Below are 56,019 nucleotides of genomic sequence, written 5' to 3'. Positions count from 1 at the left end.
CTCCCAGGTCGGCGGCGCGCTGGAGTCGGTCTTCGACGCCGTCGCGGCCACCCGCGCCGACACCGCGGACCTGCTCGCCAGGGCGTCCGCGCACGGCCGGCGCCCCGCGAGCGCGGACCTCGCCGCCCTGCGCCCCGGACTGCACCGCCGGCTGACCGGCCAGGAACTGGTCTCCGGGGCGGGCTTCGTGGCGGCCCCCGGCCTGCTGGCCGACGTACCGGCGTGGCTGGAGTGGTGGCAGCAGGACGGCGACGGAGACCTGCGGCCCCTGCTGCTCGACCTCGACCCCGGTCACTCGGCCTACTCCGACTACACGCACTGGGACTGGTTCACCCTGCCCCGCGACACCGGCCACCGTGCCGTGGCGGGCCCCTACGTCGACTACCTCTGCTCCGACGAGTACAGCCTCACCCTGTCCGCACCCGTCACGACGGCAGGGCGCTTCGCCGGGGTGGCCGCCGCCGACGTCTACCTGCGGCACTTCGAAGCCGTCGTGCTGCCCCTGCTGCGCCGGCTGCCCCGGCCCGCCCACCTGGTGAACGCCCGCGGCCGGGTCGCCGCCTCCGCGGACCCCGCGCACCTGGCCGGCTCCCTCACCAAGGGCCCCCGCTTCGGGGACCTGCTCGCCGGGGCCGCGGGCGCCGATCATCCCGGCCTGCGCCTGGTGCCCTGTCACGGCGTCCCGCTCGTCCTAGTCCTGCGCGAGAGCTGAGCACGCGGGCGCGTGCGCGGGCGCCCTTCACCCGTACGGGTCATTCCCAGGGTGTTCCGGCCGGTCCGGCGCATGGGCGGGCCCCGGCCGGTGAGACATCGGTCATGGAACAACCGACACCGAGCGGCCCGGTTCCGGCTCCGCGCACCCCGGCCGGGTCCGACGTGGTGTTCACGGCGGACTTCACCTCCGAGCGCCAGTGGGTCGCGGGCCGTTCGTGGGCGTATCCCGACGGCGGCCCGGTCAACCCCGGCGACGACAAGCTCGACCACCTGGTGTCCGACGCCGCCTACAGCCGCTCGGGCGTCTTCCGGGCCCGGCGCCGGCCGGACGGCCTCTGGAACACCGGACTGCTGACCACGGAGGGCAGCCAGGAGGCCTTCCTGGTCCGCTCGGGAGACGTCCTCACCGCGCGGGTCCGGCTGCCCCGGGAGACCGGCGCCTGGCCCGCCGTCTGGACCTGGCGCGACGGCGGCCAGGAGATCGACGTCTTCGAGTACCACCCCGACAACCCCGACCTGCTGGAGTTCTCCAACCATGTGCGCGGCGGCGGGAGCTACTTCCGCGACGACGCCGTACGCCCCGGCGCCTGGGTGGACCTGCGGACCGACTTCGGCGCCCGGTCCGTCGTGTGGTGGGTGAACGGCGCCCGGGCCTTCGCGGACCGGCGAGGGGTGGGCTCCGGCTGGCACGCCCACCTCATCGTCAACCTGTCCGTCTGCGCCGGGCGTTACCACCCCGCGCCCGACGGGTCGGCGACCGGCATGTCGTTCGAGGTGCGGGACCTCGTCGTGCGGCGGCCGCGCGGCGCCCCGGCGTGCGAGGAGGAGGCGGTGGTGGACGGCGGCGAGCGGCCGCCCGGCTGACGGGCCGTCCCGGCCCGGGGGTTCAGTCCACCGGCCAGGTGTGGACCGGGGCGTTGAGGTGCATGTAGTCGATGTACAGCTCGGTCATCCGGCGCAGCGCCTCGTGCCGGCCGGCCCGGGTGCCCGCCTCGATCCGGTGGAACATCTCCTTCTGCCACACCGCCCCGTTGCGGGCGGTGACACAGCGCTGCTCGATGACGCCGAGCAGCGGCTCCCGCCAGGCCGAGTCCATGCCGGAGTGCTCGAGACCGCGGTGCGCCAGCGGCAGCAGGCGGCGCAGCACCAGTTCGGGCACCGGCACCTCGCCCATCCCCGGCCAGTACAGCAGGGCGTCGATCCCGTGCCGGGCCGCCGTGTGGAGGTTCTCCTCGGCCGCGGCGAAGGACATCCGCGACCACACCGGCCGGTCCTCCTCCACCAGGCCGCGCGTCAGACCGTAGTAGAAGGCGCCGTTGGCGAGGGTGTCGGCGACGGTCGGTCCGGCCGGCAACACCCGGTTCTCCACCCGGACGTGCGGCTTGTCGTGGGCGATCGCGTAGACCGGCCGGTTCCAGCGGTAGATGGTGCCGTTGTGCAGGGACAGTTCGGACAGGCCGGGGATGTCGCCGCGGTCCAGCGTCTCGCCGGGATCCTGGTCGTCGCACAGCGGCAGCAGGGCGGGGAAGTAGCGCAGGTTCTCCTCGAACAGGTCGAAGACGCTGTTGATCCACCGCTCGCCGAACCACACCCGCGGCCGCACCCCCTGGACCTTGATCTCCTCGGGGCGGGTGTCGGTCGCCTGCTCGAACAGCGGTACCCGGGTCTCGTGCCACAGCTCCTTGCCGAACAGGAACGGCGAGTTGGCCGCCAGCGCCACCTGCACCCCGGCGATGGCCTGCGCCGCGTTCCAGTAGTCGGCGAAGTTCTCCGGAGCCACCTGCAGATGGAACTGGGTGCTGGTGCACGCGGCCTCCGGGGTGATCGTGTCGGCGTAGGTCCGCAGCCGGTCGACGCCGTCCACCTCGATCCGCAGGTCCTCGCCGCGCGCCGCGAAGACCTGGTCGTTCAGCAGCCGGTACCGGGGATTCTCCGAGAGCGTCCCCTCGCCGATGTCCTTCTGCCGCAGCGTGGGCAGGATGCCGATCACCACCAGGCGCGCGCCCACCGACCGGGCCCGCTCGTCCGCGTGGTTCAGCGCCGCGCGGATCTCGGACTCCCAGGCGTCGGGCCCGCCCTCCGTCAGCGCGCGGGGCGGCACGTTGATCTCCAGGTTGAACCGCCCCAGCTCGGTCGACCAGGAGGGGTCCGCGATCGCCTCCAGCACATCGGTGTTGCGCATCGCGGGCTCGGCCGCGTCGTCGACCAGGTTCAGCTCGATCTCCAGCCCGACGCTGGGCCGCTCCGCCTCGAAGAGCTGCTCGCGCAGCATCTGCGCGAGGACGTCGAGACACTCCTGCATCTTGATCCGGTACCGGCGCCGGTCCTCACGGGTGAAGACGAGCGCCGGGACGTCCCGTCCCATCGGCCCTCCTGGATCGCCCTCCTCGCCAGACCTCTCGTCCCAGGGTGGCACCACCGGGCGAACCGCACCATGCGGGGCGGGTATTGCCCGGCACGGGCCGGGCGGGCGTCACAGCGCCCGGGCGACGAGCAGCGCCACGTCGTCGTGGTCCTCGGGATTGCGCAACCCGTACAGCAACTGGTCGCAGGTCTCCTCCAGCGGCCGTCCGGGATCGTCGAGGAAGCCGAGGAGCACCTCGAGGCGCTCGTCGATGGGGTGCTGCCGTGTCTCCACGAGGCCGTCGGTGTACAGCACCAGCAGACCTCCGGGCCCGAGCTCCACCGTGGCCGTCTCGAACTCGACGCCGCCGACGCCGAGCGGCGCCCCGGCGGGCAGGTCGAGCAACTCGGCCGCCTTGCCGGGCCGGGCGAGGGCGGGCGGCATGTGCCCCGCGTTGGCGATGGTGCACCGCCGGGTGCGGGGGTCGAACACGGCGTACAGGCAGGTGACGATGTAGTGCTCCAGGTCGCAGGTGATCCGGTCCAGATGCTGGAGCACCGCGTCGGGGGCCAGGTCGAGGTCCGCGTAGGCGCAGGTCGCGGTGCGCAGCCGGCCCATGGTGGCGGCCGCGTCGATGCCGTTGCCCATGACGTCGCCCACCACCAGCGCCGTCTTGTCGTCGGCCAGCGGGATGACGTCGTACCAGTCGCCCCCCACCTCGCTGGTGGCCTGCGCGGGCTGGTAGCGGGAGGCCAGCTCGAGACCGGTGTGGTGCGCGGGGTGGTCGGGCAGCAGGCTGCGCTGGAGGGTGAGCGCGGTGTTGCGCACGCTCTGGAACCAGCGCGCGTTGTCGATGGCGATGGCGGCACGGCCGGCCAGCTCGCCGGCCAGCACGACGTCGTCGTCGTCGAACGGCAGCGGGTTGCGGGTGCGCTTGAGGTCGAGCGCCCCGAGCACCTCGCCGTGCGCGATCAGCGGCACGGCGAGGTAGGAGTGCACGCCCGCCCGGGCCAGATGGTCGCCGGCCTCCTCGTCGCGCGCGATGCGGGCCAGGTCCGCCTGGCCGACGCGCCGGACGAGCACCGGACGGCCGGTGTGCACGCACAGCGTCACCAGCCGGTCGCCCCCGTAGGAGGCGAGGTCACCGGGCGGGTCGGCGGCCCGCAGCGCCACGGTGGGGTGCGCCGCACGCAGAGCGAGGGCGCGGAACAGCTCCGGGCCGTTGTCCGGGCGGCGTACGCGGCGGCAGGCCAGGGCCGAGTCGAGGACGTCGACGGCGACCACGTCGGCGAGCCCCGGAGTGGCTATGTCCGCCAGCTCGCGGGCGGTCTGCTCGACCTCCAGCGAGGTGCCGACCCGGGTGGAGGCGTCCGCGATGAGCGCGAGCCGACGCCTGGCCCGGTCCGCCTCGGCGGCGGCGTGGTGCCGCTCGGTGACGTCGACGACCGAGGCGGCCGCGCCCAGCACCCGCCCGCCGGGGTCCTCCAGGCGGTAGAAGGACAGCGACCAGGCGTGCTCGTGCTCCGGGTCCGAGGGCGGCAGGCCCACGTGGTACTGGTCGAGCAGGGGCAGCCCGGTGGCGAGCACCTGACGCAGGCAGGACTCGACGGTGCCCACGTCGAAGAAGGGCAGCATCTCCCGCAGCCGGCGCCCGATGTGCTGCTCGGCGGGGACGCCGTCGATCCGCTCCAGCGCCGGGTTGACCAGCAGGTAGCGCAGGTCCGGGTCCAGCAGGGCCAGACCGATCGGGGACTGGTTGATCAGCCGCTCGCACAGGGCCAGATCGGTCTCCACCCGCTGCAGCAGCGTGTGGTCGGCCGCGATGCCCAGCGCGTACACGTCGCCGACGTCGTCGAGCAGCCGCATGGTGCGGAACTCCGTCAGGCGGCTGCTGCCGTCCTTGTGCCGGATGGGAAAGGCGCCGGCCCACCCCCGGCCGGTCTGCAGGACCTCGGAGAACAGGCTCACCACGGCCTGCAGATGCTCGGGCCGGACCAGCAGCTGCGCCGCGTACCGGCCGAGGACGTCCTCGGCGGTGTATCCGAAGAGGTCCTCGGCCTGCGGGGTCCAGAAGACGATGCGGCCGCTGGTGTCCAGGGCGACGGCGGCCACGCTGAGCACGTCCAGCAGGCCGGTCGGGCGGGGCCCCTCGGGGCTCTGGTCGTCGTCGGCGCGGAAGGAGTCCACTGCCATACCGGGTCCACCTCCACCGGTCGGTCGTCGGGGGCCTGCCCGAACGCTGCGGACCGGTACCTCCATGCTGCCCCCGGCGCCGGGTCCGCCCCAACCGCAGAGCGGTCCGTGCGCTTCGCGCGGACTGGCAGCACCATGGGTAGGACGGAGGTCGAACCGATGGAACCTGCCGGACCGGGCCGCGACGCGTCGACGCCCGCAGCGTCGCGCGATCCCCTCGACGCCTCCACCGACGCGGTGGCGGTGCTGTCGGCCCACGGCGTGGTGACCGGCTGGACCCGCGGCGCCGAAGCGCTGCTCGGTCATCGCGCGCAGGACGTCGTCGGCCGTTCCGCCGCGCGCCTGCTCGCCGGGCCCGGGGACCCGGCCCGGGCGGCCGCCGTCGCGCGGCACTGCCGTGCCGGGATGGGCTGGAACGGCCGGATCCCGCTGCGCCACCGCGACGGCCGCGGCCTCGACCTCGACATCCGGGTCTCGGCGGCCTTCCGGATCCGCGACGAGGAGTGCTTCCTGGTCTCCGCGCGTGAGCAGCGGACGCGGTGGACGGTGGGCCAGTCCGTCCTCGACGGGTTCCTGACCCGTTCGCCGGTCGGCATGGCCGTCATGGACCTGGGCCTGCGCTGCGTATGGCTGAACGACACGCTGGAACGGTTCGGCGGTGTGCCGCGGGAACAGCGGCTGGGGCACCGGCTGAGCGAACTGATGCCCGGTCTGCAGGCCGAGGTCCTGGAAGGGCGGATGCGCAAGGTGCTGGCGACGGGGGAGCCGGTGACCGACTACGAGTACATGGGGTGGAGCTGGGCCGATCCCAACCGGCAGCACGCCTACTCGACGTCGTTCTTCCCGCTGGTCGACGCCGAGGGCGCCCGCAACGGCGTCTGCTACATGGTCCAGGACGTCACCGAGCGGTGGAACGCCCGCCGGCTGCTGTCCCTGGTGAGCGAGGCCGGCACCAGCATCGGCAGGACGCTGGACGTGCCGGCCACCGCGCAGGAGCTGGCCGACTTCTCGGTCCCGCGGTTCGCGGACTTCGTCGTCGTCGACCTCCTGGAGCCCGTGCTCGGCGCCGAGGGCGACGGCGCCCGGGCGGCAGGCGCCGGCCGGCCGGGCGGGCCGCCGGCGCTGCGCCGCGCGGGCCTGCGGTCGGTGCGCGAGGGCTGCCCCGAGGCGGTGGCCGGGGTCGGCGAGGAGGTGCGCTTCCTGCCGCCGCCCGGCGACGGGAACCTGCTGATCAGCGGTGAGCCGGTGCTGGTCCCGGTCATCGACCCGGCCGACCCCGCCTGGCGCGCCGGAGAGCCGGTCTGGCCGGACCGCCTGCGCCGGTTCGGCCTGCACAGCCTCATCTCCGTGCCGATGCGGGCCCGCGACACCGTCCTCGGCCTCGCCAGCTTCTTCCGCTCGGTCAATCCGGTGCCGTTCGGCCCCGACGACGTGCTGGTGGCCCGGGAACTGGTGGAGCGGGCGGCGCTCTGCGTGGACAACGCCCGCCGGTACACCCGGGATCACATCACATCGGTCACCCTGCAGCGCAGCCTGCTGCCGGACGTGCTCAGCGGCGGCACGGCGCTCGACGTCGCCTCCTGCTACCGTCCGGCGGACGCGTCGGGCGGGGCCGGCGGCGACTGGTTCGACGTGATCCCGCTGTCCGGGGCCCGGGTGGGGCTCGTCGTCGGCGACGTGGTGGGGCACGGCATCTCCGCGGCGGCGAGCATGGGCCGGCTGCGCACGGCCGTCCAGACCCTCGCCGCGCTGGAGATGCCCCCCGACGAACTGCTGGCCCACCTCGACGACCTGGTGCTGCGGCTGAGCGAGGAGGAGTCCGGACGCGACCAGGACAGCCGCAGCACGGCCACCTTCACCGGCGCGACCTGCCTCTACGCCGTCTACGACCCGGTCGGTCGCCGGTGCACGATGGCGCGGGCCGGGCATCCGCCGCCCGTCGTCGTCACGCCGGACGAGCCCGCCCGGTTCCCGGACATCCCGGCCGGGCCGCCGCTGGGACTGGGCGACATGGCCTTCGAGTCCGCCGAGTTCGCCCTGCCCGAGAACAGCCTCCTCGGCCTCTACACCAACGGCCTCATCGAGGGCGCCGACCACGACATGGAGTCCGGCATGGCCCGGCTCGCCCAGGTGCTCACCGGGTCCGGGGCCGACCTCGACGCCCTGTGCGCGGCCGCCGTGCGGCGCCTGGTGCCCGTGCCCCAGCCGGACGACGTCGCCTTCCTGCTGGCGCGTACCCGTGCCCTGGGAGCGGGACCGGGTCGCCTCGTGGGACGTGCCCGCCGAACCGGCCGCCGTGGGGCGCGCCCGCGCCGAGGCGACCCGCCGGATGGCGGACTGGGGCCTGGGTGAGCTGGCCATGACGACCGAACTCATCGTCAGCGAACTGGTCACCAACGCCATCCGCTACGCCCGGGCCCCCATCCGGCTACGGCTGGTCCGCGGCACCCGGCTGACCTGCGAGGTCAGCGACGCCAGTGACACCGCCCCCCGGCTGCGGCACCCCCGCAGCACGGACGAGGGAGGGCGCGGGCTGTTCCTGGTGGCCAGGCTCGCCCACCAGTGGGGAGCCCGTCACAAGGCCGACGGAAAGATCATCTGGGCCGAGCAGGAGATCCCGTGACAGCGGCCGGCCGCCGGGGCCGTCGTCGGCGTGGTCGATGCAGTGGTCGGCGAGCGAGGCGGGCCCCGGGCCGGCCATCGGAATGGCGTCCAGGTACTCCCGGGGCAGGTCGAACGCCTCGACCAGGTCGGTCATGCGCGGGGCGAGGTCGCGCAGCAGGTCGTCGAGGAGCTGCGGGAGGGCGCGGACCTGGTCGCCGGAGAGGTGGCCGTCGGCCAGCAGGTCGCCGGTGAACTCGCCGATCTGCTGCAGCAGGAACAACTGGCACAGCCGCTCCAGCAGTTCACCCGCCCCGGGGTGGCGCGCCCGGGCCACCGCGGCCAGGAAGGCGTCGGCCGCCTGCAGCCGGGCGTGCACCGAGACCATCTCCAGGGCGGCCGAGGAGGCGCCGTTCCACCGCTCCACCGGGTCGCCCGAGGGTCCCCGGCGCAGTGCGGCCCTGGCCCGGTCCTGCCAGACGGCCTCGGCCCGGGCCAGCAGCCCGCGCAGGTGCCGGACGTCCGCCAGCCGCTCGACGCCGCCGGGGGGTTCGGGCTCCTGGCGGGGCGGCTGGTGCTCGAAGAGCATCTCGGCGGCCGCCTTCACCCAGATCACCAGGTTGTCGCCCTCGGCGGTGATGGTGCCCTCGATGTACTGCGGGAACTCCGACAGGCCGTTGGCGGCGAACAGGCCCTGCGCGCCGCAGCGTTCCCGGCACTCGACCGTGATGTCCCGGGCCTGCCAGGTGATCCAGCCCTTGGCCACGGCGATCAGCCGCTCGGCCGCCGCCCGCTCCCCGGCGTCCCCGGCGGTGCGCCCGAAGGCCCAGCGGGCGAGCGCCGCGCGGTGCAGGAAGGTCATGGCGTAGGCCGTGGCGATGCCCTTCAGCAGCCGCCCGTGGTGCGAGCGGTGGGCGTTGACCGGGACGCGCTCGCCCGCCCGCGGCCCGCTGACCAGCCGGTGCTCGCCGTGGCGCACGGCTATCGCGAGCGCAGCCCGGGTCGCCCCGACGGCGGCGCCGCTCATGCACAGCTTGCCCATGGTGACCCTGCCGATCGAATGCAGGAACCGCTTGCGCCGGTTGCCGAGAGCGCTGTGCAGCCGGCCCTCGGCGTCCAGCCGGCCGTGCTCGGACTCCAGCAGCGCCTCGCGCGGCAGCGCCACCCGGTCGAAGGCGGTCAGGCAGTGGTCCACCGGGGCCCCGGTGCGCATCGGCAGCCGGCGGACCCGGACGCCCGGCAGCAGCCCCCGCTCGTCGCTCAGCGGGGTCAGGAACAGGAAGACGCCCTCGTCTCGGCCTCCGACCAGGAGGCGGGCGGCGACCACGGCGCTCTTCGGACCGCCCGTCATGCTGGTGTTGGGCATGAACTTCTGCGCGCCCGCGTGCGGGGTGCTGAGGACGAACCCGCCCGTCGCCGGGTCCAGTTCGGCGGTGGTCTCCAGCGCCGAGGCGTCGTTGCCGTGGTCCAGCTCGGTGCACAGGAACGTTCCGGTGCGCCGCAGCGCGGTGAAGTCGGACAGGTCCCGGCGCCCGGCGCCCCCGTGGTCGAGCAGGCTGCCGAGGAAGAGGTTGTAGTGGATGCTCGCCACCGTGCACAGGCCCCCGCCGCCGTCCACGATCGCCGCCCACTCGTGCAGCGCCGCCAGCAACTCGGGGTCGTCCGCGAGCCGTTCGGCGCCCCCGGCCGTGTCGTTCACCAGCCGCAGCCACTCGTAGGAGAGCGCGGCGCGCTCGGCGGCGCCGAGTCCGGGGCGGTGCCGGAAGGTGTCCTTGGCGATGAGGTCGCGCCACATCCCGTGTGCGCGCTCGCGGTCGTCGCCGAAGAGGAGCCGGGTCAACTCGCCGTGCTCCCCGAGCTCCGGCGGAGAGGGGACATGTACCTGGGACGTCAAAAGGGTCATGACCCTCTCCCGTGGTCGCAGATCCGGCAGGGTGGGTTGCGCAGGGTCAGAAGATACGGACCTCCCGGTTTGCTTATCAAGCCAAGTTTCTGCCAACGCTGGCCGAACGGAGGTGCTTTGTAAACCTCCCGGAGCGCCACCTCGGGCGAAACGCCCGGCTCCCCCCGGGCGGCAGGCTTCCCCGTGCCGACCGGGCCGGCAGGGCATTGAGATACCGGGCGACAGGTTTTATCGTGGCGTCGGCGACGGCCCGGGGAGCCCCGCGCACCGGTGAGGGGGAGGCATCCATATGGTTGAAAGGCCATCTTCGGGGGTGGCACGATACGTACCTGTCGGTTTCTTTTCGTGGCCGACCGGTCCGTGAAGCCAGTGCGGAGGATAGGCCGTGGCCCTGCAGGAACGAGCGATCAGGACGAGACGCAACATCCTGGTGGCGGCCGCCGAGGTGTTCGCCGACGTCGGCTACGAGGCGGCGACCATCTCGGAGATCCTCCAGCGGGCGAACGTCACCAAGGGCGCCCTCTACTTCCACTTCGCCTCGAAGGAGCAGCTCGCCCAGGCGGTGCTGACCGACCAGCTCAAGTCGGTGCCGGAATCGCCGCCGCGGCAAGTGGTGCTCCAGGAAGGGCTGGACGCGGGCTTCCTCCTCGCCCATCTGCTGGGCTCGGGAGATCCCCTGGTGCGCGGCAGCATCCGCCTCACGGTGGACCAGGGCTCACCGCACGACGGCCTGGACCGGAGGGTGCCGATGGCCGCCTGGATCGACTACAACGCGACGCTGCTGGAACGGGCGAAGGCGAACGGGGAACTGCTGCCCCAGGTCGACGTCCGGTCCGCGGCGGAGGCGTTCGTGGCCGCGTTCACCGGGGCGCAGGTTCTCTCCAAGATCATGAACGACCACGCCGACCTGATGGAGCGGGTGGTCGACCTCTACCGGCACCTGATGACCAGCATCGCGGTCCCCGCGGTCCTGGTGCGCCTGGACATGTCGCTCGACCGGGGCAGACGCGTCCACGAAGAGGCCATGGAACTGCGCGGGGAACCGGTGGAGGCACCGGCCGCCGGCTGAACGTAGGGTTTCCGCCGGGCACGGCCGCCGGCCCCTCCCGGACGCCGGGGAGCGGGCGCCCTCCGGCGCGCGGAAGCGGACATCGCTGCCATGGGCACGTCGCCACGCAACAACGTGATGCAGGACCGACCCAGGGAGCACACCGATGGAACAGACCGCCTGCCCTTACGCCTTGGACCTGATGGGCGGGGACCACATGGGCGAGGCCGCGGCGCTGCGCGCCCAGGGCCCCGCGGTACAGGTCGAGTTGCCCGGCGGGGTCCTCGCCTGGGCCGTCGTGCGGCAGACGTACGTGGAGCGGCTGCTGACCGACCCGCGCGTCTCGCGCAGCGCGCGCCTGCACTGGCCGCCGTTCGTCGAGGGCGAGATCACCGAGGAGTGGCCGCTCTATCCGTGGGTGGCGAACGAGAACATGCTGTTCGCGTACGGGGAGCACCACACCAGGCTGCGCCGCCTGATGGCCGGCGCGTTCACCGCGCGGCGCTCCGAGGCCCTGCGGCCCCGCGTGCGGGAACTGTCGGCCGAACTGCTCGGCGAACTGGCCGCGCTGCCGCCCGGCACCCCGGTCGACCTGCGCACCGCCTACGCCGAGGTGCTGCCGCTGCGGGTCATCTGCGAGCTGTTCGGCGTGCCGCGCGGCGCGGAGACGGACGCCCTGTCCGCCGCGCTGAGCACCGTGTTCAGCTCCACCGTGCCCGCCGCCGAGATGGAGGCCGCCCGGCTGGAGGCCTTCGGGCGGCTGGCCGCACTGGTCGAGGCCAAGCGGGAACACCCGGGTGACGACCTCACCAGTTCGCTGATCGCCGCCCGGGACCAGGGCGACCGGCTCACCGAGGACGAACTGCTCGGCTCCCTCTTCATGTTCATCGCCGCCGGTCAGGACACCACCGCCACCCTCATCACCAACGCGGCCGGCGCCCTGCTCACCCACCCCGGACAACTGGCGCACGTGCGCGCGGGCCGCGCCGGCTGGCCGGACGTGGTCGCCGAGACCATGCGCGTGCACACGCCCGGCGCCTACGCGCCGATGCGGTTCGCCGTGGAGGACATCGACCTGGACGGAGTGCGGATCCGCAAGGGCGACTGCATCCTCGTCAACTTCGCGGCGGGCGGCCACGAGACCGAGCGGCACGGGCCGGACGCGGACCGCTTCGACCTGCTGCGCGAGCGCGACCGGGACATCCTCGGCTTCGGCCACGGACCGCACCGCTGCCTCGGCGCGCCGCTCGGGGAGATCGAGGCGGCCTCCGCGCTGTCCCGGCTCTTCGAGATGTTCCCGGACGTGCGACTCGCCTGCGCGCCCAAGGAGTTGGCGCCGCTGCCGACGTTCATGCTGAACGGCTACCGGTCGCTGCCCGTCCTGCTGAACCCGCAGGCCTCCTGAGCGCGCGCCGACGCCCGCCGGGCCTTGCCGTGCCCGTCCCCCATAAACATACTGAACGTGCGGTTTACGGGGCTCGGAATCGGCCTGCCTCCGCGCCGGCCCAGGAGGAGGGCGTCATGGTCAAGCAGGCACGGGCGGCTCGCACCCGGCAGGCCCTGATCCGCGCGGCGGCGGAGGCCTTCGCCCACGACGGCTACGCCCGCGCCTCCCTGCCCGCGATCAGCGGACGGGCCGGGGTCAGCGCCGGCGCGCTGCACTTCCACTTCCCCAGCAAGGACGCCCTCGCCCGCGAGATCGAGGGCGCCGCCGCCTGCTCGGTGCGGGAGCTGGCCGAGTGCGCCCGGTCCGCGGAGTCCGGGGCGGCGGGGACGCTGGTCGCCGCGATCCGCCGGCTGGTGGTGGCCCTGGCCGCCGACCCGGTGGTGCGCGCCGGGTTCGTGCTGAGCGCCGACCCCGCGCGGGGAGAGGGGACGGCGGTGCTGGACACCTGGCACGACTGGGTGCGCGACACCGCCCGGCAGGCCCATGAGGCGGGGGAACTGCGCGCCGGCGTCTCGCCCGAGAGCATGGCCACGGTCGTGGTGGCGGCGACGGTGGGCTTCGAGCGGCTCGGGGGGCCGGGGCGCGACCCGGAGTCGGAGGAGCGCATGCTGGAGTTCTGGACCTGCCTGCTGCCCCGGCTGACCGCCGCCCCGCCCGCCCGGATGCCGGCCGGCGAGCCGGTCGCCGCGCGGGGCGCCGGAAACAGCATGGCCGGCCTGTAGCCCGCCGTTCCACGTCGCCGCGCGCCGACCGCACCACGAGCGCACCGCGGCGCGCGCCGGGCAGCCGGTAGGGGCGTATCCCGCCGCGGCGGGCGGCCTGACGGTGAACCGTCCGTGTCCCCGGCCCCCGGGCTGCGTAATCGCGCCCTGCGGGGTACCCGGTGCACATGGCAAAGCTGCATCTTCCAGGGCACAGGGACCACCACGGCGGCGACGAGGCGCAGGAGCCCGAGCCGCCCTCGCCGCAGGAGGCCGGGCCCGGCCCGGAGGTCCAGCGGCGCGAACCGGACGCGCCGACCAAGCTGCCGAAGGCGGCGTGGGGCCGGGTCCTCAAGGGCTCGCTGCGCGAGTTCAAGGACGACGAGCTGACCGACCGGGCCGCGGCGCTGACCTACTACGGCGTGCTGTCCCTCTTCCCCGCCCTGCTGGTGCTGGTCTCCCTGCTGGGCATCACGGGCAAGTCGGCCACGGACAAGGTGCTCAGCAACCTCAAGCACCTCGCCCCCGGCCCGGCCCGCGACATCCTCACACGCGCGGTGGAGCAGCTGCAGGGCAGCGCGGGCACCGGATCCGTCCTGGCGATCGTCGGCGTGGTGCTGGCCGTCTGGTCGGCCTCCGGCTACGTCGCCGCCTTCATCCGCACGGCCAACGCCGTCTACGACGTCCCCGAGGGCCGGCCGATATGGAAGATCCTCCCGGTCCGCCTCGGGGTGACGGTCGTGCTGATGGTGCTCGCCGTGATCAGCGCCCTCATCGTGGTGTTCACCGGCGGCATCGCCCGGCGCGCCGGTGAGGCCCTCGGCATGGGCGACGCGGCGCTGACGGCCTGGGCGATCGCCAAGTGGCCGGTCCTCGTCGTCCTGGTCACCGTGATGATCGCGATCCTGTTCTGGGCGAGCCCGAACGCCAAGGTGAAGGGGTTCCGCTGGGTCACCCCCGGCAGCTTCCTCGCCCTGCTCCTGTGGCTGATCGCGTCGGCCGGGTTCGCGCTGTACGTCGCCGGGTTCTCCTCGTACAACAAGACCTACGGGGCGATGGCCGGCGTCATCGTCTTCCTCGTCTGGCTGTGGATCAGCAACCTGGCGATCCTGCTGGGCCTGGAGTTCGACGCGGAGACCGCACGGCAGCGGGCGATCGCCGGCGGCAACCCGCCGGACAAGGAGCCGTACGTCGAGCCGCGCGACACGCGCGCGTGGGACGAGCGGGACGTACGCCGGCTGGACGACGCGTGAGCGAGCGGGGCCGCGATCCGGTAGAGCGGCCCGCGCGCGGGGAACCCCTCGTCGCATGCACATCGATCTGACAGGACGCACCGCCCTGGTCACCGGCTCGACGCAGGGCATCGGCGCCGCCATCGCCGCCGGTCTCGCCCGCGCCGGCGCCCGGGTGGCGGTGAACGGACGCAGCGAGGAGAGCGTGTCGGCGGCGGTCGCCGCGCTGGGCCGGGAGGTCCCCGGCGCCGAACTGGTGCCGGTGGCCGCCGACGTGGCGAGCGAGGAGGGAGCCGAGCGGGTGACCCGGGCGCTGCCGCGGGTGGACGTCCTCGTGAACAACGTCGGCATCTTCGGATCCGCCGACCCGCTGGAGATCACCGACGCCGAATGGCGGCGGTACTTCGAGGTCAACGTCCTGGCCGCGGTGCGGCTGACCCGGGCGTACCTGCCCGGCATGACCGAGCGCGGCTGGGGGCGTGTCCAGTACGTCGCCAGCGACTCGGCCGTCGTCATCCCCGCTGAGATGATCCACTACGGGATGTCCAAGACGGCGCTGCTCGCGGTCAGCCGCGGCTTCGCCAAGAAGGCGGCGGGCACCGGCGTGACGGTGAACTCCGTCATCGCCGGGCCCACCCACACCGGCGGTGTCGAGAACTTCGTGTACGAACTCGTCGACCGCTCCCTGCCCTGGGAGGAGGCCCAGCGGGCCTTCATGCGCGAGCACCGCCCGCAGTCCCTGCTGCAACGCCTGATCGAGCCGGAGGAGATCGCCAGCATGGTCGTCTACCTCAGCTCCGAACAGGCCTCGGCCACCACCGGGGGAGCGCTGCGCGTCGACGGCGGGTACGTCGACGCGATCCTGCCCTGACCCTTCGCGCGCTACCAGGTCACCGGCAGGACGCGCGGCCCGCGGATCAGTCCCTCGCGCTGGAACTCGACGTCCTCGTCCGCCACGGCGAGCCGGAGCCGCGGGAAGCGGCCGAGCACGGCCCGGATCATGACCTCGGCCTCCATCCGGGCCGTCAGGGCCGCCAGACAGAAGTGCGGGCCGTGCCCGAAGGCGACGGCGTGGGGATCCTCAGGATCGCCACCGAGGACGTGGAGGTCGGCGGCCGGCTCATCCGGGCCGGCGATGTCGTCTGCAACGCCTCCGTCGCCGCCAACCGCGCCGCCGACGGCCCGCACGCCGGGAGCGGTCCGGGCGCCCACGGCGACGGGATGCGCCGTGTCTCGCCATCCGAGGCACCCCCATGTGCGTGCGTGCCACCGGTGACGCTCGCGATGTGTGGCTGCCGACCATGTTCCGGCAGGTGTGGGAGGCCAACCATGTGCACGGCACGCTCCAGCACCTCCGTACCCGCACCACCGGACCCGGAAGGCCGCACCATGCACCCCAGCCGTCGAAGCACCCTGCTGTCCGCCGCCCTGCTCGCGGCGGCGACCGTCACCCCCGCGGCCTCGGCCCGGGCCGCCGACGGCTCGCCCGGCCGGCGCCCCGGGCGGGGGCCGGTCACGGTCCCGGGTGCCGAACTGCAGCAGACCTCCCGGCACGACGACCTGACGACCAGCGCCCTCGCCGGCACGCCCTGGACCGACACCGCCGACTGGGCCGGGCTCACCGCCCGGGGCACCCGCAACCCCACCGGCGTGCCCGGTCTGCAGATCGACGGCTACTTCCCGGGGCCCTCGCGGCTGAACACGCTGCACGGCTGGAACCACGACGCCCAGTTCGTGATCCGGCTGCCCGACGACTGGAACGGCAAGCTGGTCGTCACCGGCGCCCCGGGCGTCCGCAGGCAGTACGCGATGGACACCCTCGTCTCCGACTGGGTGCTGGCCCAGGGGTACGCGTTCGCCGCCACCGACAAGGGCAACAGCGGGCCCGACTTCTACACCGACGGCAGGCGGCCCGGTGACGCCGTCGTCGAGTGGAACCGGCGCACCACCGAGCTGACCCGCGCGGCCAAGGCGGTCGTCGCCCAGTACTACGGGCACGCTCCGCGCCGCACCTACATGACCGGGATCTCCAACAGCGGCTACCTCACCCGGTGGCAGCTGGAGAACCACCCCGAGCTCTACGACGGCGGGGTGGACTGGGAGGGGCCGCTGTGGCGCGCGGAGGGCCCGAACCTCTTCACGTTCCTGCCCACCGCCGTCGCCCGCCAGCTCGGCCGGGCCGGCGACGAGGACATGTACGCGGCCGGGTTCGCCCGCGGCTCGGAGTTCCTGTGGCCGTACCACGAGAAGGCCTACTGGGGACTGACCCAGAAGACCTACCGCGCCGAGTTCGACCCCGGCTACGACCCCGACTGTCCCGGCACCTCGGCCGGTTCGACGGTCGAGGAGATCTTCGCCCCCTGCCCCTCCGACGCCGGCTACGACTACGCGTCCCGGCCCCGCGCCGTCCACGACGCGGTCGCCCGGGTCGCGCTCACCGGCCGCATCGGCAAGCCCATGATCACCGTGCACGGCACCCTGGACGCGCTGATCCCCATCCGGGTCCAGTCCGACCTGTACGCCCGGATGATCGCCGAGCAGGGCCGCTCCCGGCTGCACCGCTACTACCGGATCGAGGGCGGCACCCACGTGGACAGCCTCTACGACACCTACCCGGACCGGCTGCGCCCGATCCTGCCCTGCTACCGCGCCGCCTTCACCGCCCTGACGGCCTGGGTCGAACGCCACGAGGAGCCCCCGGCGAGCGGCACGGTGCCCCGGCCGGCCTCCGGCGACCTGGTGAACACGGGGTCGCTGACGTGACCCCGCGGCCCCCGTCGCCGACGTGACCGCGCGGCGGCTGTCCCGGGGGTCGGTGGCTGTCGCCGGCGGGGGTTTTCCGGGCGGCGGGTTCTCCGGTCGGTGACCGGCGGCCGCCGTGCGGTGCGTGTCCCGGGGTTCGGTGGCCGTCGCCGGGCGGGGTGCCGCCTGGGCCGCGGGAGCGTCGGGTCGGTGACCGGCGGCCTGGTGCAGGGGGGCCGTTGGTGTGACCGCGCGGCGCCTGACCCCGGGTTTCTGCCGTCGCCGGACCCGGTGCTGCACGGCCGGCCGGTGTACCGGCCGGCACAGGCGGCGCGCCGGCCTCGGTCGGACCGTGGGACGGCCCGTCCGGGGTCGGCGCGCCCGGCCGGTCACCCGCGACGGCGTCCACCGGACCGCGTCGTGGTCCGGTGGAGCGCGCCGACCCCGGACGACGCCGCCTCTCGGACCGGGCCGGCCGGGTTCGCATCCGACCTCAGCGGTGTCCGGCGGTCGCGCGGTCCAGGGCGTCGTGAGCGGTGGCGAGGGCCTCGGCGCGGTCCTCGGGGACCAGGCCGATGCGGGTGCGGCGGTCCAGCAGGTCGGCCGCGTCCAGGGCGCCCTCGTGCAGTGCGGCCCAGACGAGTTCGGCCCGGGTGACCGGGTGGCCCGGCAGCACGGGTTCCGCCAGCGCGGGATCGCGTTCGGCCAGGGCCCGGACGGCCGGCGCCTCGGTGCCGTGCCGGCGGACCAGGCGGCGCGGCGCGGGCAGGGAGCGCAGCAGCCCGGGCGCGGCGGCGCCGACCAGCGGCAGCTCCGCGGTGGGGGAGGGGCGGGCGTTCAGGCCGCGGGCCGCCAGGGCGGCGTCCACCGCGTCCTGCGCCATCCGCCGGTAGGTGGTGAGCTTGCCGCCGACGACGGTGGTCACGCCGTCCGGTGAGGTGAGGACCGCGTGCCGGCGCGAGATGTCGGAGGTCCGGGCCGGGGCGTCACCCGCGCTCGCGGCCCCGCCCGCGTCCAGCAGCGGGCGCAGCCCGGCGAAGGCCCCGACGACCTCGTCCCGGTGGACCGGGACGTCCAGGACGGACCCGAGCACGTCCAGCAGGAAGCCGATGTCGGTCTCGGGCACCTCCGGGACGTCCGGCAGGGGGCCGTCGACCGGTTCGTCGGTGAGGCCGACGTAGACGCGGCCGTCGCCCTGCGGCAGGACCAGCACGAAGCGGTTGGTCTCGCCGGGGATCGGGATGTGCAGCCCGGCCGGCAGCGTCCCGAGCCGCTCCGAGCGCAGGACCAGGTGGGTGCCGCGCGAAGGGCGGATCCGGATGCCGCCGGCCAGTTCGCCGGCCCACACCCCGGTGGCGTTGATCACCACGCGGGCGCGGATCCCGCCCTCCTCGCCGGTCAGTTCGTCCCGGACGCGGGCGCCGGTCCCGGTCAGCTCCAGCGCCCGCACCCGGGTCAGCACCCGGGCGCCGTGCGCGGCGGCGGTGCGGGCCAGGGCGGTCACCAGCCGGGCGTCGTCCGTGACCCGGCCGTCCCAGGACAGCAGCCCGCCGCGCAGCCCGTCGGCGCGCACCGCCGGCGCCAGGTGCCGGGCCTCCGTCGCCGACAGCCGGCGCGGCGCGGGCAGCACCTGGCGCGGCGTCCGCGCGGCGAGCCGAAGCATGTCCCCGGCCCGGAACCCGGCCCAGGCCAGCGAGGCCTGGGCGCGTGACACCAGCGGGGTCAGCGGCAGCACGAAGGGCTGGGCGGCCACGAGGTGCGGGGCGGTCCGGGTCATCAGCACGCCGCGCTCCACGGCGCTCTCGTGGGCGACGTCGAACTGGGCGGAGGCCAGATAGCGCAGCCCGCCGTGGATCAGCTTCGAGCTCCAGCGCGAGGTGCCGAACGCCAGGTCGTGGGCGTCGACCGCGACGACGTCCAGCCCGCGGGCGGCCGCGTCCAGGGCCGCTCCGGCGCCGGTGGCGCCGAGCCCGACGACCAGGACGTCGCAGACCCGGCCGTCCGCGGCCTCGGCGAGTTCGCGGGTGCGCCGGGCCGCGCTGAGGGACGAGCCGGGTACGGCCTCGGGACGGCTCATGGCGTCAGGGTCCTCTCCAGAAGGGTGCGCAGCTCGCCGAGCAGGGCGGCGGAGTCGAGACAGGGGTCGTCCTCGTCGGTCATCGTGCGCAGGGACAGGGCGAAGGACTGCACCACCAGCAGCAGGGCGCGTGCCTGCCGCTCGGTGTGGGCGGTGCGCACCGAACCGTCCGCGTGGCCCTCGCGCAGCGCGTCGGCCAGCAGCGCCAGCAGCGCCTCCTGGCTGGTGCCGCGCCGGTCCAGGACGTAGGGGAGCAGCAGTTCGGGGTCGACGTCGACGATCTTCCGGAAGAGGGGGTGCGCGCGGAACGCCTCCACCCCCGCCACCAGCCCGTCCACGATCCGGGCCCGGGTGACCGTGTCCGGCGTGGGTTCCGGTATCGCGCGGGTGGCCACGTCGATCCACTCACGGGTCATCAGATCGCCCACCAGAGTGCGCAGGTCGGGCCAGCGCCGGTACAGCGTCATCCGCGAGACACCGGCGCGGCGGGCCACGTCGGCCAGGGTCGTGCGGCGCACCCCGACGGCCAGCACGCAGTCGCGCACCGCGTCGAGCACGGGATCGCTGTCCGAACCGTTGTGACGAATAGGCGTCATGTGTCACAGTGTAACGCCCCGGGGGCCGGGCGGAGCCGCCGCCGCGCGAACCGAGCACACCGACCTGTGAGGACGACCCTTCGATGGACATGCTGTGGAACGGCTGGGGCGACCCGGCGAAGGCCGCACCGCTGCCCGCCGCGGTGACCGGACTGCTGCGCGACCTGCTCGGCGTCACACCGCGCACCGCGCCGGCGCTCGCGCTGGAGGACATCCGGCTGCCCGCTCCCACGGCCGGCCCGGCCGCGCTCGAGGCGCTGGCCGAGGCCGTGGGCGGCGACCGGCACGTGCGCACCGACGCTGAGAGCCGCATCCGGCACACCCGCGGCAAGTCCACCCCCGACCTGCTGCGGCTGCGCACCGGCGATGTCTCCGACGTCCCGCAGGCGGTGGTCCTGCCCGGCTCCCACGACGACGTCCTCGCCGTACTGCGCGCCTGCGCCGCGCACGGCCTGGCCGCCGTCCCGTTCGGCGGCGGCACCTCGGTGGTGGGCGGACTCGCCCCCGAACACCGCGCCTTCGTCGCCCTGGACCTGCGCCGCATGAACGGCCTGCTCGACCTCGACCCGGTCTCCCGCACCGCCGTCCTCCAGCCCGGCCTGCGCGCCCCCGAGGCCGAGGCCCTCCTCGCCGAACGGGGCTTCACCCTCGGCCACTTCCCGCAGTCCTACGAGTGGGCCACCATCGGCGGTTTCGCCGCCGCGCGCTCCAGCGGGCAGGCCTCCGCCGGCTACGGCCGCTTCGACGACATGGTGCTCGGACTGACCCTCGCCACCCCCGAGGGCACCATCGACACCGGCCGCGCCCCCCGCTCCGCCGCGGGACCCGACCTGCGCCAGCTCGTCCTCGGCTCGGAGGGCGCCTTCGGCGTGATCACCTCCGTCCTCGTACGGATCCGCCCGCTGCCGCAGGTGCGCCGGTACGAGGGCTGGCGGTTCGCCTCCTTCGAGGAGGGTGCAGCGGCCCTGCGCCGGCTCGCCCAGGACGGCCCGCGGCCCACCGTGCTGCGCCTGTCCGACGAGACCGAGGCGCTCGTCGGCCTCGCCCAGCCGGACGCCATCGGCACCGGGCTCGCGCAGGGCGACGCCGGCTGCACGGCGATCACCGGCTACGAGGGAACCGCCGAGGACACCGCACGGCGCCGCGAGCGGGCGGCGGCCGTGCTGCGGGACTGCGGCGGCACCCCGATCGGCGCCGAACCCGGCGAACGCTGGGCGCACGGCCGCTACTCGGCGCCCTACCTGCGCGACGCGCTGCTCGACGCGGGCGCCTTCGCCGAGACACTGGAGACCGCCGCGTTCTGGTCCCGCATCCCCGACCTCTACGCCGGGGTGCGCGCGGCCCTCACCGACACCCTCACCCGGGCCGGCACCCCGCCGCTGGTCATGTGCCACATCTCGCACGTGTACGAGAACGGGGCCTCCCTCTACTTCACCGTCGTCAGCGCCCAGGGCGCGGACCCGGTCGCGCACTGGGCGCCCGCCAAGCACGCCGCCAACGACGCCGTGCTCGCCGCCGGCGGCACCATCAGCCACCACCACGGCGTGGGCACCGACCACCGCGACTGGTACCTCCGGGAGGCGGGCGCCCTCGGCGTGGCAGCGCTGCGCGCCGTCAAGCACCGCCTCGACCCGCGAGGGCTCCTCAACCCGGGCATCCTGCTGCCCACCGACTGACCCACCCCGGCCCCTGTTCCGCTCCCACCGTCACCGCCCGGAGGCACACCGATGCGACAGTTCACCGCCGTCGTCAACCCGACCGCGGGTGACTCGACCGGGGCGGCGTCACTGCTCCAGGTGGCCCGCCTGCTCCGCGCGGCCGGTGCCGGACTGGAGACGGAGTATAGCCACAGCCTCGCCCACGCCCAGGACATCGCCCGGCAGGCCGGAGCACGCGGCCGGGTGGTCCTGGCGGTCGGCGGCGACGGCATGGCCGGCGGCATCGGCGGTGCGCTCAGCGGCACCGGCACCGTCCTCGGTCTCGTGCCCGCCGGGCGGGGCAACGACTTCGCGCGCGCCCTCGGCCTGCCCCGCGACCCCGCCGCACTCGCCGGGATCCTGCTGCACGCGGAGCCCGCGCCGGTCGACACCATCGAGGTCGAATCGGCCGTCCACCCGCGCACCGTGGTCCTGGGCAGCGTCTACGCCGGGGTCGACGCGCTCGCCAACCGGCACGCGAACACCACCCGGCTGCTGCGCGGCGCCGCCTCGTACTACGCGGGCGGCCTGCGGGCCGTCACCACCTGGCGGCCGGCCGACTACCGCGTCACCGTCGACGGCGAGGAACACCGGCACCGCGGCTACACCGTCGTAGCCGCCAACTCCCCCTACTACGGCTTCGGCCGCCTCATCGCCCCCGGCGCGCGGGTCGACGACGGACTGCTCGACGTCGTGCTGATCCGCGAGGCGCCGCGCCTGCTCTTCTTCACGCTGATGAACGAACTGAAGACCGGCGCCCACGTACGGCGCCCGGAGGTACGGGTGCTGCGCGGACGCGAACTGCGCATCGAGGCGTCGCGGCCCGTCCCCTACGGCGCCGACGGCGAGGTGGAGGCCACCCTGCCGGTGACGCTGCGGGTACGCCCCGGCGACCTGCCCGTGCTGTACCGGCCGGGCACCGCCGGCGACTGACGGACCCTCCCCGGGCCGGCCGCGCGGGGGGAGCATGAGTCAGCCGGCGTCGGGCGGCCGGAAACAGGCGTGCACGATCTTGCCGTCCGGACAGGGACGGGCCTGCCAGGTGTCGGCCAGCGCGTCGACGAGCAGCATGCCGCGCCCGCCCGGACGCTCGGTGTCGGCCGGGCGCGGTACCGGCAGCCGCCGGGAACGGTCGTGCACGGTCACGTGCAGACAGGAGCTGTCCCAGGTCAGCACGAGGTCGGCCGCGCTGTGCGCGTGCACGTGGGCGTTGGTGACCAGTTCCGAGATGGTCAGCAGAACGTCGTCCATGGTCTCCGGCGCCGACTCGGCCCAGCCCAGTGACATGAGATGTTCGCGCGCCCAGTCGCGCGCGGTCCTGACGCTCGAGTTCAGCGGCAGCGAGCGCGCCCAGCCCACCGCCCGCAGTGATGATTCGCCCAAGGGATGCCTCCAGCTGTGGCCGTGCCGACGCGCGTACCCGCTCGCAGCGGTCGTACCCCAACGGGCGCACCGGAACCGGGCAGCGCGCCGACGTTCCCCGGAGGCCGTGCGGCCCGACGCGCTCAGGTCCGGGTCTCGGCCTCCCACCGGTCCGGGCCCATGCCGCGCCAGTCGATCAGCGGCGAGTCCGCCACTTCCTCCGGCTCGATCTCCAGGCCCGCCCGGCGCAGGAACTCGACCAGATCGCGCACGCTGTGCGCGAGGCCGAGGATCTCGCCGTCGACCCGCACCCGGCGTCCGCCGGTCGGGGACGGCAGCTGCACGATCACTGGACGCTTCCCGGGCATGGCTCCAGCATCGGCCGAACCGGCCGCCCGCGCACCCGGGACGGCGGGCCACGTGTCGGACGGGGCCAGTCAGGGCACTCGGCGAGGACAGGCAAACGGACGTATGCAGCAGGAGGCGCACGTGGCGGTTCGGCATCGTCTGATCAAGACCAGTCCGGCCAGGGTCTGGCAGGTGCTCGCCGACGGCAGCCGGTACGCGCAGTGGGTGGTGGGAACCGCCGCGTCCCAGCCGAAGGACGGTGAGTGGCCGCAGGAGTCGGCGTCGATCAGCTACCAGATCCGGCTGGGCCCCTTCGAGGTCGGCAACGAGACGGTCGTACGGCGCTGCGTGGAGGGATCCGTCCTGGAGCTCGAAGCCAAAGCGGGTCCGCTCGGCACCGCCCGCATCTGCATCGAGCTGCGCAAGTGGGGTGAGTACTGCCTGGTCATCGTCGACGAGCACCCGCTCCAGGGCGCGGGCGGGACCCTGCACAACATGGGCTTCGAGATGCTGATCCAGCTACGCCACCGGGCCATGCTCGCCCGCCTGGCGAAGACCTGCGAGGACGGCGACACCACCGAGGAGCGGGAAGGTCGGTCGCGGCCGCTCGGACGGTACGCCACGGGTGGGAACGGAGCCCGCCATGCCTGACGCGGTGGTGATCGGGGCCGGCCCCAACGGCCTGGTGGCCGCCAACCTGCTGCTGGACGCGGGATGGAGCGTCAGCGTCCTGGAGGAGCAGCCGGAGCCGGGCGGCGCCGTCCGGCACGACCGGGGCGTGGACCCGGACTTCGTCAGCGACGTGTTCAGCTCGTTCTACCCCCTTGCGGCCGCGTCCCCCGTGCTCTCCGCGCTGCACCTGGAGGAGCACGGACTGCGCTGGACCCACGCGCCGAGTGTGCTGGCCCACCCCCTCTCCGACGGCAGATGCGCCGTGCTGCACCGGCGGACCGACGAGACGGCGGCGTCCCTGGAGTCCTTCGCGCAGGGCGACGGAGCCGCCTGGCATCGCCTGTTCGGGCTGTGGCAGAAGCTGCGGCCCGATTTGCTGGGCGCCCTGTTCACCCCCTTCCCGCCGGTGAAGGCCATGGCGCGGCTGGCCCTCGCCGTGCGCGCCTCGGGCGGCCTGCGCGTGGCGCGGTCCCTGCTGCTGCCGGTGCGCCGCATGGGGGAGGAGGAGTTCCGCGGCGAGGGCGGCCGGCTGCTGCTTGCCGGCAACGCGCTGCACGCCGACCTCGCGCCCGAGTCCGAGGGCAGCGGGGGCTTCGGATGGCTGATGTCCATGCTGGGGCAGACCTACGGCTTCCCCGTGCCGGTGGGCGGCTCCGGCGAGCTCACCGCGGCGCTGGTACGGCGCCTGCTCAGCCGTGGGGGAGAGCTGCACTGCGGGCGGCGCGTCGCGCGGGTCGTGGTGCGCGGCGGGCGGGCCGTGGGCGTCCGCACGGCCGACGGGCAGGCGGTGCCCGCCCGGCGCGCCGTGCTCGCCGACGTAGCGGTGCCCACCCTGTACCAGGAACTGGTCGGCGCCGAACACCTGCCCGGGCAGACCCAGGACGACCTGCGGCGCTTCCAGTGGGACTTCGCCACCTTCAAGGTCGACTGGGCACTCGACGGACCGGTGCCGTGGCGGGACGAGCGGGCGGCCGGCGCCGGGACCGTCCACCTGATCGACGGGATGGACGAGCTGACCCGCTTCGCCGCGCAGATCGCCATGCGCCAGGTGCCCGACCGGCCGTTCTGCCTGTTCGGCCAGATGACCACGGCCGATCCCTCTCGTTCCCCCGAGGGCACCGAATCGGCCTGGGCCTACACGCACATCCCGCAGGACATCCGCGGCGACGCAGGCGACGAGGGCATCACCGGGAAGTGGGGGCCCGACGACCAGGAGCGCATGGCTGACCGCGTCGAGCGCCACGTCGAGAGCTTCGCGCCCGGCTTCCGGTCCCGGGTCCGCGGCCGCCGTATTCTGGCCCCGCCCACCCTGTGGTCGCTCGACGCCAACCTCGTCGGGGGCGCCATCAACGGCGGCACGACCGCCATGCACCAGCAGCTCGTCTTCCGCCCGCTGCCCGGCACCGGACGGCCGGAGACCCCCGTCCCGGGTCTCTACCTGGCCTCCGCCGGCGCCCACCCCGGCGGCGGTGTGCACGGGGCGTGCGGCGCGAACGCGGCCCGGGCCGTGCTCCGCGGCCACCGGATCAAGGGTCTGGCCGGCGCCCAGCGGATGCTGGCCCGGCGCGACCGGGCCGGCCGCAGGCACTGACACCGGCCGGCGACAGCGAACAGCAGGGAGCGGTATGAGCGGACACCAGGACGGCCCCGACCGCCGGCACCGGCGCCCCGAGGGCGTCGACGACAAGACGGTCGAGGCCCTCGGATCACTGTCGAAGGCCCTGGAGACGACGGAACGGGCCCGGGGCCGCCTCTACGACTTCCACCAGCTCACCGGCGGCGCCGATCTCGAACTCGACCGCGCGGTGCGCCTGTTGCGGGAGGCCGGGCACACGGAGTGGGCCGACAGGGTCGAGACGGAGATCCTCGGCCGTAACGTCATCCCCGGCCACTGGACGTTCCAGATCGTCGAGGCCTACGACCAGACCTACTACCGGCCCTTCCAGGAGCTCGAACGCGGCGCGGTCGACGAACTCGCGGACGGACGCGACCACTTGTACGAGGCGGAGATGAAAGAGGCCCGCCGTACCGCCGGGCACCCCCACCACACGGCGCGCCCGGGGGCAGGGGAGACATGACCCCCGCCGCCGACAGCCCGCTGCGCGGCCGTGTGGTCGTGGTGACCGGCGCGGCACGCGGCCTGGGCGCCGCGCTCGCCCACGAGGTCGCCCGGCGCGGCGGGGTGCCGGCGCTGCTGGGTCACGAGCCGGCCCTGCTGGCCCGGGTCGCCGCCCGGCTGCCGGGGCCGGCCCTGGTCCACGAGGTCGACATCACAGACGCCCCGGCTCTGCGGGCCGCCGCCGAGGAGGTGCGCCGCCGCCTCGGGCGCCCGTCCGCCGTGATCGCGAACGCCGGTGTCGCCGAGGGCGGTCCCTTCGCCTCCTCCGACCCCGCCGAGTGGCGCCGGGTGATCGAGGTGAACCTCGTCGGCAGCGCCCAGACGGCCCGGGCCTTCCTGCCGGACCTGACGGCCACGGCCGGCTTCTACCTGCAGATAGCCTCCCTGGCCTCGATGGGCGCCGCACCGATGATGAGCGCCTACTGCGCCTCCAAGGCCGGGGTGGAGGCCTTCGCGCACTCGCTGCGGGCCGAGGTGGCCCACCGCCGGGTCGGCGTGGGCATCGCCTACCTCAACTGGATGGACACGGAGATGATCCGGGACGCCGACCAGCACGCCGTGCTGCGGGAACTGCGCGGCCACATGCCGCCGCCCGCGCGCCGGGTGTACCGCGCCGACGTGGCCGCGGCACGGGTCGTCCGCGGCCTGGAACGCCGCCGGACGGCGATGTACGTACCCGCCTGGCTGCGGCTCGTGCAGCCGGTGCGGGCCGCCCTGCCCCCGGTCGTCCTGCGGCTGTCCCGCCATGAGCTGCCCCGCCTCGAGGCGCGTGAACCCCTGCTGCACACCGGGCTGCTCGGCGCCGGCGGCGACGCCGACCGCGCGGCGGCCGGAACCGGGGGACAGGACTTCCGGTGACCGCGACGAGGGACTCGAGGGGACGGGAGCGGGGCGGGACCGGAACCGGGCCGGCGCCTGATGGCGCCGGCCCGGTCCGCGCCGGGGTGCCGGACGGGCCGGGCGCCGGGCCGTATGCCGCACGGTGGGGGTGCCCGACGGTGCGGGTGCCGGAGGCTGTGGGTGCCGCGGCGTGCGCCGCGGCACCCACCGGAGCGTCAGCCCCGGTCGGCTAGCTTGCCGATCAGATTGACCGCCGTGCCCACGCCGTCCTCCACGCGGAGCCGTTCGCCGATGGCGGCGGCGCGCTCGCGCAGGTCGTCGCCGACCAGCCGGTCCAGCACGCCCACCAGGTGCTCGAGTCCGAACTCCTGGAAGTTCGCGTATCCGCCGACGCCGAGGCGGGCCACGCGGTCGCCCCAGAACGGCTGGTCGCTGAAGACGGTGTAGATCCAGGTGGGCAGCCCGGCCGTCAGGCCGGCGGCCGTGGTGCCGGCGCCGCCGTGGTGCACCACGGCCCGGCAGCGCGGGAACAGCCAGTCGTGGTCGACGGCGCCCACCAGCCGCACGTTCTCCGGCAGGTCGCCGGTCAGGCCGGACAGGTCCGACCAGCCCACGCCGACCAGCAGCCGCAGCCCGGTGCGCCCGGCGGCCCGCACGATCAGGTCGACCAGCTTCTGCGGGTCCAGCACCGGCATGCTGCCGAAGCCGAGGAAAACGGGCGCCGGGCCGTCGGTGAGCCAGTCGGCCAGCCCGCCGGGGATCACCGCCTCGCCCACCCGTTCGCGCACCGCGTGCGGAAGCCGCCAGAAGCCGGTGACCGTGTTCTGCGGCGCCCAGTCGTGCGGGCGCGGGACCACCTGCTCGCTGAACGCCTGGAGCGTCGGCAGACCCAGGTCCACGGTCCAGGTCAGCGCCGCGCTGGGGGCCGGCAGCAGGCCGAGCGAGTCGCGGAACTCGTTGATGTCGTCCTTCTTGCCCTGCCAGTAGACATCCTCGGCCACCCGGTGGGTCTGGAGGTGGTACTGCTCGGCAGGGACGCCGTCCGGCACCTCCATGGGGGTCAGCGGTTGCGGGAACTCGTCGGTCAGCAGCCACGGCGTCAGGTGCCCGAGGACGATGGGCGTCCCGCGCGACTGGGAGACCGCGAGCGCGTAGTCCTCGGTGTTGACGCCGGTGACCAGGACGTCGGCGCCCTCGGCCGCCGCCAGCACCGAGGCACCGATGGTGTGCCGGGCCTCCGACAGCATCTTCGCGATGCCCGCGAGGTACGCCTCCACGTTCCCGGCGGCCAGCCAGCGCCGGCCCTCCTCGGAGCGCAGCACCTCGCGGACCTCCAGGTCCATCTCGACGAACTCGGCGTCCGTCCCCGCGACCAGGCGGCGGGCGTCGCGGGGCGCGGCGAACACCACCTCGTGACCGGCGTCGATCAGGCCCTGGGTGAGGGCCACGTACGGTTCGAAGTCGCCGCGGCTGCCGGCCGTGGACACACCGATCCTCATGCGGCCACCTCCGCCCGGCGGGACGCGGCCTCGGTGCGCCGGACCGTTGGCTGTTCCATCTCGTACCTCACTTCGTCGGGTGCCTCGTTCGCACGGTTTCGGGTCTTGCGGGTCTTGCGGATGTGGCGGGTGTCGCGGCACGGGCGCCGACGGTTTATGGGAGCGCTCCCACTTGCCGCCGGCACCCGGACGCGCTTCTCTCTCGCCGTCGACTCGACCTTCGTCGCGGTGTGGGCTACCAGATGACCGGCAGGCTCCTCAGGCCGTACACGAGGGTGTCGGTGCTGACGGCGACCTCCTCCCGGGGCACGGCGAGCCGCAGTCCGGGCAGGCGGCGGAAGACGGCGCCGATCGCCACCTCCAGTTCCATGCGGACCAGCGGGCCGCCGGGGCAGAAGTGCGCACCGTGCCCGAAGGCCAGGTGGTGGGTGTTGTCCCGGTGGATGTCGAACTCCGCCGGGGCGGCGAACACGGTCTCGTCGTGGTTGGCGCCCGGGATGGAGACGATCACGGCGTCCCCGGCGGCGATGCGGGTGCCCCCGATGGTCAGCTCCTCGGCGGCGACGCGGACAACGTTGTCCTGGGCGATCGACCAGTAGCGCAGCAGCTCGTCGACGACCTTCGGCAACAGGCCCGGATCGGCGTGGAGTTCGGCGAGCACGTCGGGCCGGTCCAGCAGGGTGAAGACGCTGAGCGCGATCTGGTTGGCCGTCGTCTCGTGGCCGGCGATGAGCATCAGCCGGACCAGCGCCACCAGGTCCTCGCCGGAGAGCCGGCCGGTGCGCACGTAGTCGACGGTCAGCCGGCTGAGCAGGTCGTCCCGCGGTTCCCCGGCTCGCGCCTCGGCCAGCCGGGCGAGGTACTCGGTGGTGGCGATGAACGCCTCGATCGCCTTTTCCGGTTCCGCCTGGTTGAGTATGGCGCTCGTATTCTCCTTGAATTCGGTCATGTCCTCGTCCGGAACTCCGAAGATCCGGGCGATCACGATGCACGGGAGCGGCAACGAGAAAGCCGCGTGGAAGTCCACCGGCCCGGTCGCCCCGGTCATCTCGTCCAGTAACTCGTCCGCCACCGATTCGATGAGCGGTCGGAGTATCTGGGTGCGGTGCGCGGTGAAATCCGGCGCCACCATTTTCCGGTAGGTGCCGTGTTCGGGCGGATCCATGCGCCAGAAGGAGACGGCCCTCGGAGGTACCGGGAACAAGAGCCGATTCGGCCAGTTCGGGTGCTGGTCGTCGACGCTCAGCCGGGGCTCGGCGAGGGCTTGGCGCACATCGGTGTGACGGGAGATCAGCCAGGCGCGCCGGCCGTTCCGGAGCTGGACCTCACGCGGCGGGCCGTCGCGGTACTCGGCCAGAGCTGGAGGTTGGGACATCGGACACGTGCGCGGGAGCGGCCACTCCATGGGGGTCGCCTCAGCGTGGATCATGATTCCCTTTCTCGTTGCGCGGTCGGCTCGGATAGCGCTTTCTCGGAGGGGGTGAACGTGGGTCGCACCCAGCTTGAGCAGGCCCGCTGACACGGCGCTGACATGGCCGAATTCTTTCCGTGGGTCGTATGCGAAGATGCTCTCGGTGTCCTGGGTGTCATGGACGCGAATATCTGTGCACGTGATGTCGCACGCCATTCGAAACGTAATGAGATAAATCCCCGAGGGGGCATTCATGGCGACCGAGGAGTTGTCCGGGCCGGAGCTGATGGAGGCGCCCGCCGCGCCCTCCCAAGAGCCGCCGCGCTGGAGTCCGCTCGTACTGGTGTCGCTCGGCACCTTCATCACGGTGCTGGACTTCTTCATCGTGAACGTCGCCGTACCCGACATGCAGAGCGAGCTGCACGCGAGTTCCGTCGCCGTGCAGTTCGTCCTCGCCGGATACGGTCTGCCGCTGGCCACGTTGATGATCACGTCCGGCCGGATGGGCGATCTCTACGGCAGGCGGCGGCTGTTCGTGCTCGGGCTCGCGCTGTTCACCGCCGCTTCCGCCTGCGCCGGACTGGCGCAGAACCCCGAACAGCTCGTGGCGGCCCGGGTGTTCCAGGGCGTCGCCGCCGCGCTCGTCACCCCGCAGGTGCTGGCCCTGCTCGGCGCGATGTACGAGGGGCGGGCCCGGGCGGTGGCGTTCAACGTCTACGGCCTGGCGATCGGCATGGCCGCCGTGTTCGGGCAGCTCATCGGCGGCTCGCTGATCGCGCTCGACCCGGGCGGCCTCGGCTGGCGGGCGATCTTCCTGGTCAACGTGCCCATCGGGCTGGTCGCGGTGGCGCTGGTGCCCAGGCTGGTCCCCGAGTCGCGCGGCGGCGGGGGCGCCGGCCTCGACGTCGTCGGCATGCTCCTGGTCATGATCGGCCTGGTCGCCGTCGTCCTGCCGCTGACCGAGGGCCGCGAACTGGGCTGGCCGCTGTGGTCGGTGCTCTGCCTGGTCGCGGCGGTGCCGGTGCTGGGGGTGTTCGCGCTGCAACAGCACCGGGGCACGGTCCGGGGCGGCTCACCCCTGGTCGACACGGTGCTCTTCCGCTCGCGGACGTTCTCCGTAGGACTGGTGGCCATGATGTTCTACTTCGCCACCATGGGCGCCTGCTTCCTGGTGCTGTCCCTCTACCTCCAGCAGGGGCGTGGCATGTCGCCGCTGGGTTCGGGCCTGATGTACCTCCCGATGGGCGCCGGCTTCTTCGGCGCCACCGCCCTCGGCGGCAGCGCCGTGAGCCGGCTCGGCAGGTGGGCCCCGGCGGTCGGCGCCTTCCTCGTCGCCCTCGGCTACGGCGGACTCGCCCTCCTGGTACGGGAGATCGGCGCGGGCGGCGAGGTGGCCCTGCTCGCCCTGCCGCTGCTGGTGGCCGGGGTCGGTATGGGCCTGACGATGGCGCCGCTCTCGGCCATGGTCCTCGCACCCGTGGGCCCCGACCACGCGGCCGCCGCCTCCGGCGTCCTCACCACCGCCCAGGAGATCGGCGCGACCGTGGGCACGGCCCTGACCGGCAGCATCTTCTTCCGCCTGGTCTCCGACCACTCCGGCCCGGCCACCGCCCCCCACGCGTTCAGCGTCTCCCTGACCGTCCTCGTGGCGTTCGACCTGCTGGTCGTGGCCCTGGTGGGCTTCATGGGACGGGCGAAGGAGGGCGCGGTCTGACCGGGAGGCCGGGGGGACCGGCGGACCGGAGGACTGGCGGCCGCGACAGGGGGGACCCGGCGAAAGGACCGACGTCCATCGGCAGGGGGGCCGCCAGGGAAGGACCGATGACCATGGCCAGGAACAAGCGCCAGGGCTCCGGCGAGGATCTCTCCAAGGGCGACACGGTGGCCTGGAAGAGCCATGGGAGGACCGCTGAGGGCGAGCTCGAGCGGAAGATCACCGAGCGTACCGAGGCCGCCGGGCGCACGGTGGACGCCTCCACGGACGACCCCCAGTACGAGGTCCGCAGCGACAAGTCCGGCAAGCGGGCGGTGCACAAGCCGTCCGCCCTGCGCAAGAAGTGACCGCGGACCGCCGCGGAAGGCGAGGACGGCCGCCATGCAGACGTTCCTGCCCGACCCCGACTTCCACCGCTCCGCCCTGCTCCTGGACCGCCGGCGACTCGGCAAACAGCGTGTCGAGGCGCTCCAGGTCCTGCGCGGCCTGACCGTCCCGGGATACGGCTGGCGCCGGCACCCCGCAGTGCGCATGTGGACCGGCTACGAGGAGGCCCTGGTGCGCTACGGCCTGGAGATCTGCCGGGTCTGGCGGGACCAGGGCCACCAGGACAGCTGCGCCGCCTCGCTCGTCGCCGGCCTCGCCGGCGAGCGCCCCGGCGCACCCGTGCGCGACCAGCCGGCTCTCGCGGCCGCCGGCGAACTGCCGCCCTGGCTCGGGGACGAGGACTTCCACCGCAGCCACCAGTCGGCGCTCGTCCGCAAGGATCGCGACGCCTACGGACGCACCTTCCCCGGCGTGCCCGACGACCTGCCGTATGTGTGGCCGCGGTCCGACCGGGAACGAGAGGGGGTGCCCGCCGGCGAGTGACAGCGGCGGCCTACGGGAGACGGGAGTGAGCCGTGCTGCCGGACCTGCGCGCCCAGCTCGGCGCGATGCTCTTCCGCCGGGTCGCGGGCCCCGACGGCGGGGCGATCCGCGCCCGTATCCACCAGACCCCGGGCCCGCGCTGGTTCGGCCCCGACCGGCCCATCCGGACCGTCCACGGCGACGCCTCGATGTTCATCGGCGGTGTGAGCGCCCTGCTGCTGCAGTCCCTGCACCCCCTCGCCATGGCGGCCGTGGACGCCCACTCCGGCTACCGCGGCGACCCCTGGGGGCGGCTGCAGCGCACCAGCGCCTTCCTGGCCGTCACCACCTACGGGACGGCGTCGGACGCCCAGGCGGCCGTCGACCGGGTCCGCGCCATCCACGAGGGGGTGCGCGGACGCACCCGTGAGGGTGATCCTTACCATGCCGCCGACCCCCGTCTGCTCGGCTGGGTGCACACCGCCGAGACGGAATGCTTCCTGCGCGCCCACGAACGCTACGGGGCCCACCGCCTGGACCCGGCGGGCTACGACGGCTACGCCGCCGACGCCGCGACCGTCGCCGAGGCCCTCGGGGCGGCCGACCCGCCGCGCGACCGCCGCGCCCTCGCCGACCGGCTGGAGCACTACCGGCCCGAGCTCCGGTCCACCCCCGAGGCCCGGGCCGTGGCCCGCTTCCTGCTCCTGGAACCGCCCGTGCCGCTCGTCGCGCGCCCCCTGTACGGCGCGCTGGCGGCGAACGCGGTGAACCTGCTGCCGGACTGGGCCCGCGCTCTGCTGCGGCTGCCCAGGCTCCCGCTGGTCGAGGACCTCACCGTGCGCCCGGCCGGTCACCTGCTCACCCGCACCATCCGCTGGGCGATGGCGCCGGCCCGGCCGTCGTCCTGACGGTGTGCGAATGCGTGGGGGTGGCTTGCTTCCCGGCGATGGATGCGGGACGGTTGCCGAAGGACAACATCCCCTCGAGCAGGAAGGTGGTGGGGCGCGCGGAGTGCGTGCCCCCGCTTGTGTGCGCTTCCCCGAGTTCATTTGCCGACCCGCGGGACGCCGGCGTCAACGTCGGCGCGACCTGGGGTGATGCCCCCTACCCGGTCCTCGTCATCGACCGGGACGGCGCTCTCGTCGGCCTGAACGCCGCCGCCCGCCGGCTCCTGCCGCACGGGAACGGCGACGGTGCGCGGCAGCACCTGGTGCCGTCCTGGCTGTGCGCGGCCCACCGGCGTCTCACCGACGGATCGGTAGGCACCTTCGCCGGCCCCCTGACCGGAGAGATCGACGAACGCCGCTACGAGGCGCATCCCACCCCGTCCGAGGACGGCGCGGTGGTCTGGTGGCTCATCGACGACACCGACCGGCGCGTGGCCGAGACCGCGCTGCTCAGCGCGCAGGAGCGGGTCGCCGTCCTGTCCGCGGTGTCCAGCAGGCTGCTGTCCACCCTCAACGTGCCGCGCTGCGCGGAGGCGACCGTGTCGATGGCGGCGGAACACCTCGCCGAGGCCGCGGTGCTCGTGCTGCCCCCGCAGGGGCGCCGGCACTCCCTGACCTACGCCCAGCGGGGCCGGCCCGTCCAGCGGGCGCAGCGGCAGATCGACCCGCGGGCTGTGCACGGCCTGGCCGAGGCCCTGCAGGGCTTCCCGCCGGTGCCCGCCCGGTGGATCGACCCCGACGGCCTGCCCGACTGGGCGGTCCCGGAGGGCTTCGCCGGGCCCGTCGGCTCGGTGATCGTCACCCCGCTGCCCGGGCACGGCGTTCCCGCCGGCGCCCTCATCCTGCTCCGCTCCGGCACCGAGCGGGCCTTCACCGAGGGCGAGGAGATCTTCGCCAGGCTGTTCGCGGCCCGGGCCGGAGCCGCCCTGTCCGCGGCCCGGCTCTACACCGAACAGGCCGCCGTCACGGCCACCCTGATGCGTGAACTCCTGCCGCCCGCCCTGCACACCGTGGACGGGGTCGAGTACGCCGGGCAGTACCGCCCCGCCCGGGACGAGGAGCGGGTGGGCGGTGACTTCTACGACTTCCACCCCGGCGCCGAGGCCTCGCAGGAAACCCTCGTCGTGCTCGGCGACGTCGCCGGCAAGGGCCTGGACGCGGCCGTGCTGACCGGCAAGATCCGCAACACCCTGCACGCCCTGCTGCCTCTGGCCGGGAACCACGACCAGGTGCTGAAGCTGCTGAACGGCGCCCTGCTGACCGCTCAGCACACCCGGTTCGCCACCCTGGTGCTCGCCTCCGTGCGCCGCCGGGACGACCGGGTGCACGTGCGGCTGACCAGCGCCGGGCACCTGCCGCCGCTGATCGTCCGCCAGGACGGCAGCGTGGAGGAGGTGCCCACCCGCGGCACCCTGGTCGGCGCCCTGCCGGAGATCAGCTCGGTCGGCGCCGAAGCGGTGCTCGCCCCGGGCGAGACCTGTCTGCTGTACACCGACGGCATCACCGAGGCACGCGGCGGGCCGCTCGGCGACGAGATGTTCGGCGAGCGGCGGCTGCGGCGGACCCTCGCCGAGTGCGCCGGGCTGCCGGCCGAGGCGGTCGTGGAGCGGGTCCAGATGATCGCCGCCCAGTGGCTCGGCACCGGCCGCCACGACGACATGGCCGCCGTCGCCGTCAGCGCACCCGCGAAGGCCCCGGCGGGCGCCGCGGACCACGCCGGGGCGGGAGAGCGCGCCGGGAGGTCGGAGTGAGCGTTCCGATACGGGTGAGCCTGCTGCGGGACCGGCTCTGGCAGGCCGTCGTGGACGGCGACGAGTACAGCGCGGTAGCCGTCGTGCACGGCGCGCTCGCCGAGGGCGTCGCCGAGGAGACCGTGCTGCTGGACGTCATCGCCCGGGTCCAGGAGAAGGTCGGCGCCGAATGGGCCGCCAACCGCATCAGTGTGGCCCAGGAACACGCCGCCACCGCCATCAACGAACGGGTCGTCGCCGCCCTCGCCCACCGGCAGGACGGCGACCCGCGGCGCGGGCACCGGGGACGCGTGACGGTCGGCTGCGTGGACGGGGAATGGCACGCCTTCCCGGCCCGGCTGGTCGCGGAGATCCTGCGCCTGCGCGGCTGGCAGGTGGACTACCTGGGCGCGCAGACACCCACCCCGCACCTCGTCGCGCACCTGCACCGCACCAATCCGCGGGCGGTGCTGCTGTCCGGCTCGATCCCCACCCACCTGCCCACCGCGCACGCGGCCATCACCGCCTGTCAGGCCGTCGGCGTCCCGGTGCTGGCGGGGGGCCGCGCGTTCGGCCCGCAGGGCCGCTACGCCTTCGCGCTCGGCGCGGACCGCTGGGCGGCCGACGCCCGCGGCGCGGCCGCGGCGCTGGAGGCCGACCTGCCGCACCCCGACCCGGCCGCCGCCCGGCAGATCGTGGACGACCTGCCGCACCTGGCCGACCAGGAGTACACCCTGGTCGTCCAGTCGCGCGGCACGCTCGTCAAACAGACGCTGCGAGACCTGGAGGACCGTTTCCCCGCACTGCGTGAGTACAGTGACGAGCAGCGGGAACGGACCGCCGAGGACATCGCGCACGTCGCCGACTTCCTGGCCACCGCGCTCTACGTCGACGACGTCGAGGTGTTCACGGGCTTCCTCCTGTGGACCGCGGAGATCCTCGAGGCACGGCACGTCCCGGCGCTGTCCCTGGTCAGCGCCCTGGACGCGCTGTCCGACCGGCTGCGTGACTTCCCGCGAACCAGGAAACTGCTCCGTGAGGGCGCCACCGCCCTGCTCGAACGCGCCCACTCACCCGCTCACGGACCCGGACCCGACCTGCACGTATGACCCAGCACCCTGCCACCGAATTCAGCCTCACCACGATCAGCGAGCCGTCGGCCCTGACCGTGCGCGTCGCCGGCGAACTCGACTACGACACCTGCGACGAGCTGGTGGAGACCGTCGTCACCGGCCTGGCCGGCCCGCCGGCCCCCCGCCATGTGCGCCTGGACTTCGCCGACCTCACCTGGATCGACTCGATGGGACTGTCGGCGCTGCTGATGATCCACCGGTACACCCGGGCGGCCGGCGCCGCGCTGCACCTGGACAACCGGCCGGACGTCCTGGAGCGCGTCCTGAGCCACACCAACGTGCTCGGCCACCTCACGGCCCCCGTCACGACCCCTGCCGCGGCAGGCGAACCGGGGCCGCCGGAAGAGGGCGGCGGCACCGGGGCGGGGGTCTTGTGACACCGGCCTCGCCTTCCCCGGACCACGGATGGCAGGATGACCGCATGCGGTGGGGATCCGAGACAACAGTGCAGGTCGCGCGGCACGCGCGTGTCCTGGAGATCAGGGTGCGCGGAGAGATCGACTACGACGAGTGCGACCTGCTGCGCGCCGCTTGGGCCGAGGCCGACGAGTCCGATCTGCCCGTCACCGTGGTGGACCTGTCCGGGGTGACCTTCGGCGACAGCCAGTTGCTCAGCGCCCTCCTCGACGCCCAGCGGCGCCACCGCGCGCGGGGCCGCGAATTCGTCATTCTCGGCCCGCTCCAGGAGGGCCTCGTCCGGCTGCTGACCATCAGCGGCACCATCGGGCACTTCTCGATCACCGACTCCCGCGACAGCGCGCTGCGCAGCGACACCTCCTGACCCGCGGTGCACCAGCGCGAAAGACGGGAAGCATGCCGGGAACACCGAGGGGGACGGAATTGTCCTTGACACACGAGAGCGAAGGCGGTCACGGGCCGCACACGGCCGAACCAGCGGACGCCCCGGTCGGTGACGGGCCGGACGAGACGCTCCGCTTCAGCGCGACCTGGGGTGACGGCGCCCTGCGCATCGCCGACGCGCGCGGCGCCGTGCGCACCCTGCTCGTCCGGGCCGGGCACCCTCCCGGCCGGCGTGCCAGCCAGGACGCCCAACTGGTGGTGAGCGAACTGATCACCAACGCGCTGCGCCACGCCCCCGGTCCCTGCGCGCTGCTGCTTGAGGTCGCTCCCGGCCGGCACGAGGTGCGCGTCACCGTCTCGGACACCTCCCAGGGCCTGCCCGTCGTCCGGCCCGTGGACGCCCAGCGCCTGGGCGGGCGTGGACTGCACCTCGTGCTGAGAATCTGCGGCCGCCTGCATGTCACCCGGCACGACCAGGGCAAGCGGGTCTCGGCCACGGTGCCGCTGCCCGCCTAGGCGGACGGCCGGCTCAGACCTCCCGCCAGCGGGCGTTGCACCAGGAGAAGACGCCGAACGCGGCTAGGCCCAGGGCGACCAGGGCGAGCAGCCAAGGACCGGCCGGCAGATCCCGGAACGAACGCAGCGTGTCGTCCATGCCCTTGGCCTTGCCAGGCTGGTGCTGAACCGCCGCGACCAGGGCGAACACCCCCGCGACGGCGAAGACGAGGCCGCGCGCGGCACCGCCGGCGACACCGAAGAAGTCGGTGAAGTGCTTCGCCTTCCGGGACATCTCCGCGGTCCGCAGGTGCTTGCGGAACTTCTTCAGCACGGCCCGGACGGCGATCCACAGTCCGGCGACCACCACTGCGGCCCCGGCCAGCCCGACGATCCACTGCCCGCCCGGCCACTTCAGCGCGGTGGCCGTGATGTCGTCGGTGTGCCGGTCGGAGGAGCCGCTCCCGCTGCCCTTGTCCCCGGCCGCGTACGAGAGGACCGAGAAGGACAGGAAGGCGTAGAACACCGCCCGGCCCGCGGCCATGGCCCGCTTCGACGCCTTGCTCCCGTCCGTGCCGGCCCCGCCGAACACCGCCTCCGACAGCCGCCACAGCGCCATGCCGACGAGGGCGACACCGACGATCCACAGCATCGCCGAGCCGAACGGCTTCGACGCCAGTTCGCCGAGCGCGCCACCGCGGTCGGCCTGTTCGCCGCCGCTGTCACCGCCGAACGCTATCTGCAGGGCTATCACGCCCACCAGCACGTAGATCAGCCCCCGGGCGGCGAATCCCGAGCGGGCCGCCGCGGCCATCGCCGTGCTGTCGGCCGCCCGGCGGGCGCGGCCCCGGCCACGCAGGGCCCATGACTGTGCATCCATACTGCGCCGATGCCCCCGGAGCCGGTTTCGACACCTGCCCGGCGTGGGCGCCGGTCCCTCTCGCGCTCGGCGGGACCGCCCGAGCCCGCGGCGGGACGGGAACGAGCCCCCTACAGGAACCTGCTGATCGGCCTGACCGAGAGCTCGCGGGCCCGCTGCAGCACCGGCCGGCGCCGCCAGCGCACGGGATCGACCGGCTCGCTGCGCTTCAGGTCCTCATCGAAGTCACGGTCCAGACCTGCGGTGAACTCCTCGTCGAGCACGGCGAGCATGACCTCCTCGTCGTGCTCCATGGAGCGCCGGTTGAAGTTGGTCGAGCCGATCAGCGAAGCGACCGAGTCGACCGTGATGATCTTCGTGTGCAGCATGGTCGGCTGGAACTCGCGGATCTCCACGCCCTCGTCCAGCAGCCGCTGGTAGTGGTGCTGCCCGGCCAGCCGGCAGGCGCGCTGGTCGGTGTGCGGCCCGGGCAGCAGGATCTGCACCCGCACGCCACGCCGGGCGGTGGCGGCCAGCAGGTCCACGAAGTAGTCGTCGGGCGCGAAGTAGGCCGTGGAGAGGCGGAAGCTCTCCTGCGCCGACGTCAGCACGACCCGCACGAGCGTCTGCATGTCCTGCCAGCCGAAGCTGGCCGAACCGCGGACCACCTGCACGACGGCGCGGCCCGGCTGCTCGTGCTCGACGAAGCGGTCGCGCTCGTCGTAGAGCGTGTCGTGGCACTCGGCCCAGTTCTGCGCGAACGCGGCGGCTATGCCGTCCACGGCCGGACCGCGCACCTCGACATGGGTGTCCCGCCACTCACCGGGGCCGCGCGCGTCGCCGCACCACTCCTCAGCGATGCCGACGCCTCCGGTGAAGGCGAGGCTCTCGTCCACCACCAGGGCCTTGCGGTGACAGCGGTGGTTCTGCTTGAGCGGGGACAGCCGCACCGGCTTGCGGAACCAGGCGACCTGGACCCCCGCGTCGTCCATGGCGTCAAGGAGGCTCTGCTCGATCTCCTTGGCTCCGAACCCGTCCAGCAGCAGGCGGACCCGCAGCCCCGCCCTGGCCCGCTCCGCCAGGGCGTTCGCGAACTCGTGGGCGATCTCGCCGCGCCAGTAGACGAAGGTCATCATGTCGATCGTGTGCCGTGCCGAACGGATCGCGTCGAGCATGGCGGGGAAGATCGCGTCGCCGTTGCGCAACCGCGTGAGCTGGTTTCCCTCCGTCGCGGCGATGCCTAGCAGACGCTCCAGCCGTCTTCGCAGCCGCTGCTTGCGGGCCTCCGTGCCGTCCGCCGTCGCCACCCCCGCGTCCGGGTACCCGTCCGTCTCCACCGGCCGCTGCAACATGCCTGCCTCCCTGTCGTGGCCCGTCCCGCCGCATGGCCGCGCGGACGGGCGCCTGATCCGCCGGGCGTACGTATACCCGCACGGCGTGCCGCATGCCTGCGGGAGCGGTCGGCGGCGGGCCGCGAGGACCGACGGTCGGGTCACCGGCTCCCGGGGCGCGGCCGCGCACGACGGGCGGCGGGTACGGCCGAGCCGCGCACCACGGCGGCGGGCACGGTCGGGCCGCACACGACCGCGGCGCCCGCCCTCCGCGTCGTGCGGGGGGCGGGCGCCGCCCCGTCCGTGTCACCGGCCCCGCCGCTCGGCGGCCGGGGCGCGGCGACTCACCCCGCCGTGTTGTCGACGCGCAGCCGCACCTGGTCCTCCAGGCGCCGCAGGCTGTTGTCGAGCGCGTCGCACACCTGCCGCTCGCCCGGGTCGTGCCTCTTGTCGAAGAAGGACAGGTGCACGGTCACCTCGCTGGCACCGCTGCCGATCCCCGCGACCTGGAGCCAGCCCGCGTAGCTGCCCTGCTCGCGGGTGCCCCACTCGATGCGCATCTGGTCCTTCTCGGCGCGCATCAGGGCCGCCGTGTCCTGGCCGGTCCCGTCCTCGTGGACCGTGACGGCCGGGAGATCCTCGACGTGCACGTGCAGCTCACGCGGCAGCCAGGCGTCGAACTGGCGGACGTTGGCCGCCTGGTCGAAGACGTGCTCGGGCTGCGCGGGCATCGTGCGCGAACGCTCGTACTCGGACATCGGGACACCGCCCCTCCGGTCGGATGGCATACCCCCGACGCGTGCCCCATTTCCCGTGGTCGAAAAGCCCCGGTTCGCCCGACTGTCGAGGCACCCGGCGGCCCGTCTTGCCGTTCTCCTACCTGTGAATTGCCCCAGGATATGTGCTGTTCGGCCCATGGGTTTGTTAGATTTCGCAACCAAAGAAACCCAGGTGGAGCCGCCAGTGCGCCCGGACCGGTCCGGCCTGCCGGGCCTGACCGTTCAGGGGAGTGGAAGATGAGCGACCCGTGGGACGGCCCGGGCGGGCAGGCCACGCGCAGCCGCACCGCCCGGGTGCCCGCACAGCGCGCCGACGAGGCGGACGGGGCGCCGCCGCCCGCCGGCGGCCGAGGCGCCGCCCGGAAGGCGGCCCGGGAGGCCGCCCGCCCCCGCCGCGGCACCCGGGCGCGGCGGGCCAGGCCGGTCGGGCGCGGCAGGCGCGCGCTGCGGATCGCCGGACTGTGCGCGGCCCTCGGGGTGCTGGGCACGGCGGGCGTCGGCTGGTGGTTCTACGAGCATCTGAACGGCAACATCCACAGTGTCTCGCTCGACGGCAAGGGCGGCACCGAGAAGGCCGACGCGTTCGGCCGGACCCCGATCAACATCCTGGTCATGGGCTCGGACGGGCGCACCAGCAAGGCGGACTGCAAGCTCGGCGGCGGCTGCTCGCGCACCGGCGTGCAGACCGGCAGCAACGCGGACGTGGAGATGGTGGTGCACATATCCGCCGACCGCTCCAACGCCACCGTGATGAGCATCCCCCGCGACACCATGACCAAGGTCCCGGCCTGCGCGGACAGCGCGACCGGCCGGTCCACGGCCGGTTACTACGGCCAGATCAACAGCGCCCTGCAGTACGGTCCCGCCTGCCAGGTGGCCACGGTCCACCAGCTCACTGGCATCCCCATCGACCACTTCGTCAAGCTCGACTTCTCCGGCGTGGTGAAGATGTCCGACGCGGTCGGCGGGGTCTCCGTCTGCGTCACCGACGACGTCTACGACACCTACTCGCACCTGAAGCTGTCCAGGGGCAGCCACACCCTCAAGGGGGTCGCGGCCCTGGAGTTCGTCCGCTCCCGGCACGGCTTCGGCGACGGCAGCGACCTCGGCCGCACCATCTCCCAGCACATCTTCCTCGGCGCGATGATCCGCAAGTTCAAGAGCGCGGGCACGCTCACCGACCCCAGCGCGGTCTACGGACTCGCGGACGCCGCCACCAAGGCGCTGACCGTGGACGACGGCCTCGGCTCCGTGAAGAAGCTGATCGGTCTCGCCACCGACGTGAACAAGGTCCCCACCAAGCGGATGACCTTCACCACCATGCAGACGGGCGCCGACCCCGGCGACAGCAACCGGGTCGTGGTCGGCTCCGGCGCCAAGGCCCTGTTCTCAGCCATCGCCGGCGACCGCTCGCTGACCACCGGCGCCGGGAAGAAGTCGGGGGCGGCCCCGGCGACTGCCGAGGCCAAGGCGAAGGCCAAGGCCACCGCCTCGGCCGTGCCCGCCTCCCACATCGCCGTCACGGTGCAGAACGGCACCGCGATCACCGGCCGCGCCTCCGCGGTCGCCGACGCCCTCACCGGCCAGGGCTTCGGCACCGGTACGACCACGGGCAACGCCCCGAGCCCGGCGGCCACCACCACACTGACCTACGGCGCCGGCCAGAGGGCTGAGGCCCGTACGGTCGCCGACGCCCTGGGGCTGCCCGCCTCGCACCTGAAGCAGGGCGCGGGCGCCGGGCTCACCCTGGTCGTCGGCGCCGACTGGCCGAGCGGCGCCACCTGGCCCGGCGGTTCGTCGACGGCCTCCTCGGCGCCGGCCGACACCGGGGCCGCGGTCTCCGACGCCCACGCGCAGACCGCCGACCAGGCCAGGACCTGCGCCAAGGTCAGCCCCTACAAGACCGTCAGCCTCAACGGCGTCCCGATGACACCGGCCCAGGCGTACGCCGCGGCGCGCGGCAAGCCGGACTCCGACGACTGAGCCGTGGCCCGGGCTGCGCCGCGCCCGGCGCGCAGCGAGGGCGCGGAGCCCGCGGTGTCGGCGCTACTGTTGATCGAACCGGTGAGCGAGACGGGTGGTGGCGGATGGATTGGCGGGAGTACGCCGAGGCGATGGCCCGGTTCGCCAGGGAACTGCTGGAGCAGGACTCGGTACAGGCGACGCTGGACTTGATCTCCGCGGCGGCGGTGGACCTCGTCGAGGGATGCGAGTCGGCGGGCATCCTCGCGGTGCGCAAGGGCAGAGCGGTCACCCTCTCCGCCACGGACGACGTGGTCCGTGAGTGCGACCGGCTGCAGGGGAAGCTGGGGGAGGGGCCGTGCTTCGACCTGGCCCGGCGCAAGAGCGGCGACCGCGTGTACCGCATTCCCGACATGTCCGCCCCCCAGCCCGGCTGGGAGGCCTTCGCCGCGGCGGCCCGCGAACTCGGCGTGTGCAGCATGACGGGAGTGCTGCTGTACACGGACCAGGAGGACTTCGGGGCGCTGAACCTGTACAGCTCCCGGCCCGGGGCCTTCGGCGAGGACATCGAGACGGCCGGCTGGCTGCTGGCCTCCCACGCCGCCGTGGCGCTGGCCAGCGCACGCACCATCGACCAGCTGGAGCACGGGCTGGAGAGCCGGCACGCCATCGGAGAGGCCATGGGCATCCTGCGCGAGCGCCACAAGCTCAGCGAGGAGGACGCCTTCCAGGTGATGCGGCGCATTTCGCAGGAGCACAACGTCAAGCTGCGTGACATCGCCCAGCGGGTGCGCGAGGACCGGCCCGGGCCGGGCTGACCGGCCGCGGGCGGAAGTGTCGTCCGTTCCTGGGGTGGTCCGTCGCGTCTCGGTGGCGGTCCGTTCGGCGGATCGGCGCGCGTCCGCATCCGCGGTGTCCGGCGCAGCGGATCCGGGTCCGCCGTCGCCGCCGGGCCGCGCGCGCCGGGCAGCAGGAGCTGAACGTCGACCTGCTTGCCGTCGTGGTGGGCCGTCACGGAGAGGGTGTGGCTGATCGCCTTGACGATCTCGAGCCCGTGGCCGCCGATCCGCTGTCCGTCGCGGGCCCTGACCTCCGGCAGCCGGCGGGAGGAGTCCCACACCGTGATCCGCAGGCACTCGCCGTCGCGGGACACCTCCAGGGCGAGCCCACATGGTCCTGACGTGTGCATAACGACATTGGTGATCAGTTCGCTGACCACCAGTTGCGTGTCCTGTACCACGCGGTCGGGGACGGGAATGCGGCCGGTGGCACGGACACGGTCGAGAAAGCGCTCCGCCGCTGCGCGGGCCTGAGCGGCGCTGGTCGCACCGCTGTCCCAGGTGTGGTCCCACCGCAGCGAGGTGTCCCCGTTCCGTTCCGGTCCATCCGATGCCTTCTGCCTAAGCGGGATGGCCATGTATGCCTCAGTTGTCACTGGTTACGTAGCTGATCTGAATCAGTCGGCTACCCAGAAGCCGGAACGCTAGCCATCTTCCGGCCCACCGGTGTCGGACACGGAGGTCGCACACCCGGACGATGAGTCATATTGGCGATATGTCTACTCTTGGCGGTGTGGACGGCCCGTCGGCGGGCAGCCGATGGTCCAGGAACTCGACGACGACTTCACTCCGCTTGTCAGTGGAGGCGCTATGCGGCCCGGTCCCCATGAGGGCGGCGCCCTGGACGAGGCGCTCGGGTCCGTGCTGACCGGCGTGGTGCGCCGCACCGGCGCGTCGATCGGCGGTCTGTTCCTCACCGAGGAGTCGCAGGGGGTGCTGCGCATGGTGGCCGTCTGCGGCGTGCCGCAGGAGTTCACCGTGCCGTGGCGGCGCCTTCCGCTCACCGCACCCGCACCGCTCACCGAGGCGGTCCGCGAGCACCGCATGGTGTGGGTCGCCGGCCACGACGAGATGGCGCGCCGCTATCCGCGCACCGCGGCCGTGCTGCCCTACCGGTTCGCCCTCGCCGCGATCCCCCTGACCGGTGCCCGCCGCTGCTGGGGCGGCCTGATACTGATGTGGCCCGACGAACGGGCCCGCGCCGCCTCGGCGCGCGAACGCGGCCACCTCGCCGCCGGCGCGCACCAGCTCGCCCGGCTGCTGGACGACCTGCCCGAGCCGCCGCACCTGCCCGAGCTGCCCCGAGTCCTGCGCGTCGACACCGAGCGTCACCCCCTGCTGACCGGCATGGCCGCGGCCGACTTCCTCGAACGCCTCCCCGAGGGCGCCGTCTCCCTCGACCTGGAGGGCCGCGTCACCTTCGCCAGCACCGCGGCCGCCCGGCTGCTCGGCCGCTCGGTGCGGGAACTGCTCGGCACCCGTCCCTGGCAGTCCCTGCCGTGGCTGGACGACCCCGTCTACGAGGACCAGTACCGCACGGTCGTCGTGAGCCGGGCGCCCGCCTCCTTCGACGCGCTGCGGCCGCCGGACCAGTGGCTGACGTTCCGGCTCTACCCGGACGGGAGCGGCATCAGCGTCCGTGTCCTGCCGGGGCGCGAGCAGGACACCGAGCCGACGGCGCCGGCGGTGCGCCGGGCCGCACCGGCACCGACCGGACGGCTCTACCAGCTGGTGCACCTCGCGGCCGCGCTCACCGAGATCGTCACCGTGAAGGACCTTGTCGCGCTCGTCACCAGCCAGGTCCTGCCCGCCTTCGGCGCCCAGGGCATGATCCTCTCCGCCGTGGACGCCGGCCGGCTGAGCATCGCCGGCCATCACGGCTATGCCGCCGAGGCCGTGGAGCGTCTGGACGCGCTCCCGCTGGACACCGAGCTGACACCGGCCGGCGACGTCCTTTCGACCGGCGCCCCCGTCTTCTTCCGCAGCCCGGCCGAACTGGCCCGCAGCCACCCCGAGGCGGTCCGGATCAGCGGCAAGCAGGCGTGGGCCTTCCTCCCGCTGGTCGTCTCCGGCCGCCCGGTCGGCTGCTGCATCCTGTCGTACGACCGCCCCCACGACTTCAGCGCCGACGAGCGCGCCGTGCTCACCTCACTGGCGGGCCTGGTCGCGCAGGCGCTGGACCGCGCCGGCCTGTACGACACCCAGTACCGTCTCGTCCGCGAACTTCAGCAGGCGCTCCTGCCCAGCGCCCTGCCCCCGGTGCCGGGTCTCGAGGTTGCCGCCCGCTACCTGCCGGCCGGGCACGGCCTGGAGGTGGGCGGGGACTTCTACGACCTGCTGCGCCTGGACGACGGCACCGCCGCGGCCGTCATCGGGGACGTGGAGGGGCACAGCGTCGCCTCCGCCGCGCTCATGGGGCAGGTCCGCACCGCCATCCACGCCCACGCGACGGCGGGGGCGACACCGGACCAGGTCATGGGCCGTACCGACCAGCTCCTGGTGGACCTGGACTCCGAGCTGCTCGTCGCCTGTCTCTACGTGCAGCTCGACCTGCCCGGGCACCGGTTGCGCCTCGTCAGCGCCGGTCATGTGCCGCCGCTGATCCGGCCCGGGCCGGGGCGCGCGAGGACGCTGCACGTGGAGCCGGGGCCGCTGCTGGGCATCGGCTCCCGGGTCCGCTACCCCGTCGCCGTCGCCGCCCTGCCCGCGGGCGCGATCCTCGCCCTGCACACGGACGGGCTGGTGGAGCTGCCGGGCGCGGACGCCGCGCGGACCACCACGGAGCTGGCCGCACACCTCGCCGGCGCCGACAGCGGGGACCTCACGGGCCTCGCCGACAGCCTCGTCCGGCACGCCTGGCCGGGCGGCCGCCGTACCGACGACGTGACCGTGCTGCTGCTGAGGGCACTGGGCGGGCCGGAGCGGTGAGGCCGGCCCGCCAGGACCCGTCCCTACCGGGCGGTGCCGAAGTCCTGGGTCCAGTAGCTGCCGGGCTGCGCGAGACCGACGCCGATCTCCTTGAACGCGCAGTTGAGGATGTTGGCCCGGTGGCCGGGGCTGGACATCCAGCCCGCCATGACCTGCTCAGCGGTGGAGTAGCCGTACGCGACGTTCTCGCCGTACGAGCTCCAGGTGTAGCCGGCGCTCGTGATCCGGTCGCCTGGGGAGGACCCGTCGGATCCGGTGTGCGACATGTTCTGGTGGGCGGCCATGTCCTGGCTGTGCGCCTGCGCCGCCTTGGTGAGCGTCGCGTTCAGGGTCAGCGCGGAGCAACCGACCTTGCCTCGCTCGGCGTTGACCAGCTCCAGGACGCGGGCGACGACACCGGAGGCCGTGGCGGTGGGCTGCGGGGAGGCAGGCGGCGCGGTGGTGGCCGGCGCGGTGGTGGCCTTGGGCGCCGGCACGGTGGTGGCCTTGGGCGCCGGCTTGGGCGTGGTCCGGGGCGCGGCGGCGCGGGCCGGGTGAGCGCTGGGGGACACCTTGACGGTGTGCTGGTGCGCTTGCTTGTGCTTGTGCTTGTGCTTGTGCGCCGGCTTCGACTCCGGGTTCGGCTTGTCCGAAGCGGCCGGCGGAGTGCCCGGCGCGGTCGTGCCCGGCGTCCGCGACGGCAGCCAGCTCGGCGCGATGCCACCGTCGCCGTGCCAGTAGTGCTGCCCGTAGCCGTCGTCGGGGCTCTGGGCGGCGGCGTCCTGCACGGCGACGGGCCGGCTGCTTCCGCCGTGCGGCCACTCGCCGCAGGCCATGGCTATGGACGGCACTCCGACGGCGCCCACAGCGACCGCAGCGATGACCACCCGCCGGTAACGCTGCTTCTTGCGATGCTCTCCCATTGCGTGACCTCACTCGCTGGTCGTTGCGCGCCCCGGTGTCGGCCGGCGCGCCGCGGACTCCGTTCCCGACCTGCGGGAACGCCTTGCGGATGGTCATTCTTAGGAAGCCTTCACACAGCATGCAAAGAGGCCTTCGTACTACCGCTGTTAGTAGGCCCGTGCGGCCCTTGCAAAGGGGTACCGGGCGTGCAGGTCCGGCCGGCGCCGGCCGCCCCGGCTCCCGGCGCACCGTCAGAAACCCTGCTGTGCCCCGTGGACGGGGACCGCGGCCGCCCGGGCGCGACGACCTGCGGCCGGGTCTGATCCACTTCCACACCAAGGCGGACAAATCCCATATGTCCCCGGAGCGGTGTCTACTATGCGGGGCGCTCATGTCGCGGGCGGGCTGTGACGGATGTCACGGAACCATTGCTTCCGCTTGTGGTCCGGGGGCCGGAACGAGGCGGCGGCCGGTCCGGCCGGTCAGAGGCGCACGGTCATCGTCACGCTCACGTCGTCACCCGCCGACAGACCCTGCGGCGCGCGGACGGCCTTCTTCAACGGCAGCAGATAGCCGCCGTCCCTGGGGAAGAGCGAGGTGGAGAAGGCGCGGTCGCCGATCCGGGCGTCGACCGGGATCACGCCCCAGCCGTACGTGGCCGCCGAGGCGATCTGCCGGATGTCGGCGGACTCCTCCTCGGGCACGGCGACGAAGTAGAACGGCGACGGACCCCGCCACTCGACGATCCGGCCTTCGAAGGCAAGTTCCATAGGGACGGCTCCGGTTGACCGAGCGGGACGGTTCGCCGTCAGCCTACCCGCCGGGCGGGGCCCCTTCCGCGCCGCGGGTGACGCGGGACGCCGGACCGGGGCCGCGCCGTCGGCGCGGCGGGGGTCAGGCCGGTTCACCCCGCCAGGCGCCGTCCCGCTGGGCCCAGCGCACGGCCGGCGCCACGCAGAGCCCGGCGAGGGCGAACACCGCGCCGAGCACCGCCCAGCCCAGGGCGCCGTGGGCGATCGCGGTGATCGTGACCAGGGCCGGTCCCGCCATCATCCCCGCCGACGCGCCCGCACCGAACACTCCCTGGTAGACGCCGTGCGCGCGGGCGTCGGCGAGTTCATAGCCGAGGGTCCAGCCGCCCGCCGCGGACAGCACCTCGGCGAAGACCTGCACCACCGCCCCGGCCGTCAGCGACAGCACCGCCCACACCGGGGAGAGGCCCGCGGACAGCGCGTACACCGCGCAGGCCGTGGCCAGCAGCAGCCCCGACCAGCCCATCGCCCGTACCGCCGTGGCCACCCGGGAGGCACGCCGGGCGACCCGCACCTGGAGCAGGGCCACCAACACACAGTTGACGATCATCAGCAGGGCCGCCGTCCAGCGCGGCGCCGTGGTGCGTTCCACGATCCACAGCGGCAGCCCCACCTCCGACAGCGTGTACTGCACCACCAGCACCGCGTTGAGCACCGTCACCGCCAGGAACGGCAGGTCGCGCACCGCCCGCCAGCCCTCGCCCGCCGGAGCCCCGGCGGCCGGAACGGCACGCTCACGCGCGTGCGGCGCCAGCGGCAGCCGGGGCAGCAGCAGGGCGGGTCCCGCGAACGACAGCGCGTTCAGTGCGATCACCGTCAGGTAGGCCCCCCGTGTGTCCACCTGGAGGGCGACCGCGCCCAGCGCACCGCCCGCGCCCATCCCGACGTTCGTCACCATCCGCAGGTAAGCGCGCGCCTCCACCCGGGTCGCCGGCGGCAGCACGTCCGCGTACAGCGCGCCCTGCACCCCCCGGCTCGCCATCTGCAGACCCGTCGCGCAGATCACCGCCCCGAGGAACCCGGCGTACGACCCCACGAGGACGTACGAGGCGGTGGCGACCCCCGTGCCGCCCCAGAGCAGGGCCCCGACCCGCCGCGCGCCCCACCGGTCCGCCGCACGTCCGGCGGGCACCCCGGCGGCCACGCCCACCAGGCCCGCGACCGTCATCCCGAGCCCGACCGCGGTCGCGTCCAGGCCGACGATGCGCGTGAAGTACAGCACGCCGAGGGGGAAGTACAGTCCGTTGCCGAGGGAGTTGACGGCGGTCAGCACGGTGGCCAGACGCAGCACCGGGTCGGCCGGCAGCAGCCCGCCCGCCCTTGTCGCGCGTCCGGCCGGTGAACTGCCGTTCCCGTCATGGGCCTTCGGAAGGGGTGTGGTGGTCATGCGGGACAGCCAACCCCGCACCCGGCCCGGTCCGACAATGATTTAGCGTGGCGCTCAATGATCGAGTTCCGCTTCGCCGTCGGCGACCTGGCCACCACCTCCTTCGCCTACTCCCCGCTGCAGGAGGCGGTGTTCTCGCTGCGCTGTCTGCACGACCCCGCCCGGTACCCGCACCACCGGCCGTGGCTGCGCCGCATCCGCCCGCTCCTGGAGCGACTGGACCGCGAGGTGCTCACCGTCCTGGTCGCCCCCTGGCTGTGGGTGCCCGACTTCCTCACCCCGCGCCCGGCGCGGGCCCGGCCGGTCTTCGCGCAGGAACTCGACGAGGTCCGCCGTACGCCGCCGGACGTCGTCGCCGCCGACTTCCGGGCCACCTACCGGGCCGCGGACACCCTCCCGCCGGTCGTCGCCCGGGGCCTGGCCGATCCGGCGGCTTTCCTCGACCGGCTCGCCGGAGCCCTCGACGCGTACTGGCGCACCTGTCTGGCCGACGCGTGGTGGCCGCGTGCGCAGAGCATCATGGAGGCCGATCTCGCCTACCGGGCGCGGGTGCTCGCGGAACAGGGCGCGGCGGCCCTGTTCGCCGGACTCGACCCGCAACTCGTCTGGACCGGCGACCAGTTGCGACTGAACCGGGAGGGCGACACCGCCCCCTGGCCGTCGGCCGACATCCGCATCGCGGGACGCGGCATGGTGCTGATGCCGACGCTCTTCGCGCGCGGCGCCCAGACGATGATCGACGCGACACGACCGCCGCTCCTCGTCTATCCGGCCCGCGGCCGTGCCACCCTCTCCGAGACACCGCCCCCGGTCACCGGCCGCGCCCTGGTCCGGCTCCTCGGCCGCCCCCGCGCCCGGCTGCTGTGCCTGCTCGCCGAACCGGCGTCCACGACCGAACTCGCCCACCGGCTGGGCGTCACCCCGGGCGCCGTCAGCCAGCACCTGGCCGTCCTCTACGACGCGGGCCTGCTCAGCCGGACCCGCAGCGGCCGCACCGTCCGCTACCGGCGCACGCCACTGGGCGACGAGCTGTGCCGGTAGCGGACGGCCCTGCCGTCCGGGCCCGCGCTCAGCCGGCGGCGAGCAGTTCGAGCGTGTCGATCACACGGTTGGAGAAGCCCCACTCGTTGTCGTACCAGGCGACCACCTTGACATGGCGTCCGTCGACCCGGGTGAGGGCCGAGTCGAAGACGGACGAGGCCGGGTTGCCCGTGATGTCGGAGGACACCAGGGGGTCCTCGGAGTACTCCAGGACGCCTGCCAGCGGCCCCTCGGCGGCGGCCCGGTACGCGGCCAGCACCTCGTCGCGCGTCACGTCGCGCGCGACGGTCGTGTTCAGCTCGACGATCGAACCCACCGGAACCGGCACCCGGATGGAGTCGCCCGACAGCTTGCCGTCCAGGTTCGGCAGCACCAGGCCGATCGCCTTCGCGGCGCCCGTCGTGGTGGGCACGATGTTGACGGCCGCGGCCCGGGCCCGGCGGGCGTCGCGGTGCGGGCCGTCCTGCAGGTTCTGCTCCTGCGTGTAGGCGTGCACCGTCGTCATGAAGCCGTGCTCGATCCCCGCGAGTTCGTCCAGCACCGAGGCCAGCGGGGCGAGCGCGTTGGTCGTGCAGGAGGCGTTGGAGACGATGGTGTGCCGGGCCGGGTCGTAGGCGCCGGTGTTCACCCCGAACGCGAGCGTGACGTCCGCGCCGTCCGACGGCGCGCTCACCAGCACCTTGCGCGCTCCCGCCGACACATGGGCGTGGGCGGCCTTGGCGGAGGTGAAGCGGCCGGTCGCCTCCAGCACGATGTCGACGCCGAGTTCGCCCCACGGCAGCCGCTCCGGCTCACGCTCGGCCAGCACCCTGATCCGGCGGCCGTCCACGACCAGGGAGTCGCCGTCGGCGGTCACCGGGCGGCCGAGCCGGCCGGCCGTCGTGTCGTAGGCGAGCAGGCGTGCCAGCGTGGCGGGCTCGGTGAGGTCGTTGACGGCCACGACCTCCAGGTCGCCGCCGCGCTCCAGCAGGGCGCGCAGCACATTGCGTCCGATGCGGCCGAAACCGTTGATGGCGATACGAGTCATGAGTGGTGTCCCTTCGTCCGCCACCAGGGTCGCGGACGGCGGCGGCTCCTGACAGCGACTGGATCGCCACCGTTCGCAAGGATCGCGCCAGCGGGCGGCTACCGGCTACTCGCCGCGCGTGAAGGTGCGCCGGTACTCGCTCGGCGTGGTCCCGAGGACCTGCTGGAAGTGCAGCCGCAGGTTCGCGCCGGTCCCGAGACCGACGTCGGCGGCGATCTGCTCGACGCCCCGCTCCGAACGCTCCAGCAGCTCGCGCGCCAGGTCGACGCGGGCCCGCATCACCCACTGCATCGGGGTGTAGCCGGTCTCCTCGACGAAGCGGCGGGAGAACGTGCGCGGGGACACCGCCGCGTGTCTTGCGAGCACGTCGAGGGTGAGCGGCCGGCCGAGCCGGTGCAGCGCCCACTCGCGGGTGGCCGCGAACCGCTCGCCGAGCGGCTCGGGCACGCTGCGCGGCACGTACTGGGCCTGGCCGCCGCTGCGGTAGGGCGCCGCGACCAGACGCCGGGCCGCGTGGTTCGCCGGGGCCACCCCGAGGTCGCGGCGCAGGATGTGCAGGCACAGGTCGATGCCGGACGCCGCGCCGGCCGACGTGAGCACGCCGCCCTCGTCGACGAAGAGCACGTTCTCGTCGACCCGGACGAGCGGATGCCGCGCGGCCAGCGCCCGGGTGTAGTGCCAGTGGGTCGTGGCACGCCGGCCGTCCAGCAGGCCGGTCGCGGCGAGCGCGAAGGCCCCCGTCGAGATCGCGGCCAGCCGCGCGCCCCGCTCGTGGGCGCCGAACAGCGCGTCGACCACGGCCGGCGGCGGGTCCTCGCGGTCCGGGGACCGGTAGCCGGGGATGAAGACGCTCTGTGCCCAGTCCAGCGCCTCAAGGCCGTGCGCGACGTGGTACGACAGTCCGTCGCCACCGGTCACCAGACCGGGCGCCGCCCCGCACACCCGTACCTCGTACGGCATGCTCGCGCGCGTCGTGAACACCTGCGCGGGGATACCCACGTCCAGCGGTTTCGCACCTTCCAGGACGAGGACGGCGACACGGTGCGGCTGTGGGGGTGAGGCGGACACGGTCAGCAGGGTACGCGGACCCGCGCAGACGACCGGCCCGCCAGGCCCTTCGGCCGGACAGGCCGGTCCGCGTGACCACCCCGGGGACGAGCCCGGGTCCTACCAGTAGTGCCGGCGCCCCGCGACCGCGTGCCCCATGGAGCCGAGGATCCAGAGGACCGCGCCGATCACCAAGAGGATGATGCCGATGGTCCACAGGATGGAGATCCCCGTGAGAAAACCGACGATGAGCAGGATGACTCCGAGGGCGATCATGACGTGCCTCCTGACGAAGTAACGCTCCTACCCCTCCGTGTGCCCCGAAGCGGCGCGTCAAGCCATCTGCAGAAGCAACAATTCAGGACAGGTCCAAAACTTTAAATAAGTCGGAAGCAACAAATCTTGACGTCATCGACCGCGTTTCGTACGTTCCGCAACGGCCGCGACGAAAGACGAACTCGGCTGACACCCCACCTTGTTGGCAGCACGTCCCGTCCTTCGAGGAGCAGACGATGCGCGGAGAGAGATCCAAGGTCACCCGATCCGGGCCCGGGGAGGGACACGAGCCCGGAACCGAAAGCGAAGCCACAAGCCGCACCGGGTCCCGGCCGACGCGACGCCCGTACGCACGCGTGCGGTCCGTGCTCGCCGTCCTGGCGCTCGTGCTCGGCGCCCTGGCCGGCCTGAGCGAGCCGGCCGAGGCCGCCGGCTCGCAGCCCTGCGACATCTATGGCGCGGCCGGCACCCCGTGCGTCGCCGCGCACAGCACGGTGCGCGCGCTGTTCGGGGCCTACAACGGTCCTCTGTACCGGGTCACCCGGGCCTCGGACGGCGCCGCCGCCGACATCGGACTGCTCTCGGCGGGCGGCTACGCGGACGCCGGGCGGCAGGACACCTTCTGCGGCGGCACCACCTGCCGCATCACCAAGATCTACGACCAGACCACACGCCACAACGACCTCACCCCCGGACCCGCCGGAACCGCCGGCATGGGCGCCGACCGGGGCGCGGACGCCAGTGAGATCGCCGTCACCGCGGGCGGACACAAGGTCTACGGCGTGTGGATCTCTCCCGGTGTCGGCTACCGGTACACCGGCGTGGCCTCGGGCGTCGCGGTGAACGGACAGCCCGAGGGCGCCTACATGGTGGCCAGCGGCACCCACGTGGGCTCGGCCTGCTGCTTCGACTACGGCAACGCCGAGAGCACGCCCGCCGACACCGGCAACGGCCACATGGACGCGGTCAGCATCGCGACCACGTGCTACTTCGCGCCGTGCACCGGTTCGGGGCCCTGGGTCGAGGCCGACCTGGAGAACGGCATGTTCCAGGGCGACAACGGCTCCAACACCGCCAACCGCGGCAACGACAGCGCCTACGTCACGGCCGTGCTGAAGAACGACGGGCAGACCAGATACGCCCTGAAGGGCGGCAACGGCCAGTCCGGCGCGCTGACCACGTGGTGGGACGGCGCCCTGCCCACCCGTGGGGGCTACCGGCCGATGCACCAGGAGGGCGGCATCATCCTCGGCACGGGCGGCGACAACAGCAACTGGAACATGGGCACGTTCTTCGAGGGCGTGATGGTCGCCGGCTACCCGACCGACGCGGCCGAGAACGCCGTGCAGGCCGACATCGTCTCGGTCGGCTACTCCGGCCGGACGGACGTGCCCAACGGCCCACAGGGCACGGTCACCGGGCCCGGCGGCAAGTGCGTCGACGTCGCGGCGGACGACACCGGCGTCAACGGCACCGCCGTACAGCTCTGGGACTGCCAGTCGTACGCGGAGGACCAGTTCTGGACGCACAACCCCGACGGCTCGCTCGGCACGCTCGGCCGGTGCCTGGACATCGACGGCAACGGCACGGCGAACGGCACGAAGGTCGAACTGTGGGACTGCAACGGTGCCGGCGGCCAGAAGTGGGTGCAGCAGACGGACGGCTCCTTGCTCAACCCGCAGTCGGGCCGCTGCCTGGACTCGCCGAGCGGCGCCACCGCCAACGGCACCCGGCTGCAGATCTGGGACTGCAACGGCGCCTCCGCCCAGAAGTTCTCCGTCAACGGCGGCGCACCCGTCGCCGGGCCCGGCGGCAAGTGCGTCGACGTCGCGGCGGACGACACCGGCGTCAACGGAACCGCCGTACAGCTCTGGGGCTGCCAGACCTGGGCGGTCGACCAGCACTGGTTCCACCGCTCCGACAACTCCCTCAGCACGCTGGGCCGTTGTCTGGACGTCGAGGGCAACGGCACGGCGAACGGCGCGAAGGTCGAGCTGTGGGACTGCAACGGCGTCGGCGGCCAGAAGTGGGTGCAGCAGGGGGACGGTTCGCTGTTGAACCCGCAATCGGGCCGCTGCCTGGACGCACCGGGCGGCGCCACCGCGAACGGCACCCGGCTGCAGATCTGGGACTGCAACGGATCGGCGGCGCAGAGGTTCCGGCTCGGCTGAGTGCACATCGTGTGCGGAAAGACTCACAAAGACTCCGCCGCTGTTGTTTCTGGCTTTCAATCACCGCAGTGAGCTGCGGTGATGTCCGTGGTTTCCGTCGCGGGCGGGGGGATCCGGTGGAGGAGGTGTGTGCGGGAGTGGCTTCGCTCCCGCACACGCGGTTGATCTGTGCGTGACCAGCAGGCACGCTCCGAGTCGCACCGGCCTTCGTCGCCGCTGCGTCCCTCCACGGCGTCGCCCAGAAGCCAGGATCGTCGCCGTCAGAGTCCTCGACGACAACGGCTCCGGCGCCACCGAGCAGGTCGTGGCCGGCATCGACTGGGTGACCGAGAACCACAAGGGCCCCTCCGTCACCGGGGTGAGCCTCGGCGGCGGCGCCGACCCGGCTCTCGACGCGGCGGTCGCCAAGGCCGCCGCCGGGGCCTCGGTCCTGCCCGGCGACCGTTACTCACTTTCGGGTGAGACCGGGGTGACGAACCGGGCCGGGACGTGTAGGACGGCACCCGGCACCCTATTCACCGCATAAATGGACATTGCATCCAAGAGTCACGGAAATATGCGTGAACCGTAACGGACTCCGTGTGTCCGTCGGCGATGCGGCCCGCGGCGAGCACGGTGTGGCTGTGCGGCCGCCCGGCCGCCACCCGCACAACCCTGAGAAGGGGGACACCTTGTCCGCTTCTGTCATCGTGACCGCACGTCGTGTCGCTGCCGCCACCGTCGCCGCGGCGGCCGTCGTGGGTGCGGCGGCACTGCCGGCCTCGGCCGCCGACCACGGCCGTTCGCCGCGCGCACAGGTCGTCATCAGCGCCGTGCAGCACGGCTCCCACGTGCGCGACGCCCGCGCCCTGAACAGAGAGTGGGTCGAACTCACCAACGAGGGCCGCCGCGACGTCAACCTGAGCGGCTGGACGCTGTCCGACGCGGACGGTCACACCTACGTCTTCCGCTACTACCGGCTCGAGGGCCATGAGACGGTCCGCGTCCACACCGGTACCGGCCGGGACCGCTTCGGAGACGTCTACCAGGACCGCGGTCGCCAGGTGTGGGACAACAACGACACCGCGACCCTGCGCGACAACCACGGCCGCTACGTCGACTCCGCTTCCTGGGGCAACGACCGCCACGGCCGCTGGGGCGGCGGCCACCGCTGGGGCGGAGACGACCGCCGCTGGGACGACCGCCGCGACGACCGCCGCTGGGACGACCGCCGCGACGACCGCCGCTGGGACGACCGCCGCGGTGACCACCGCTGGGACGACCGCCGCGGCGACCACCGCTGGGACGACCGCGACCACCGGGGCGACCACCGTGATAACGACCGCGGCGACCGCCGCTGACCCTGCCGACGGCGACAACTCCTGATCCGGCACGACAGGACGGCCGGGGGGGGGGCCCCCCCCCGGGGGGGGGGGGGGCGGGGGGCGGGGCGGGGCGCCCCGGGCCCGGGGCCCCCGGGCGCG

The 56,019-nt window shown here is 73.7% G+C and carries 47 protein-coding genes and 4 pseudogenes (1 of these 51 cut by a window edge); 31 read left to right on the top strand and 20 right to left on the bottom strand.

Annotation, left to right across the window (positions count from 1 at the left end; all coding sequences use genetic code 11):
- Together ACFQ9Z_RS00560 and ACFQ9Z_RS00555 are read left to right on the top strand one after the other, a co-directional pair.
- Positions 1–712: the 3' portion of a cache domain-containing protein gene (locus ACFQ9Z_RS00560; protein WP_383009094.1), read on the top strand. Its footprint begins 71 nt before the window's first position; only the last 712 of its 783 coding nucleotides appear in the window; its start codon lies off the left edge, out of view; its stop codon occupies positions 710–712.
- A gap of 104 nt (positions 713–816) precedes the next feature.
- Positions 817–1,578 carry a beta-glucanase gene (locus ACFQ9Z_RS00555; protein ID WP_383009092.1) on the top strand — a complete coding sequence of 254 codons (762 nt, stop codon included), beginning with the start codon at positions 817–819 and terminating at the stop codon, positions 1,576–1,578.
- 22 nt (positions 1,579–1,600) lie between these two features.
- On the opposite strand, the gene ACFQ9Z_RS00550 is transcribed toward ACFQ9Z_RS00555, so the two are convergent.
- On the bottom strand, positions 1,601–3,079 hold the full coding sequence (locus tag ACFQ9Z_RS00550; protein WP_383009090.1) for a glutamate-cysteine ligase family protein: 1,479 nt from the start codon (positions 3,077–3,079) through the stop codon (positions 1,601–1,603).
- 108 nt (positions 3,080–3,187) lie between these two features.
- On the bottom strand, positions 3,188–5,251 hold the full coding sequence (locus ACFQ9Z_RS00545; RefSeq protein WP_383009088.1) for a SpoIIE family protein phosphatase: 2,064 nt from the start codon (positions 5,249–5,251) through the stop codon (positions 3,188–3,190).
- 159 nt (positions 5,252–5,410) lie between these two features.
- Here ACFQ9Z_RS00545 and ACFQ9Z_RS00540 point away from each other — a divergent pair.
- Positions 5,411–7,874, top strand: a pseudogene (locus ACFQ9Z_RS00540) (SpoIIE family protein phosphatase).
- Between the two features lie 63 nt (positions 7,875–7,937).
- Here ACFQ9Z_RS00540 and ACFQ9Z_RS00535 read toward each other — a convergent pair.
- A pseudogene (locus ACFQ9Z_RS00535) lies at positions 7,938–9,755 on the bottom strand (acyl-CoA dehydrogenase); the annotation flags it as partial.
- A 385-nt stretch (positions 9,756–10,140) separates the two neighbouring features.
- On the opposite strand from ACFQ9Z_RS00535, the gene ACFQ9Z_RS00530 reads away from it, so the two are divergent.
- From ACFQ9Z_RS00530 to ACFQ9Z_RS00510, 5 genes are all read left to right on the top strand, one after another.
- Positions 10,141–10,824 carry a ScbR family autoregulator-binding transcription factor gene (locus tag ACFQ9Z_RS00530; protein ID WP_383009086.1) on the top strand — a complete coding sequence of 228 codons (684 nt, stop codon included), beginning with the start codon at positions 10,141–10,143 and terminating at the stop codon, positions 10,822–10,824.
- A 145-nt stretch (positions 10,825–10,969) separates the two neighbouring features.
- The gene (locus ACFQ9Z_RS00525; RefSeq protein WP_383009084.1) at positions 10,970–12,208 is read left to right on the top strand and encodes a cytochrome P450; all 1,239 of its coding nucleotides are present in this window, start codon (positions 10,970–10,972) and stop codon (positions 12,206–12,208) included.
- A 116-nt stretch (positions 12,209–12,324) separates the two neighbouring features.
- Positions 12,325–12,972 carry a ScbR family autoregulator-binding transcription factor gene (locus tag ACFQ9Z_RS00520; protein ID WP_383009081.1) on the top strand — a complete coding sequence of 216 codons (648 nt, stop codon included), beginning with the start codon at positions 12,325–12,327 and terminating at the stop codon, positions 12,970–12,972.
- Positions 12,973–13,139: 167 nt separating this feature from the next.
- Positions 13,140–14,204, top strand: coding sequence for a YihY/virulence factor BrkB family protein (locus ACFQ9Z_RS00515; RefSeq protein WP_383009079.1), 1,065 nt, complete (start codon positions 13,140–13,142; stop codon positions 14,202–14,204).
- A gap of 55 nt (positions 14,205–14,259) precedes the next feature.
- Entirely contained in the window at positions 14,260–15,054 is a 795-nt protein-coding gene (locus ACFQ9Z_RS00510) for an SDR family NAD(P)-dependent oxidoreductase (RefSeq protein ID WP_383009077.1), read from the top strand.
- Between the two features lie 11 nt (positions 15,055–15,065).
- Here ACFQ9Z_RS00510 and ACFQ9Z_RS00505 read toward each other — a convergent pair whose 3' ends face one another.
- A complete protein-coding gene (locus ACFQ9Z_RS00505) occupies positions 15,066–15,395 on the bottom strand; it encodes a hypothetical protein (RefSeq protein WP_383009075.1) in 330 nt (109 codons plus the stop codon).
- 177 nt (positions 15,396–15,572) lie between these two features.
- Here ACFQ9Z_RS00505 and ACFQ9Z_RS00500 point away from each other — a divergent pair, with 177 nt between their 5' ends.
- Positions 15,573–16,946 (top strand): tannase/feruloyl esterase family alpha/beta hydrolase, encoded by a 1,374-nt coding sequence (locus ACFQ9Z_RS00500; protein WP_383010263.1) that lies wholly within the window; start codon positions 15,573–15,575, stop codon positions 16,944–16,946.
- Positions 16,947–17,418: 472 nt separating this feature from the next.
- On the opposite strand, the gene ACFQ9Z_RS00495 is transcribed toward ACFQ9Z_RS00500, so the two are convergent.
- Together ACFQ9Z_RS00495 and ACFQ9Z_RS00490 are read right to left on the bottom strand one after the other, a co-directional pair.
- Positions 17,419–19,002 (bottom strand): glycerol-3-phosphate dehydrogenase/oxidase, encoded by a 1,584-nt coding sequence (locus ACFQ9Z_RS00495; protein ID WP_383009073.1) that lies wholly within the window; start codon positions 19,000–19,002, stop codon positions 17,419–17,421.
- Positions 18,999–19,598 (bottom strand): TetR/AcrR family transcriptional regulator, encoded by a 600-nt coding sequence (locus ACFQ9Z_RS00490; RefSeq protein WP_383009071.1) that lies wholly within the window; start codon positions 19,596–19,598, stop codon positions 18,999–19,001. The genes ACFQ9Z_RS00495 and ACFQ9Z_RS00490 overlap by 4 nt, the downstream gene beginning before the upstream one ends.
- Positions 19,599–19,681: 83 nt before the next feature.
- On the opposite strand from ACFQ9Z_RS00490, the gene ACFQ9Z_RS00485 reads away from it, so the two are divergent.
- Both ACFQ9Z_RS00485 and ACFQ9Z_RS00480 read left to right on the top strand, forming a co-directional pair.
- Positions 19,682–21,274: an FAD-binding oxidoreductase gene (locus tag ACFQ9Z_RS00485; protein WP_383009069.1), complete on the top strand. Its 1,593-nt coding sequence runs from the start codon at positions 19,682–19,684 to the stop codon at positions 21,272–21,274.
- Between the two features lie 51 nt (positions 21,275–21,325).
- On the top strand, positions 21,326–22,228 hold the full coding sequence (locus ACFQ9Z_RS00480) for a YegS/Rv2252/BmrU family lipid kinase (protein WP_383009067.1): 903 nt from the start codon (positions 21,326–21,328) through the stop codon (positions 22,226–22,228).
- A 39-nt stretch (positions 22,229–22,267) separates the two neighbouring features.
- Here the strand turns inward: ACFQ9Z_RS00480 and ACFQ9Z_RS00475 are convergent, their stop codons facing one another.
- On the bottom strand, positions 22,268–22,678 hold the full coding sequence (locus ACFQ9Z_RS00475) for an ATP-binding protein (RefSeq protein WP_383009065.1): 411 nt from the start codon (positions 22,676–22,678) through the stop codon (positions 22,268–22,270).
- Positions 22,679–22,800: 122 nt separating this feature from the next.
- A complete protein-coding gene (locus ACFQ9Z_RS00470; protein ID WP_174266375.1) occupies positions 22,801–23,025 on the bottom strand; it encodes a hypothetical protein in 225 nt (74 codons plus the stop codon).
- 121 nt (positions 23,026–23,146) lie between these two features.
- Here ACFQ9Z_RS00470 and ACFQ9Z_RS00465 point away from each other — a divergent pair, with 121 nt between their 5' ends.
- The 4 genes from ACFQ9Z_RS00465 to ACFQ9Z_RS00450 are packed head-to-tail and all read left to right on the top strand — an operon-like array spanning position 23,147 to position 26,654.
- The gene (locus tag ACFQ9Z_RS00465) at positions 23,147–23,656 is read left to right on the top strand and encodes an SRPBCC family protein (protein WP_383009062.1); all 510 of its coding nucleotides are present in this window, start codon (positions 23,147–23,149) and stop codon (positions 23,654–23,656) included.
- Complete coding sequence (locus ACFQ9Z_RS00460; protein ID WP_383009060.1) at positions 23,649–25,268, top strand: phytoene desaturase family protein; 1,620 nt, start codon at positions 23,649–23,651, stop codon at positions 25,266–25,268. The genes ACFQ9Z_RS00465 and ACFQ9Z_RS00460 overlap by 8 nt, the downstream gene beginning before the upstream one ends.
- Before the next feature lie 34 nt (positions 25,269–25,302).
- Positions 25,303–25,755 carry a hypothetical protein gene (locus tag ACFQ9Z_RS00455; protein ID WP_383009058.1) on the top strand — a complete coding sequence of 151 codons (453 nt, stop codon included), beginning with the start codon at positions 25,303–25,305 and terminating at the stop codon, positions 25,753–25,755.
- The gene (locus ACFQ9Z_RS00450) at positions 25,752–26,654 is read left to right on the top strand and encodes an SDR family oxidoreductase (protein WP_383009056.1); all 903 of its coding nucleotides are present in this window, start codon (positions 25,752–25,754) and stop codon (positions 26,652–26,654) included. Before ACFQ9Z_RS00455 ends, ACFQ9Z_RS00450 begins: the two co-directional genes overlap by 4 nt.
- Before the next feature lie 197 nt (positions 26,655–26,851).
- On the opposite strand, the gene ACFQ9Z_RS00445 is transcribed toward ACFQ9Z_RS00450, so the two are convergent.
- Positions 26,852–28,135, bottom strand: a complete 1,284-nt coding sequence (locus ACFQ9Z_RS00445; protein WP_383009054.1) for a glycosyltransferase — start codon at positions 28,133–28,135, stop codon at positions 26,852–26,854.
- A 235-nt stretch (positions 28,136–28,370) separates the two neighbouring features.
- Complete coding sequence (locus tag ACFQ9Z_RS00440) at positions 28,371–29,564, bottom strand: cytochrome P450 (protein WP_383009052.1); 1,194 nt, start codon at positions 29,562–29,564, stop codon at positions 28,371–28,373.
- Between the two features lie 235 nt (positions 29,565–29,799).
- Here ACFQ9Z_RS00440 and ACFQ9Z_RS00435 point away from each other — a divergent pair, with 235 nt between their 5' ends.
- From ACFQ9Z_RS00435 to ACFQ9Z_RS00395, 9 genes are all read left to right on the top strand, one after another.
- A complete protein-coding gene (locus ACFQ9Z_RS00435; RefSeq protein ID WP_383009050.1) occupies positions 29,800–31,260 on the top strand; it encodes an MFS transporter in 1,461 nt (486 codons plus the stop codon).
- Between the two features lie 113 nt (positions 31,261–31,373).
- On the top strand, positions 31,374–31,607 hold the full coding sequence (locus ACFQ9Z_RS00430) for a DUF2945 domain-containing protein (RefSeq protein ID WP_383009048.1): 234 nt from the start codon (positions 31,374–31,376) through the stop codon (positions 31,605–31,607).
- Positions 31,608–31,641: 34 nt separating this feature from the next.
- Positions 31,642–32,130, top strand: a complete 489-nt coding sequence (locus ACFQ9Z_RS00425) for an MSMEG_6728 family protein (RefSeq protein ID WP_383009046.1) — start codon at positions 31,642–31,644, stop codon at positions 32,128–32,130.
- Positions 32,131–32,195: 65 nt separating this feature from the next.
- On the top strand, positions 32,196–33,017 hold the full coding sequence (locus ACFQ9Z_RS00420; protein ID WP_383010261.1) for an oxygenase MpaB family protein: 822 nt from the start codon (positions 32,196–32,198) through the stop codon (positions 33,015–33,017).
- 107 nt (positions 33,018–33,124) lie between these two features.
- Positions 33,125–34,807, top strand: a complete 1,683-nt coding sequence (locus ACFQ9Z_RS00415) for a PP2C family protein-serine/threonine phosphatase (RefSeq protein ID WP_383009043.1) — start codon at positions 33,125–33,127, stop codon at positions 34,805–34,807.
- Positions 34,804–35,895, top strand: a complete 1,092-nt coding sequence (locus ACFQ9Z_RS00410; RefSeq protein ID WP_383009041.1) for a B12-binding domain-containing protein — start codon at positions 34,804–34,806, stop codon at positions 35,893–35,895. The genes ACFQ9Z_RS00415 and ACFQ9Z_RS00410 overlap by 4 nt, the downstream gene beginning before the upstream one ends.
- Positions 35,892–36,296, top strand: a complete 405-nt coding sequence (locus tag ACFQ9Z_RS00405; RefSeq protein WP_383009039.1) for an STAS domain-containing protein — start codon at positions 35,892–35,894, stop codon at positions 36,294–36,296. Before ACFQ9Z_RS00410 ends, ACFQ9Z_RS00405 begins: the two co-directional genes overlap by 4 nt.
- Before the next feature lie 44 nt (positions 36,297–36,340).
- Positions 36,341–36,700, top strand: a complete 360-nt coding sequence (locus ACFQ9Z_RS00400) for an STAS domain-containing protein (RefSeq protein ID WP_383009037.1) — start codon at positions 36,341–36,343, stop codon at positions 36,698–36,700.
- A gap of 65 nt (positions 36,701–36,765) precedes the next feature.
- Positions 36,766–37,236: an ATP-binding protein gene (locus ACFQ9Z_RS00395; RefSeq protein ID WP_383009035.1), complete on the top strand. Its 471-nt coding sequence runs from the start codon at positions 36,766–36,768 to the stop codon at positions 37,234–37,236.
- A gap of 13 nt (positions 37,237–37,249) precedes the next feature.
- Here ACFQ9Z_RS00395 and ACFQ9Z_RS00390 read toward each other — a convergent pair whose 3' ends face one another.
- The 3 genes from ACFQ9Z_RS00390 to ACFQ9Z_RS00380 form a co-directional block, all read right to left on the bottom strand.
- Positions 37,250–38,095, bottom strand: coding sequence for a DUF1206 domain-containing protein (locus ACFQ9Z_RS00390; RefSeq protein WP_383009033.1), 846 nt, complete (start codon positions 38,093–38,095; stop codon positions 37,250–37,252).
- A 110-nt stretch (positions 38,096–38,205) separates the two neighbouring features.
- Positions 38,206–39,426 carry a phosphatidylserine/phosphatidylglycerophosphate/cardiolipin synthase family protein gene (locus ACFQ9Z_RS00385; RefSeq protein ID WP_383009031.1) on the bottom strand — a complete coding sequence of 407 codons (1,221 nt, stop codon included), beginning with the start codon at positions 39,424–39,426 and terminating at the stop codon, positions 38,206–38,208.
- A 323-nt stretch (positions 39,427–39,749) separates the two neighbouring features.
- The gene (locus ACFQ9Z_RS00380) at positions 39,750–40,163 is read right to left on the bottom strand and encodes an SRPBCC family protein (RefSeq protein ID WP_383009029.1); all 414 of its coding nucleotides are present in this window, start codon (positions 40,161–40,163) and stop codon (positions 39,750–39,752) included.
- A gap of 258 nt (positions 40,164–40,421) precedes the next feature.
- On the opposite strand from ACFQ9Z_RS00380, the gene ACFQ9Z_RS00375 reads away from it, so the two are divergent.
- Together ACFQ9Z_RS00375 and ACFQ9Z_RS00370 are read left to right on the top strand one after the other, a co-directional pair.
- Complete coding sequence (locus ACFQ9Z_RS00375) at positions 40,422–42,167, top strand: LCP family protein (protein WP_383009027.1); 1,746 nt, start codon at positions 40,422–40,424, stop codon at positions 42,165–42,167.
- 104 nt (positions 42,168–42,271) lie between these two features.
- Positions 42,272–42,964 (top strand): GAF and ANTAR domain-containing protein, encoded by a 693-nt coding sequence (locus ACFQ9Z_RS00370; protein ID WP_383009025.1) that lies wholly within the window; start codon positions 42,272–42,274, stop codon positions 42,962–42,964.
- 173 nt (positions 42,965–43,137) lie between these two features.
- Here the strand turns inward: ACFQ9Z_RS00370 and ACFQ9Z_RS00365 are convergent.
- Positions 43,138–43,563: pseudogene (locus ACFQ9Z_RS00365) on the bottom strand (ATP-binding protein); the annotation flags it as partial.
- 232 nt (positions 43,564–43,795) lie between these two features.
- Here ACFQ9Z_RS00365 and ACFQ9Z_RS00360 point away from each other — a divergent pair.
- On the top strand, positions 43,796–45,913 hold the full coding sequence (locus ACFQ9Z_RS00360; RefSeq protein ID WP_383009023.1) for a SpoIIE family protein phosphatase: 2,118 nt from the start codon (positions 43,796–43,798) through the stop codon (positions 45,911–45,913).
- 23 nt (positions 45,914–45,936) lie between these two features.
- Here ACFQ9Z_RS00360 and ACFQ9Z_RS00355 read toward each other — a convergent pair whose 3' ends face one another.
- The 3 genes from ACFQ9Z_RS00355 to ACFQ9Z_RS00345 form a co-directional block, all read right to left on the bottom strand.
- On the bottom strand, positions 45,937–46,815 hold the full coding sequence (locus ACFQ9Z_RS00355) for a CAP domain-containing protein (RefSeq protein WP_383009021.1): 879 nt from the start codon (positions 46,813–46,815) through the stop codon (positions 45,937–45,939).
- A gap of 462 nt (positions 46,816–47,277) precedes the next feature.
- Positions 47,278–47,565, bottom strand: a complete 288-nt coding sequence (locus tag ACFQ9Z_RS00350; protein ID WP_383009019.1) for a DUF1905 domain-containing protein — start codon at positions 47,563–47,565, stop codon at positions 47,278–47,280.
- 124 nt (positions 47,566–47,689) lie between these two features.
- Positions 47,690–48,994 carry an MFS transporter gene (locus ACFQ9Z_RS00345; RefSeq protein WP_383009017.1) on the bottom strand — a complete coding sequence of 435 codons (1,305 nt, stop codon included), beginning with the start codon at positions 48,992–48,994 and terminating at the stop codon, positions 47,690–47,692.
- A gap of 57 nt (positions 48,995–49,051) precedes the next feature.
- Between ACFQ9Z_RS00345 and ACFQ9Z_RS00340 the strand changes: the two genes are divergently transcribed.
- On the top strand, positions 49,052–50,035 hold the full coding sequence (locus ACFQ9Z_RS00340) for an ArsR family transcriptional regulator (protein WP_383009015.1): 984 nt from the start codon (positions 49,052–49,054) through the stop codon (positions 50,033–50,035).
- Between the two features lie 28 nt (positions 50,036–50,063).
- Here the strand turns inward: ACFQ9Z_RS00340 and gap are convergent, their stop codons facing one another.
- The 3 genes from gap to ACFQ9Z_RS00325 form a co-directional block, all read right to left on the bottom strand.
- On the bottom strand, positions 50,064–51,062 hold the full coding sequence (gene gap / locus ACFQ9Z_RS00335) for a type I glyceraldehyde-3-phosphate dehydrogenase (RefSeq protein ID WP_281293691.1): 999 nt from the start codon (positions 51,060–51,062) through the stop codon (positions 50,064–50,066).
- Between the two features lie 105 nt (positions 51,063–51,167).
- Positions 51,168–52,130, bottom strand: a complete 963-nt coding sequence (locus tag ACFQ9Z_RS00330; RefSeq protein ID WP_143634400.1) for a GlxA family transcriptional regulator — start codon at positions 52,128–52,130, stop codon at positions 51,168–51,170.
- Positions 52,131–52,229: 99 nt separating this feature from the next.
- Positions 52,230–52,385, bottom strand: a complete 156-nt coding sequence (locus ACFQ9Z_RS00325) for a DUF6131 family protein (protein ID WP_174266378.1) — start codon at positions 52,383–52,385, stop codon at positions 52,230–52,232.
- A gap of 365 nt (positions 52,386–52,750) precedes the next feature.
- Here ACFQ9Z_RS00325 and ACFQ9Z_RS00320 point away from each other — a divergent pair, with 365 nt between their 5' ends.
- From ACFQ9Z_RS00320 to ACFQ9Z_RS00310, 3 genes and pseudogenes are all read left to right on the top strand, one after another.
- Positions 52,751–54,556, top strand: a complete 1,806-nt coding sequence (locus ACFQ9Z_RS00320) for an arabinofuranosidase catalytic domain-containing protein (RefSeq protein WP_383009011.1) — start codon at positions 52,751–52,753, stop codon at positions 54,554–54,556.
- 215 nt (positions 54,557–54,771) lie between these two features.
- Positions 54,772–55,019 (top strand): annotated as a pseudogene (locus ACFQ9Z_RS00315) (S8 family serine peptidase); the annotation flags it as partial.
- A gap of 226 nt (positions 55,020–55,245) precedes the next feature.
- On the top strand, positions 55,246–55,896 hold the full coding sequence (locus tag ACFQ9Z_RS00310; RefSeq protein ID WP_383009009.1) for a lamin tail domain-containing protein: 651 nt from the start codon (positions 55,246–55,248) through the stop codon (positions 55,894–55,896).
- The last annotated feature ends 123 nt before the right edge of the window (positions 55,897–56,019 follow it).

The sequence above is a fragment of the Streptomyces sp. NPDC056580 genome (assembly GCF_042793175.1).
Lineage (GTDB): Bacteria > Actinomycetota > Actinomycetes > Streptomycetales > Streptomycetaceae > Streptomyces.
This window is presented reverse-complemented; position numbering and strand designations above follow the sequence as displayed.

Bases quoted from the DNA above. Each gene is read 5' to 3' on its own strand.
- ACFQ9Z_RS00555 (WP_383009092.1), top strand. From the start codon at position 817: ATGGAACAACCGACACCGAGCGGCCCGGTTCCGGCTCCGCGCACCCCG.
- ACFQ9Z_RS00550 (WP_383009090.1), bottom strand. From the start codon at position 3,079: ATGGGACGGGACGTCCCGGCGCTCGTCTTCACCCGTGAGGACCGGCGC.
- ACFQ9Z_RS00545 (WP_383009088.1), bottom strand. From the start codon at position 5,251: ATGGCAGTGGACTCCTTCCGCGCCGACGACGACCAGAGCCCCGAGGGG.
- ACFQ9Z_RS00525 (WP_383009084.1), top strand. From the start codon at position 10,970: ATGGAACAGACCGCCTGCCCTTACGCCTTGGACCTGATGGGCGGGGAC.
- ACFQ9Z_RS00520 (WP_383009081.1), top strand. From the start codon at position 12,325: ATGGTCAAGCAGGCACGGGCGGCTCGCACCCGGCAGGCCCTGATCCGC.
- ACFQ9Z_RS00515 (WP_383009079.1), top strand. From the start codon at position 13,140: ATGGCAAAGCTGCATCTTCCAGGGCACAGGGACCACCACGGCGGCGAC.
- ACFQ9Z_RS00510 (WP_383009077.1), top strand. From the start codon at position 14,260: ATGCACATCGATCTGACAGGACGCACCGCCCTGGTCACCGGCTCGACG.
- ACFQ9Z_RS00500 (WP_383010263.1), top strand. From the start codon at position 15,573: ATGCACCCCAGCCGTCGAAGCACCCTGCTGTCCGCCGCCCTGCTCGCG.
- ACFQ9Z_RS00495 (WP_383009073.1), bottom strand. From the start codon at position 19,002: ATGAGCCGTCCCGAGGCCGTACCCGGCTCGTCCCTCAGCGCGGCCCGG.
- ACFQ9Z_RS00490 (WP_383009071.1), bottom strand. From the start codon at position 19,598: ATGACGCCTATTCGTCACAACGGTTCGGACAGCGATCCCGTGCTCGAC.
- ACFQ9Z_RS00485 (WP_383009069.1), top strand. From the start codon at position 19,682: ATGGACATGCTGTGGAACGGCTGGGGCGACCCGGCGAAGGCCGCACCG.
- ACFQ9Z_RS00480 (WP_383009067.1), top strand. From the start codon at position 21,326: ATGCGACAGTTCACCGCCGTCGTCAACCCGACCGCGGGTGACTCGACC.
- ACFQ9Z_RS00470 (WP_174266375.1), bottom strand. From the start codon at position 23,025: ATGCCCGGGAAGCGTCCAGTGATCGTGCAGCTGCCGTCCCCGACCGGC.
- ACFQ9Z_RS00460 (WP_383009060.1), top strand. From the start codon at position 23,649: ATGCCTGACGCGGTGGTGATCGGGGCCGGCCCCAACGGCCTGGTGGCC.
- ACFQ9Z_RS00455 (WP_383009058.1), top strand. From the start codon at position 25,303: ATGAGCGGACACCAGGACGGCCCCGACCGCCGGCACCGGCGCCCCGAG.
- ACFQ9Z_RS00450 (WP_383009056.1), top strand. From the start codon at position 25,752: ATGACCCCCGCCGCCGACAGCCCGCTGCGCGGCCGTGTGGTCGTGGTG.
- ACFQ9Z_RS00445 (WP_383009054.1), bottom strand. From the start codon at position 28,135: ATGAGGATCGGTGTGTCCACGGCCGGCAGCCGCGGCGACTTCGAACCG.
- ACFQ9Z_RS00440 (WP_383009052.1), bottom strand. From the start codon at position 29,564: ATGATCCACGCTGAGGCGACCCCCATGGAGTGGCCGCTCCCGCGCACG.
- ACFQ9Z_RS00435 (WP_383009050.1), top strand. From the start codon at position 29,800: ATGGCGACCGAGGAGTTGTCCGGGCCGGAGCTGATGGAGGCGCCCGCC.
- ACFQ9Z_RS00430 (WP_383009048.1), top strand. From the start codon at position 31,374: ATGGCCAGGAACAAGCGCCAGGGCTCCGGCGAGGATCTCTCCAAGGGC.
- ACFQ9Z_RS00425 (WP_383009046.1), top strand. From the start codon at position 31,642: ATGCAGACGTTCCTGCCCGACCCCGACTTCCACCGCTCCGCCCTGCTC.
- ACFQ9Z_RS00420 (WP_383010261.1), top strand. From the start codon at position 32,196: ATGCTCTTCCGCCGGGTCGCGGGCCCCGACGGCGGGGCGATCCGCGCC.
- ACFQ9Z_RS00405 (WP_383009039.1), top strand. From the start codon at position 35,892: ATGACCCAGCACCCTGCCACCGAATTCAGCCTCACCACGATCAGCGAG.
- ACFQ9Z_RS00400 (WP_383009037.1), top strand. From the start codon at position 36,341: ATGCGGTGGGGATCCGAGACAACAGTGCAGGTCGCGCGGCACGCGCGT.
- ACFQ9Z_RS00390 (WP_383009033.1), bottom strand. From the start codon at position 38,095: ATGGATGCACAGTCATGGGCCCTGCGTGGCCGGGGCCGCGCCCGCCGG.
- ACFQ9Z_RS00385 (WP_383009031.1), bottom strand. From the start codon at position 39,426: ATGTTGCAGCGGCCGGTGGAGACGGACGGGTACCCGGACGCGGGGGTG.
- ACFQ9Z_RS00380 (WP_383009029.1), bottom strand. From the start codon at position 40,163: ATGTCCGAGTACGAGCGTTCGCGCACGATGCCCGCGCAGCCCGAGCAC.
- ACFQ9Z_RS00375 (WP_383009027.1), top strand. From the start codon at position 40,422: ATGAGCGACCCGTGGGACGGCCCGGGCGGGCAGGCCACGCGCAGCCGC.
- ACFQ9Z_RS00370 (WP_383009025.1), top strand. From the start codon at position 42,272: ATGGATTGGCGGGAGTACGCCGAGGCGATGGCCCGGTTCGCCAGGGAA.
- ACFQ9Z_RS00360 (WP_383009023.1), top strand. From the start codon at position 43,796: ATGCGGCCCGGTCCCCATGAGGGCGGCGCCCTGGACGAGGCGCTCGGG.
- ACFQ9Z_RS00355 (WP_383009021.1), bottom strand. From the start codon at position 46,815: ATGGGAGAGCATCGCAAGAAGCAGCGTTACCGGCGGGTGGTCATCGCT.
- ACFQ9Z_RS00350 (WP_383009019.1), bottom strand. From the start codon at position 47,565: ATGGAACTTGCCTTCGAAGGCCGGATCGTCGAGTGGCGGGGTCCGTCG.
- ACFQ9Z_RS00345 (WP_383009017.1), bottom strand. From the start codon at position 48,994: ATGACCACCACACCCCTTCCGAAGGCCCATGACGGGAACGGCAGTTCA.
- ACFQ9Z_RS00340 (WP_383009015.1), top strand. From the start codon at position 49,052: ATGATCGAGTTCCGCTTCGCCGTCGGCGACCTGGCCACCACCTCCTTC.
- gap (WP_281293691.1), bottom strand. From the start codon at position 51,062: ATGACTCGTATCGCCATCAACGGTTTCGGCCGCATCGGACGCAATGTG.
- ACFQ9Z_RS00325 (WP_174266378.1), bottom strand. From the start codon at position 52,385: ATGATCGCCCTCGGAGTCATCCTGCTCATCGTCGGTTTTCTCACGGGG.